This is a genomic window from Ewingella sp. CoE-038-23, from assembly GCF_040419245.1.
In the GTDB taxonomy this organism is placed as follows: Bacteria; Pseudomonadota; Gammaproteobacteria; order Enterobacterales; family Enterobacteriaceae; genus Ewingella; species Ewingella allii.
Window position 1 is genome coordinate 3,790,596 of record NZ_JAZHOH010000001.1, and the last position, 57,671, is coordinate 3,848,266.

53 protein-coding genes and 1 other RNA gene (1 of these 54 only partly in view) are annotated in these 57,671 nt (G+C 54.7%); 10 read left to right on the plus strand and 44 right to left on the minus strand.

Features of this window, described 5'->3' with window-relative positions:
* The 3 genes in view from recJ to xerD are tightly spaced (at most 26 nt apart) and all read right to left on the minus strand, a layout consistent with a single transcriptional unit that may run on beyond the window.
* On the minus strand, positions 1 to 1,066 hold the 5' portion of the coding sequence (recJ, locus tag V2154_RS18145) for a single-stranded-DNA-specific exonuclease RecJ (RefSeq protein WP_353503322.1). 668 nt of this gene lie to the left of the window's left edge; the window shows 1,066 of its 1,734 coding nt (coding positions 1-1,066); it begins with the start codon at positions 1,064 to 1,066; its stop codon lies off the left edge, out of view.
* 6 nt (positions 1,067 to 1,072) lie between these two features.
* Entirely contained in the window at positions 1,073 to 1,789 is a 717-nt protein-coding gene (dsbC, locus tag V2154_RS18150) for a bifunctional protein-disulfide isomerase/oxidoreductase DsbC (protein WP_353504026.1), read from the minus strand.
* Positions 1,790 to 1,815: 26 nt separating this feature from the next.
* A complete protein-coding gene (gene xerD, locus V2154_RS18155) occupies positions 1,816 to 2,721 on the minus strand; it encodes a site-specific tyrosine recombinase XerD (protein WP_034792956.1) in 906 nt (301 codons plus the stop codon).
* Positions 2,722 to 2,872: 151 nt separating this feature from the next.
* On the opposite strand from xerD, the gene fldB reads away from it, so the two are divergent.
* On the plus strand, positions 2,873 to 3,394 hold the full coding sequence (fldB, locus tag V2154_RS18160; protein WP_353503323.1) for a flavodoxin FldB: 522 nt from the start codon (positions 2,873 to 2,875) through the stop codon (positions 3,392 to 3,394).
* 70 nt (positions 3,395 to 3,464) lie between these two features.
* On the opposite strand, the gene V2154_RS18165 is transcribed toward fldB, so the two are convergent.
* Positions 3,465 to 3,914, minus strand: coding sequence for a protein YgfX (locus V2154_RS18165; RefSeq protein ID WP_353503324.1), 450 nt, complete (start codon positions 3,912 to 3,914; stop codon positions 3,465 to 3,467).
* Entirely contained in the window at positions 3,895 to 4,161 is a 267-nt protein-coding gene (gene sdhE / locus V2154_RS18170) for an FAD assembly factor SdhE (RefSeq protein WP_034793525.1), read from the minus strand. The genes V2154_RS18165 and sdhE overlap by 20 nt, the downstream gene beginning before the upstream one ends.
* A 279-nt stretch (positions 4,162 to 4,440) precedes the next feature.
* Between sdhE and ygfZ the strand changes: the two genes are divergently transcribed.
* A complete protein-coding gene (gene ygfZ, locus V2154_RS18175; protein ID WP_353503325.1) occupies positions 4,441 to 5,433 on the plus strand; it encodes a tRNA-modifying protein YgfZ in 993 nt (330 codons plus the stop codon).
* A 659-nt stretch (positions 5,434 to 6,092) separates the two neighbouring features.
* On the opposite strand, the gene trhA is transcribed toward ygfZ, so the two are convergent.
* The gene (gene trhA, locus V2154_RS18180; protein WP_353503326.1) at positions 6,093 to 6,737 is read right to left on the minus strand and encodes a PAQR family membrane homeostasis protein TrhA; all 645 of its coding nucleotides are present in this window, start codon (positions 6,735 to 6,737) and stop codon (positions 6,093 to 6,095) included.
* Between the two features lie 325 nt (positions 6,738 to 7,062).
* Between trhA and V2154_RS18185 the strand changes: the two genes are divergently transcribed.
* Positions 7,063 to 7,671 (plus strand): HD domain-containing protein, encoded by a 609-nt coding sequence (locus V2154_RS18185; RefSeq protein ID WP_353503327.1) that lies wholly within the window; start codon positions 7,063 to 7,065, stop codon positions 7,669 to 7,671.
* Between the two features lie 41 nt (positions 7,672 to 7,712).
* Here the strand turns inward: V2154_RS18185 and V2154_RS18190 are convergent, their stop codons facing one another.
* From V2154_RS18190 to V2154_RS18275, 18 genes are all read right to left on the minus strand, one after another.
* Entirely contained in the window at positions 7,713 to 9,020 is a 1,308-nt protein-coding gene (locus tag V2154_RS18190) for an ABC transporter substrate-binding protein (protein WP_353504027.1), read from the minus strand.
* Positions 9,013 to 10,158 (minus strand): ABC transporter ATP-binding protein, encoded by a 1,146-nt coding sequence (locus tag V2154_RS18195; protein WP_353503328.1) that lies wholly within the window; start codon positions 10,156 to 10,158, stop codon positions 9,013 to 9,015. The genes V2154_RS18190 and V2154_RS18195 overlap by 8 nt, the downstream gene beginning before the upstream one ends.
* Positions 10,158 to 10,985, minus strand: a complete 828-nt coding sequence (locus V2154_RS18200; protein WP_034792970.1) for a phosphodiesterase — start codon at positions 10,983 to 10,985, stop codon at positions 10,158 to 10,160. Before V2154_RS18200 ends, V2154_RS18195 begins: the two co-directional genes overlap by 1 nt.
* Before the next feature lie 26 nt (positions 10,986 to 11,011).
* Positions 11,012 to 11,905: a carbohydrate ABC transporter permease gene (locus tag V2154_RS18205; RefSeq protein WP_353503329.1), complete on the minus strand. Its 894-nt coding sequence runs from the start codon at positions 11,903 to 11,905 to the stop codon at positions 11,012 to 11,014.
* On the minus strand, positions 11,895 to 12,767 hold the full coding sequence (locus V2154_RS18210) for a carbohydrate ABC transporter permease (protein WP_353503330.1): 873 nt from the start codon (positions 12,765 to 12,767) through the stop codon (positions 11,895 to 11,897). The genes V2154_RS18205 and V2154_RS18210 overlap by 11 nt, the downstream gene beginning before the upstream one ends.
* 189 nt (positions 12,768 to 12,956) lie before the next feature.
* The gene (gene rbsK / locus V2154_RS18215; RefSeq protein ID WP_353503331.1) at positions 12,957 to 13,886 is read right to left on the minus strand and encodes a ribokinase; all 930 of its coding nucleotides are present in this window, start codon (positions 13,884 to 13,886) and stop codon (positions 12,957 to 12,959) included.
* Positions 13,883 to 14,818: an allose kinase gene (gene alsK, locus V2154_RS18220; protein ID WP_353503332.1), complete on the minus strand. Its 936-nt coding sequence runs from the start codon at positions 14,816 to 14,818 to the stop codon at positions 13,883 to 13,885. The genes rbsK and alsK overlap by 4 nt, the downstream gene beginning before the upstream one ends.
* Positions 14,819 to 14,832: 14 nt before the next feature.
* Positions 14,833 to 15,513, minus strand: a complete 681-nt coding sequence (gene alsE, locus V2154_RS18225) for a D-allulose 6-phosphate 3-epimerase (protein WP_100936917.1) — start codon at positions 15,511 to 15,513, stop codon at positions 14,833 to 14,835.
* Positions 15,514 to 15,574: 61 nt separating this feature from the next.
* Positions 15,575 to 16,615 carry an ABC transporter permease gene (locus V2154_RS18230; protein ID WP_437342040.1) on the minus strand — a complete coding sequence of 347 codons (1,041 nt, stop codon included), beginning with the start codon at positions 16,613 to 16,615 and terminating at the stop codon, positions 15,575 to 15,577.
* 37 nt (positions 16,616 to 16,652) lie between these two features.
* The gene (locus V2154_RS18235; RefSeq protein WP_278881252.1) at positions 16,653 to 17,642 is read right to left on the minus strand and encodes an ABC transporter permease; all 990 of its coding nucleotides are present in this window, start codon (positions 17,640 to 17,642) and stop codon (positions 16,653 to 16,655) included.
* A complete protein-coding gene (locus V2154_RS18240; RefSeq protein ID WP_034792984.1) occupies positions 17,635 to 19,167 on the minus strand; it encodes a sugar ABC transporter ATP-binding protein in 1,533 nt (510 codons plus the stop codon). Before V2154_RS18240 ends, V2154_RS18235 begins: the two co-directional genes overlap by 8 nt.
* A 2-nt stretch (positions 19,168 to 19,169) precedes the next feature.
* On the minus strand, positions 19,170 to 20,156 hold the full coding sequence (locus V2154_RS18245) for a substrate-binding domain-containing protein (RefSeq protein WP_185689259.1): 987 nt from the start codon (positions 20,154 to 20,156) through the stop codon (positions 19,170 to 19,172).
* A 58-nt stretch (positions 20,157 to 20,214) separates the two neighbouring features.
* Entirely contained in the window at positions 20,215 to 21,045 is an 831-nt protein-coding gene (locus V2154_RS18250) for a DeoR/GlpR family DNA-binding transcription regulator (protein ID WP_353503334.1), read from the minus strand.
* Between the two features lie 340 nt (positions 21,046 to 21,385).
* Entirely contained in the window at positions 21,386 to 21,760 is a 375-nt protein-coding gene (locus V2154_RS18255; RefSeq protein WP_353503335.1) for a helix-turn-helix domain-containing protein, read from the minus strand.
* 506 nt (positions 21,761 to 22,266) lie between these two features.
* Positions 22,267 to 23,598, minus strand: coding sequence for an MFS transporter (locus tag V2154_RS18260; protein WP_353503336.1), 1,332 nt, complete (start codon positions 23,596 to 23,598; stop codon positions 22,267 to 22,269).
* Entirely contained in the window at positions 23,595 to 24,260 is a 666-nt protein-coding gene (locus V2154_RS18265; protein ID WP_353503337.1) for a hypothetical protein, read from the minus strand. The genes V2154_RS18260 and V2154_RS18265 overlap by 4 nt, the downstream gene beginning before the upstream one ends.
* Positions 24,261 to 24,273: 13 nt before the next feature.
* Positions 24,274 to 25,623, minus strand: coding sequence for an amidase (locus tag V2154_RS18270; RefSeq protein WP_353503338.1), 1,350 nt, complete (start codon positions 25,621 to 25,623; stop codon positions 24,274 to 24,276).
* A 17-nt stretch (positions 25,624 to 25,640) separates the two neighbouring features.
* The gene (locus tag V2154_RS18275) at positions 25,641 to 26,327 is read right to left on the minus strand and encodes a DUF2848 domain-containing protein (RefSeq protein ID WP_353503339.1); all 687 of its coding nucleotides are present in this window, start codon (positions 26,325 to 26,327) and stop codon (positions 25,641 to 25,643) included.
* Between the two features lie 136 nt (positions 26,328 to 26,463).
* Between V2154_RS18275 and V2154_RS18280 the strand changes: the two genes are divergently transcribed.
* Positions 26,464 to 27,141 carry a GntR family transcriptional regulator gene (locus tag V2154_RS18280; RefSeq protein ID WP_353503340.1) on the plus strand — a complete coding sequence of 226 codons (678 nt, stop codon included), beginning with the start codon at positions 26,464 to 26,466 and terminating at the stop codon, positions 27,139 to 27,141.
* A gap of 70 nt (positions 27,142 to 27,211) precedes the next feature.
* On the opposite strand, the gene gcvP is transcribed toward V2154_RS18280, so the two are convergent.
* From gcvP to V2154_RS18315, 7 genes are all read right to left on the minus strand, one after another.
* Complete coding sequence (gene gcvP, locus V2154_RS18285) at positions 27,212 to 30,085, minus strand: aminomethyl-transferring glycine dehydrogenase (RefSeq protein WP_353503341.1); 2,874 nt, start codon at positions 30,083 to 30,085, stop codon at positions 27,212 to 27,214.
* A 104-nt stretch (positions 30,086 to 30,189) separates the two neighbouring features.
* Entirely contained in the window at positions 30,190 to 30,576 is a 387-nt protein-coding gene (gcvH, locus tag V2154_RS18290) for a glycine cleavage system protein GcvH (protein WP_185689256.1), read from the minus strand.
* A 42-nt stretch (positions 30,577 to 30,618) separates the two neighbouring features.
* Entirely contained in the window at positions 30,619 to 31,713 is a 1,095-nt protein-coding gene (gcvT, locus tag V2154_RS18295) for a glycine cleavage system aminomethyltransferase GcvT (protein WP_185689255.1), read from the minus strand.
* 463 nt (positions 31,714 to 32,176) lie between these two features.
* Positions 32,177 to 33,403: an FAD-dependent 2-octaprenylphenol hydroxylase gene (gene ubiI / locus V2154_RS18300; protein ID WP_353503342.1), complete on the minus strand. Its 1,227-nt coding sequence runs from the start codon at positions 33,401 to 33,403 to the stop codon at positions 32,177 to 32,179.
* A 22-nt stretch (positions 33,404 to 33,425) separates the two neighbouring features.
* Positions 33,426 to 34,604 (minus strand): 2-octaprenyl-6-methoxyphenyl hydroxylase, encoded by a 1,179-nt coding sequence (gene ubiH, locus V2154_RS18305; RefSeq protein ID WP_353503343.1) that lies wholly within the window; start codon positions 34,602 to 34,604, stop codon positions 33,426 to 33,428.
* A 1-nt stretch (position 34,605) separates the two neighbouring features.
* Entirely contained in the window at positions 34,606 to 35,922 is a 1,317-nt protein-coding gene (gene pepP / locus V2154_RS18310) for a Xaa-Pro aminopeptidase (RefSeq protein ID WP_353503344.1), read from the minus strand.
* A gap of 45 nt (positions 35,923 to 35,967) precedes the next feature.
* On the minus strand, positions 35,968 to 36,540 hold the full coding sequence (locus V2154_RS18315; protein WP_034793019.1) for a YecA/YgfB family protein: 573 nt from the start codon (positions 36,538 to 36,540) through the stop codon (positions 35,968 to 35,970).
* A gap of 260 nt (positions 36,541 to 36,800) precedes the next feature.
* Here V2154_RS18315 and zapA point away from each other — a divergent pair, with 260 nt between their 5' ends.
* From zapA to ydgU, 5 genes are all read left to right on the plus strand, one after another.
* Positions 36,801 to 37,130: a cell division protein ZapA gene (zapA, locus tag V2154_RS18320; protein WP_034793021.1), complete on the plus strand. Its 330-nt coding sequence runs from the start codon at positions 36,801 to 36,803 to the stop codon at positions 37,128 to 37,130.
* A 63-nt stretch (positions 37,131 to 37,193) separates the two neighbouring features.
* A non-coding RNA gene (gene ssrS / locus V2154_RS18325) (6S RNA) lies at positions 37,194 to 37,377 on the plus strand.
* Positions 37,378 to 37,416: 39 nt separating this feature from the next.
* Entirely contained in the window at positions 37,417 to 38,013 is a 597-nt protein-coding gene (locus V2154_RS18330) for a 5-formyltetrahydrofolate cyclo-ligase (RefSeq protein ID WP_353503345.1), read from the plus strand.
* A gap of 301 nt (positions 38,014 to 38,314) precedes the next feature.
* Positions 38,315 to 38,746, plus strand: coding sequence for an acid resistance repetitive basic protein Asr (gene asr / locus V2154_RS18335; protein WP_034790559.1), 432 nt, complete (start codon positions 38,315 to 38,317; stop codon positions 38,744 to 38,746).
* Positions 38,747 to 38,854: 108 nt separating this feature from the next.
* The gene (gene ydgU, locus V2154_RS24970) at positions 38,855 to 38,953 is read left to right on the plus strand and encodes a small membrane protein YdgU (RefSeq protein ID WP_456863683.1); all 99 of its coding nucleotides are present in this window, start codon (positions 38,855 to 38,857) and stop codon (positions 38,951 to 38,953) included.
* 115 nt (positions 38,954 to 39,068) lie between these two features.
* On the opposite strand, the gene serA is transcribed toward ydgU, so the two are convergent.
* Positions 39,069 to 40,307 (minus strand): phosphoglycerate dehydrogenase, encoded by a 1,239-nt coding sequence (gene serA / locus V2154_RS18340; RefSeq protein WP_353503346.1) that lies wholly within the window; start codon positions 40,305 to 40,307, stop codon positions 39,069 to 39,071.
* Positions 40,308 to 40,701: 394 nt separating this feature from the next.
* Positions 40,702 to 41,364 carry a ribose-5-phosphate isomerase RpiA gene (gene rpiA / locus V2154_RS18345; RefSeq protein ID WP_278881272.1) on the minus strand — a complete coding sequence of 221 codons (663 nt, stop codon included), beginning with the start codon at positions 41,362 to 41,364 and terminating at the stop codon, positions 40,702 to 40,704.
* 236 nt (positions 41,365 to 41,600) lie between these two features.
* Between rpiA and V2154_RS18350 the strand changes: the two genes are divergently transcribed.
* Positions 41,601 to 42,503, plus strand: a complete 903-nt coding sequence (locus V2154_RS18350) for a LysR family transcriptional regulator ArgP (RefSeq protein WP_034793031.1) — start codon at positions 41,601 to 41,603, stop codon at positions 42,501 to 42,503.
* An 88-nt stretch (positions 42,504 to 42,591) separates the two neighbouring features.
* Here the strand turns inward: V2154_RS18350 and V2154_RS18355 are convergent, their stop codons facing one another.
* The 11 genes from V2154_RS18355 to tkt all read right to left on the minus strand — a co-directional run bounded on the left by V2154_RS18355 (position 42,592) and on the right by tkt (position 57,450).
* Entirely contained in the window at positions 42,592 to 43,311 is a 720-nt protein-coding gene (locus V2154_RS18355; protein WP_072009911.1) for an oxidative stress defense protein, read from the minus strand.
* 126 nt (positions 43,312 to 43,437) lie between these two features.
* Complete coding sequence (argO, locus tag V2154_RS18360; RefSeq protein WP_353503347.1) at positions 43,438 to 44,055, minus strand: arginine exporter ArgO; 618 nt, start codon at positions 44,053 to 44,055, stop codon at positions 43,438 to 43,440.
* Between the two features lie 173 nt (positions 44,056 to 44,228).
* Positions 44,229 to 45,134, minus strand: coding sequence for a small-conductance mechanosensitive channel MscS (gene mscS / locus V2154_RS18365; protein WP_353503348.1), 906 nt, complete (start codon positions 45,132 to 45,134; stop codon positions 44,229 to 44,231).
* 138 nt (positions 45,135 to 45,272) lie between these two features.
* Positions 45,273 to 46,541 (minus strand): MFS transporter, encoded by a 1,269-nt coding sequence (locus V2154_RS18370; RefSeq protein WP_353503349.1) that lies wholly within the window; start codon positions 46,539 to 46,541, stop codon positions 45,273 to 45,275.
* 60 nt (positions 46,542 to 46,601) lie between these two features.
* Complete coding sequence (locus V2154_RS18375; protein ID WP_353503350.1) at positions 46,602 to 49,700, minus strand: beta-galactosidase; 3,099 nt, start codon at positions 49,698 to 49,700, stop codon at positions 46,602 to 46,604.
* A 136-nt stretch (positions 49,701 to 49,836) separates the two neighbouring features.
* The gene (locus V2154_RS18380) at positions 49,837 to 50,919 is read right to left on the minus strand and encodes a LacI family DNA-binding transcriptional regulator (RefSeq protein ID WP_353503351.1); all 1,083 of its coding nucleotides are present in this window, start codon (positions 50,917 to 50,919) and stop codon (positions 49,837 to 49,839) included.
* A 24-nt stretch (positions 50,920 to 50,943) separates the two neighbouring features.
* Entirely contained in the window at positions 50,944 to 51,327 is a 384-nt protein-coding gene (locus tag V2154_RS18385) for a lysozyme inhibitor LprI family protein (RefSeq protein ID WP_353503352.1), read from the minus strand.
* Positions 51,328 to 51,485: 158 nt separating this feature from the next.
* Positions 51,486 to 52,565 carry a class II fructose-bisphosphate aldolase gene (gene fbaA / locus V2154_RS18390; protein WP_034793046.1) on the minus strand — a complete coding sequence of 360 codons (1,080 nt, stop codon included), beginning with the start codon at positions 52,563 to 52,565 and terminating at the stop codon, positions 51,486 to 51,488.
* Between the two features lie 127 nt (positions 52,566 to 52,692).
* On the minus strand, positions 52,693 to 53,856 hold the full coding sequence (gene pgk, locus V2154_RS18395; RefSeq protein WP_353503353.1) for a phosphoglycerate kinase: 1,164 nt from the start codon (positions 53,854 to 53,856) through the stop codon (positions 52,693 to 52,695).
* Between the two features lie 71 nt (positions 53,857 to 53,927).
* Positions 53,928 to 54,944 carry an erythrose-4-phosphate dehydrogenase gene (gene epd / locus V2154_RS18400; RefSeq protein WP_353503354.1) on the minus strand — a complete coding sequence of 339 codons (1,017 nt, stop codon included), beginning with the start codon at positions 54,942 to 54,944 and terminating at the stop codon, positions 53,928 to 53,930.
* Positions 54,945 to 55,455: 511 nt separating this feature from the next.
* Entirely contained in the window at positions 55,456 to 57,450 is a 1,995-nt protein-coding gene (gene tkt, locus V2154_RS18405; RefSeq protein WP_353503355.1) for a transketolase, read from the minus strand.
* Positions 57,451 to 57,671 lie beyond the last annotated feature (221 nt).

Genomic DNA, 57,671 nt, shown 5'->3' on the forward strand with positions numbered 1-57,671 from the left:
AGGGCAGCGCGTCGCTGCTGCTTTCCAGCTTGTCGCACAGCGCCAGCGCCTCGACTTGCATCCCCTGCTCGATTTCTCGACGGGTTTGGTTCAAAGCGTCTAAATCACTGGCCAGCGCCCGCGCCTGCGCAATGTCATCACTGAGCAGCAACGCCACGCCCACCGACATATCATCTAAGCGCCCCGCCGCATTTAAACGCGGGCCGAGGGCAAAGCCGAGGTCACTGGCCGCCAGCGTGCGCGCTTCGCGATTTGCCACTTCTAACAAGGCGCGAATGCCCGGACGGCACTTACCGGCGCGAATGCGGTTCAGCCCCTGATAAACCAAAATGCGGTTATTGGCATCAAGAGGTACCACGTCAGCCACGGTGCCTAACGCCACTAAATCTAACCATTCGGCAAGATTTGGCGCGGTAAGGCCCTGCTCTTCGAACCAGCCGCTTTTATTGAGCGCGGCGCGAAGGGCCAGCATCAAGTAGAAGGCTACGCCAACGCCCGCCAAGGATTTGGAGGGGAATTCGCAACCGTGCAGATTGGGGTTAATAATGGCTTCAGCGGCAGGCAGGGTGTCGCCCGGCAAGTGGTGATCGGTGACCAGCACTTGAATGCCTTTCTCGTGGGCTAAGTCGACGCCCGCGTGAGATGAAATGCCGTTATCAACTGTCAGAATCAGTTCGGCCCCCCGCGCGGCGGCTTGTTCAACCACCTCAGGGCTAAGCCCGTAACCATCTTCAAAACGGTTAGGCACCAGATACTTTATCTCACTGCATCCCATGCTGCGCAGCGAGAGTACGGTTAGCGCGGTGCTGGTCGCGCCATCGGCGTCGAAGTCGCCCACCACCATAATGCGCAGGCGGTCGCGCAGGGCTTTCTGCAATAATTCTACGGCAGCATCAATGCCATCAAGTTGCTGATATCCCAGCAATCCTTTAACACTGCGCTCAAGCTCCTGCGCACCTTTAATACCGCGCGCGCTGTATAAGCGGCGCAGTAAAGGTGAAAGCTCGGCAGGGAGATTAGCGCCGTCAGCTGCCTGACGACGACGAAGTTGGGTCTGCAAAGTCACTTAAAATCAACCACCGGTTTTTTGTGAAGGTTCCTGCGCGTCGAGCATGGCGGCCATCTCTTTTGGCGGCTGGTAACCTGGGATCATCATGCCGTTTTCAAGCACAATCGCCGGAGTTCCCGATACGCCGAACTGAACGCCCAATTGGAAATGTTTGGAGATGTCGGTTTTACAGCTCGCTGGAGAAATATCGTCGCCACGCATCGCCGCATCAAAGGACTGTTTGCGGTTGCCGGTGCACCAGATGGACTGCATGTCTTTTTCCGCTTTGGAATTCAGACCCTGACGAGGGAAAGCCAGATAACGCACGGTAATGCCGAGATCGTTATAGTCCTGCATCTGCTGGTGCAGCTTGTGGCAATAGCCGCAGGTAATGTCGGTAAACACCGTGATCACATGTTTTTCTTTCGCCGCTTTATAGATGATCATTTCGCTTTTCAGCGAATCTAACTTTTTGATAAGCATCTGGTTAGTAACGTTCACAGGCTGGGTGCCACTGACATCAAACATCGGGCCTTGCAGAACGTGTTTACCGTCTTCGGTGACATAAATCACGCCGCTGTCAGTCGTTACCGCTCTCAAACCGGCGACCGGCGAGGGCTGAACTTCAACGTTTTTCATTCCGAGCTTGTTCAGGGTTCCCTGGACTGCCGCATCGTCAGCCTGGGCCGCGCCAGTAATACAGGCAGCCAGTAACGTTAACAGCATTAAACCTTTTTTCATCATTTCGTCCTTTATCTCCTCGCGCGTTAGCCGCGAGGGTGATGTTGTTGATGTAGCTGTTTAAGTCGTTCAGTCGCTACATGGGTATAAATTTGAGTGGTCGACAGATCGCTGTGACCTAATAGCATTTGTACGACACGCAAGTCAGCCCCGTGGTTCAGTAAATGGGTGGCAAAAGCGTGACGTAAGACGTGCGGAGAGAGCCGCTCGGCATCAATACCCGCAAGGATCGCATAGTGTTTGATGCGATGCCAGAAAGTCTGGCGGGTCATTTTCTGCGCGCGGTTGCTCGGGAATACCACATCTACCGAAGCCCCGTTGAGCATCCACGGGCGACCATGTTCGAAGTAGTTTTCAATCCAATACACCGCCTCTTCGCCCATCGGCACCAGCCGCTCTTTGTCGCCTTTACCGATGACACGCACCACGCCTTGGCGCAGGCTGATATCGCTGAGCGTTAAACCGACCAGCTCCGAGACGCGCAGGCCGGTGGCATAGAGCAACTCCAGCATTGCCTTGTCGCGCAGCTCCAATGGAATATCAACGTTGGGGGCAGCCAGAAGCGCGTCGACCTGCGCCTCGCTAAGATCCTTTGGCAAACGCTGAGGCAGTTTTGGCGAGGAGAGCAGCGCCGTCGGGTCATCGTGGCGCAGCGATTCGCGGTTCATATATTGAAACAGGCGACGCATCGCGCTGAGCAGGCGAGCCGAACTGGTGGCCTTATAGCCGCCCTCGACGCGTTCAGCCAGAAAAGCCTGGAGATCGGCAGCCTGCACGTTCGTCAGGTCGGTTTCATGGTGACTCAGCCAGCCGAGCAGGGATTTCAAATCCAGACGATAAGACGCCAGCGTATTTTCCGCGAGATTACGCTCTATCCATAGCGTATCCAAAAACTGCTCGCAAAGAGCCTGATCATGGTCAGCATTCGGCACGTTGACTCCTTAATTTCATTCGGCTGCGTCCTCAACGAGGGTTTCAGCGTCCGGCGATTAGCCCTCATTATGCCTGCCATTGTGACGGAGTGCTGAGCAAATCTGTTACACTATCTGCCATTCACATTCTTATGACGTTACGGCAACAAGCATGAAGATTGGTCTTTTTTACGGCTCAAGCACCTGTTACACCGAAATGGCCGCGGAGAAAATTCGCGAAATTCTGGGTGAAGAGCTGGTCGATTTGCACAATTTGAAAGATGTCGATCCGGTCAAAATGGAAGAGTATGACATTCTGATCCTCGGCATTCCGACGTGGGATTTCGGCGAAATACAGGAAGATTGGGAAGCCATTTGGGACAAACTTCCGACGCTGGATCTCAACGGAAAAATTATCGCCATGTACGGCATGGGAGACCAGCTGGGCTACGGGGAATGGTTCCTCGACGCACTCGGCATGCTTTATGATCGCTTACTGCCACTAGGCGTGCAGTTTATTGGCTTCTGGCCGATTGACGGTTTTGAATTCACCAGTCCAAAACCGCTGAGTGCCGACGGCAAGCACTTCGTCGGCCTGGCGCTTGATGAAGTCAACCAGTACGACCTGAGCGAAGAACGCCTGCAAGACTGGTGCGACCAAATCTTGATAGAGATGGACGCGCTACTCGGCTAATGCCGCCCGCCACAGGAGGCTCAGCACTCGAGCCTCTTGGGCTATACCCTTTGCGCACATCCGAAGCGGGTTACTGCTGGCCGTTTTCCTGCTGCTGAGCACTCAGCAATAGCTGGCGCAAACGCCGCCACTCTTCCTGACTCATGCTGTCTGATGAAAGCCACAGCTTCTGCCGTGAACTCTTCATCGCCTGCCTTAAGCCACCTTTGCGCTTTTCGCGCTGCAATGACAAAAGCATGCCGCTTTTCAGCATCCACGCCGGTTTGATGATAACCCACTCTTGCTGCTGCCAAATAACCCGCTGGTTATCGAGCAGGCTTATCTCACCGTGACGCGACGTAATGCGCCGCTGGCTGCGAATACATTCGAAAATGACCACCAGCAGTAGCGTCATCCACACTGGCCAATAGCCCGCAGACCAAGGCGCCAGCAGAATAAGCAGCATTATCGCACCGTGGATCCCCAGTGAGATGAGCTGCGAGCGCCATGAAACCCGTAAATCACATTGCCACAGGGCCACGGTCTTTATTTCGCGTCTGAATGAGGGCCACCATCCGTTGTAACTCGGCATCTTTTGGTTCGCCGTGATTCATCAACCAGTTGAATAAATCAGGGTCATCACAGGTCAACAGACGGGCAAATAGCGCCTTATCTGTATCATCAAGGCTGTCATACTCATATTCAAAAAAAGGCATGATGGAGATATCAAGCTCGCGCATACCGCGACGACAAGCCCAGTGAATGCGGGACTTGTTATGAATATCCAGTGGGGCTTTGCTTTCCATAGGCTGGCTCTTTATTGGAGTACATTAATGATTATTTAATCGGTCTGGGAAGATTCTACCAGCCTGCACACCTCAGGCGTAACCTTTACATGCCTCAATGTTCATATCTCCATCACGCCTCGCATAAAGACAAGCAACGGTGATGTAACGCGCCATTCTCCTGCGAGGTGTCTTGGAAATGGCATAAATTGAGTTTGCAAAGCAGGCTAGCTCTTTTACCATGAAGTTAATTGTCCATTTACCTCAGCCTAGGATTGCATCATGGCGTACAAGTTTCCGTTTCCACCGCAAAAACCTTCAGCTTCATCACATCTGCCGCTGACTTTAATTTCACTGGAAGACTGGGCGATGGTCACCATGACCGGCGCAGATACAGTGAAATATTTGCAAGGTCAGGTCACGGCCGACGTCGAGGCGCTCTCTCCAGACCAACACATCCTGTGTGCTCACTGCGATGCGAAAGGCAAAATGTGGAGCAATATGCGTCTGTTCAAGCGCGGTGACGGCATGGCTTTCATCGAGCGCCGCAACCTGCGAAACCAGCAGATGACCGAAATGAAAAAGTACGCCGTGTTCTCGAAAGTGACGTTCACTGAAGACGACGACGTGGTGCTGCTGGGCGTGGCCGGTTTCCAGGCCAACGCCGCCCTGAAAGGCGTATTCTCCAGCTTGCCTACTGCCGAACAGCCGGTGGTTCAGCAAGATGAAAGCACCCTGCTGTACCTGCCGCTGCCGGCCGAGCGCTATCTGATTGTCACCAGCCCTGAAAAGGCGGAACAAGTGGTAACGGAGATTGGCGATCAGGCCCAGTTGAATGACAGCCAACAGTGGCTGGCGCTGGATATTGAAGCTGGTTATCCGGTAATTGATACCGTCAACACCGTGCAATTCATCCCGCAGGCCACCAATATTCAGGCGCTGGACGGCATCAGCTTCAGTAAAGGCTGCTACGCCGGTCAGGAGATGGTGGCGCGCGCCAAATACCGCGGAGCCAATAAACGCGCTCTGTACTGGCTGGCGGGTAAAGCCAGCAAGGTTCCAGCTGCCGGGGATGATTTAGAGTTACAACTGGGTGAGAACTGGCGTCGTACCGGCACCATTCTGGCCGCCAGCCAGCTCAACGACGGTTCACTGTGGGTACAAGCCGTGCTCAACAATGACCTCGACGCCGACGCCAACCTGCGCGTACGCGACGACGCCGCAAGCCAGCTGAGCATTCAGCCACTGCCGTATTCGTTGGTGGAAGAGAAGTAATCGAAATAATGGAGGAAAGATATTTTCCTCCCTCAATAGCAGACGCTGAATTTACCTATATCATTCGCACTGTATCAAGGCGGCAAGGGGATGAATCCCTGAGAGCTTACACTGGTAAGTGACCAGGGTGAGTCCCCGCAGCCAACGCTGAGACAGTGCGAAGGATGAAGTAATTGAAAAAGATTTCTCTCCATCAATAGCAGACGCTGGATTTACCTAAATCATTCGCACTGTATCAAGGCGGCAAGGGGATGAATCCCTGAGAGCTTACACTGGTTAGTGACCAGAGTGAGTCCCCGAAGCCAACGCAGAGACAGTGCGAAGGATGACGTAATTGAAAAAGATCATCTCTCCATCAATAGCAGACGCTGGATTTACCTAAATCATTCGCACTGTATCAAGGCGGCAAGGGGATGAATCCCTGGAAGCTTACACTGGTAAGTGACCAGGGTGAATCCCCGCAGCCAACGCTGAGACAGTGCGAAGGATGACGTAATTGAAAAAGATCTCTCTCCACCAATAGCAGACGCTGGATTTACCTAAATCATTTGCACTGTATCAAGGCGGCAAGGGGATGAATCCCTGGGAGCTTACACTGGTAAGTGACCAGGGTGAATCCCCGCAGCCAACGCTGAGACAGTGCGAAGGATGAAGGTAAATCAGATATAGAAGTAAACCGCGAAGAAATGGCAGGCACACCCGCCCAGCACAAAGCCGTGCCAGATAGCATGCCCGAAGCGAATTCGCTTAGAGGCGTAGAAAATCACCCCCAGCGTATATAGCAACCCGCCGATAGCCAGCAGCGCCACGCCGCCCGCAGAAAGACGTACCGCCAGCTGATAAATAACAATCAGTGACAGCCAGCCCATGGTGAGATAAGTGATCAGCGACAACACTTCAAACCGATGTGCAAAGGCCATTTTAAAAATCACGCCAAACAGCGCCAGTCCCCAAATGACCGCCATCAGGCCTCTTGCCAGCGGCGAGTTCAACCCCACCAGCAGGAATGGCGTATAGGTGCCGGCGATTAAGATATAAATGGCGCAGTGATCGAGCTTTTTCAGCCAGTATTTGGCTTTTTCATGCGGAATGGCATGGTACAGCGTGGAAGCCAAAAACAGCAGGATCATGCTGCCGCCGTAGAGGCTATAGCTAGTGATTGCTATCACGCCAGCATTGGTCGCCATAGCTTGAACAAGAAGTAAAACCAGTCCTACGATACCCAACACTAACCCGACGCCATGGCTCAGGCTGTTGGCTATCTCTTCGGCCCAGGGATAAGCCTGAGGCAACGATTTAGTCATAAATTACTAACCCTCGAGGTAATTTTGATAAAAGATTGAGAAGAAAAATTGGTCAAAAATTTACCTACTCAGTAGGGTAACTGAGAATAATTCCAGTGTACACGTGTAAGCCAAAAATTAGTATTAACTGTTGTAACATACTCTTAGCTTGGTAAGCATTTCGGAACAACCCGAGTCTGAAGCCCTTCTAATCGTTCAAGTTATTAATAATTCCGGTGAATTATCATTCGAGAAAAATCTCGGCTGATTTATGTAAAGACATGATTTTTTGGCCTCATCGGATTATCGTAGGGGGGAATTCCCTGCCAATGACTGAGGTTTGATTATGTCTGTAGCTTCTTCCGCGCTGAATTTCGGCTCAATGACCGACGTTTTTCAGTTCCTGATGGAAATCGACAAACTGAAAAGCGTACAACGCCGCACTAAGGTGCTTGGCACTCAGCGTCAGGAAAACTCAGCAGAGCACAGCTGGCACTTCGCTGTGGCGGCTATGTCCCTCGCGCCCTACGCGCCTAAAGATGTCGATATTCAGAAAGTGATCCGCATGGCTCTGGTACACGACATCGTGGAGATCGACGCCGGCGACGTGCTGGTGTATGACCTTGCCGCCCGCGAAGCCGTGCATGACCAAGAAGTGTTGGCGGCTAAACGCCTGTTCGGCATGCTGCCTGCGCCACTCGATCAGCAGTTCCTTGATTTGTGGAATGAGTACGAAGCTGGTGAAACCCCGGAAGCGCGCTTTGCGCTGGTGATTGACCGTATTCTGCCGGTGGTGATGAACCTGAACAATAAAGGTCAAAGCTGGGTGGAGAACAATATCCGTCTGGAGCAGGTTCTGGCGCGCAATTCTTTCATTGGCGACATCAATCCAGAGCTGTGGCAACACATTCGCGGCCATCTGGACCATGCTCATGCCCAGGGCTGGTTGAAGTAATGTTTACGCCTCCCTAGCGAAGAGGGAGGCGTGTTTAGCACTTATTTCGGCACGCTGAGCGCCGTCTGGTCTACATACGGCTTCATGATGGCATCCGCTTTTTCCTGCGCAGCGGCAGCAGCAGCCTGTGGCGTGACTTTCTGGTCATTAACCAAGGCCCCGAGCTGATTTTCCATCGCCTGACGCACGGCCACCGTCTCATAGGTTGAATACCACGGATAGGCGTATTTCAGCTGTTGCAGAGCAATTTCGGCACGCGGGTCTTTCGCCAAATAATCCTTCATTTCCGGCAAATCATAAGAGGCAATACGCGGCGAGAAATAGCCGGTGAAACGGCTCCACGCGCCATTCACTTTCGGGCTAACCAGATATTGCAGGAAGGTATAAGCCGCCTTTTTCTGGTCGTCAGTGATGCCTTTGAAGCTCACCAGACTTGCCCCGCCGATGCTTACGCCGTTACGCACCTTCTGCGGCATCATCGCCACGCCCAGCTCGAAATCTTTGGTGTTTTCCCGCATAAAGCCCAGCGCGCCGGTACTCAGCATGGTCATCCCCAGCTTGCCGGAGAAGAACGCCGCGCTGATCTGCTTGGAGTTCAACACGCCGGATGGCATCACGTTGTCGCGATAAATCAGGTTCTGCCAGAACTGTAATGCACCCACGGTCGAGGCAGTGTTGTAATACACCTCGCCCGGATAATCGGCGTTGAAGTATTGGCCGCCGTTGGCCCGGGTCAGCGCAGAGAGGATCCAGCCGCCGTAGTCATCGTTGGTCGATGGCAACATAATGCCCCACTGCCCTTTGGCTTTATCCGTCAGCTTTTTGGCATCTTCCAGCAGTTCATCCCAGTTCTTCGGCGGCGCAGAAATGCCCGCTTTAGCGAACAAGTCTTTGTTGTAATAGAGAATTGGCGTCGAGTTGTGGAATGGGATCGCATAAGTCACGCCGTTAACCTGCGCGTTTTGGCGCATGGCGGGCCAGAAGTTTTCAGTCAGGAAAGGCGTGGCTTTTTGGTTGCCGTATTTGAACAGGTCGTCCATCGGCAGAATTTCATTTTTGATGGCTAAATCCGCCGTGAAGTTGGCAGACATAATCACCAGCGCCGGAGGCTGGCCTGATTTAGCCGCCGCTTCCGCTTTCACTTTGGTGGTGTCGTAGTTGCCAGTGAAGATACCGCGCACTTCGACATCGGTTTGAGAATCGTTGAACTCTTTGATTACACGGGTCATTTCCATGGTCAGCTTGCCGTCTACCGGCGCCGGGAACATGAAATCAATATTTTGTTTTGCTGACGCCGCGCCAGCCGACAGCAGCCCGATGGCGAGTGTCAGCGCGTGGAGTTTAGGCATAGTGCAACGCATGTTGGATCTCCTGGTGAAGATTTTGCTGGTTTTGGCCCGAAAAAAGATGAAGGTCGTGCAAAGAGAAGTACAAGGTCACGCGGTCGCCCGGTTGTGGGATAACCAAAGTGGATTCTCCCTCGGCCTGAATACGCCGCAGATTTTTAACATTCTGATTTTTCAATAAATAACGAATGTGTCCATAGCCCGTGTCGGCATGGCACAGGTACTCAGCACCCAGCAACTCACGATGATTCAGCGTGACGCTAAGGGCTAAAGTGCGTTCTTCATTCGGCTGGTCGCTCAAGTGCTCAGGGCGAATGCCCAAATAGACTTCGTTCAAGCCATGCGCGTGCTCGCTCTCTGGTAAGGCAATAGCGTGATCGCCAAACTGCACCACGCCCTGCTGGCAAGGCAGTTTGAAGATGTTCATCGACGGCGTGCCGATAAATCCGGCAACAAAAAGATTGGCGGGCTGGGCATACAGGGTTTCCGGCGCGCCGATTTGCTGCAAGTGGCCTTTGTCCAACACCGCGATACGGTCGGCCATCGTCATGGCTTCCATCTGGTCATGAGTCACGTAAACTGTGCTAGTTTTCAACTGCTTATGCAGCGCCATGATGCCATCTCGCACCTCGGTACGCAGACGCGCATCAAGGTTCGACAGCGGCTCATCCATCAAAAACAGCTTGGGATCGCGCACAATCGCGCGCGCCATTGCCACGCGCTGGCGCTGGCCGCCGGAAAGTTTCCCCGGTTTGCGATCCAGCAGCGGCTCAAGCTGCAACAGCGCAGCCACGCGATCGACGCGCGCTCGATGCTGCGACTTCGGCTCATTGCGCATCCGCATGCCAAAGGTGATGTTCTGCTCAACGGTCATATGCGGGAACAGCGCGTAGTTCTGGAAAATCATCGAGAAGTTGCGCTCGCGCGGCTCCAGCGCGGTAATGTCTTCGCCATCCTGCAAAATTCGCCCACTACTGACGTTTTCCAGCCCCGCCAACAGGCGCAGCAAGGTGCTTTTGCCACAGCCGGACGGCCCCACCAGCACCAGAAACTCGCCGTCGGCGATCTCCAGCGACAGGTTGTTCACCGCCGTGCTGCCTTCAAACTGCTTGCAGATATTCTCAAGACGAATTCGCGACATTATTCGTCATCCACCGGGCAGCTGATGGTGGCGTCATACAGGTACGGTCCCGGATATTGCGAAAGCGGGTGCAAGTAGCTGACTAAGCCAGTTTTCTCCACCAGACGGTGCATCACGCAGGCCGCAGGTTCGAGGTTATAGAAAGGCGCTGGGTTGTGGTGATAGTAAGGCACTTGATGCACGGTACCCGGAATAGTGGTGATGATGGCTTGGCGATACTGAGTGAAAATCAGGCGGTGCGTGTGACCGCAGAATACACGACACAGCGACGGAAAACGGTCAATTAGCGCCAGCAGTTCGTCGCCGTTCTCGCAAGAAATAGAGTCCATCTGCGCCGAACCGACCTTAACTGGCGGATGATGCATAAACACCGCCGTTGGCTTGTCGCCGCCTGCTTTCAACTGCTCTTCCAGCCATGACAGGGTTTCTGGTGTCAAAAAGCCTTTGGACTCGCCCGCCAGGCTGCTGTCGATAAACAGCAAACGCATGTCGAAATCGTCCACCGCGTAGCGCATGTTTTGCGGGTCGTGGCCCAGTTCAGGGCACAGCGGGTGCAGTGCTTCGAGGAACTGCGCTTTGTCGTCATGATTGCCCGGTATGATGTACAGCGGGTAATGCAGGTTTTGCAGCGTGCGGCGCGCCACCAGATACTCGGCGGGCAGTCCACAGTTGACGATGTCACCGGTGATCACTACCGCGTCAGGGCGCTCTTCCAGCGCATTTAGCTGGTTTACCACCTCGGCATTGCAGGCGTTGACGTCGATAAAGTCATACAGCTTGCGGCCCTGACTACGGAAATGCATATCGGAAATTTGAGCGAGAAACATCGGTAACCCCTTTATTTAACGGCAGTTTATTTAATGCCTGAAAAGCCAAAGCTTTTAAGAAATTGTTTCTGGAACAGAACGAATGCCAGCATTAGCGGCAAGCACACCATCAGCGTGCCTGCGGTGATAAGCCCCCACTGCCCGCCCGACTCCGCGCCCATGGCAAAGGAGACCAGCCCGACGGTGAGCACCTGTTTATCCGGGTCGTTGAGCACCATCAGCGGCCACAGGTATTCATTCCAGTGATAGGTGATGCTGACAGTGGCGAAGGCCAAAATGGCTGGCCACGACATCGGGATCAGCACGCGGAACACCACTTGCCACCAGCGACAGCCCTCCATCAGCGCCGCCTCTTCGATTTCGCGCGGAATGCTCAGAAACGCCTGGCGCATTAAGAACACGCCGAACGCCGAAGCGAAGTACGGCATCATCACGCCGGTCAATGTATTGAGCAGGCCGAACTGTTTGAGGATCATCATGTTCGGCACCATCATCACCACCGGCATGATCATCAGTTGGATCAGCAGCAGGTAGAACAGCGTCTGTTTGCCACGAAACTCGTGGTAGGCGAAGACGTAGCCCGCCGTGGTGATGGTCACCAGCTGGACCAAGAAGGTGCCGAAGGAGAAGAAGATGGTGTTGGCGTAGAGCCGCAGCCAGTCGGCACTGTCCCACGCGTCGCGGAAGTTTTGCAGCGTCAGCGGGAAGCGCGGCAGCAGCGACGCCATGCCCGGCCCGAAACTGCTTTCGCTAAAGGAGGCCGACAGCATCCAGATAAAAGGGGCGACCCACAGCAGCGCGCCGCACACCAGCAGAAGCGGCAGCGTAGAACGGCGCGCGCCGCGCAGTAGCAGGGAAGGCTGGCGGCTGCGGTTCTTCGTGCCGGTCACCAGCAGGTTGTCAGACGTTTCAACGCTCATAGTGCGCCCCTCTCTCCAGCACTCGCAGGTTCATCACCGAGAAACCAAACAGCAAAATCAGCGTCAGGAAGGTCGCGGCCGAAGCTTTGCCTAAATCGTGGGTGTCGTTAGCTAAACTTTGGATGTAATAGAGCATCACGGTGGTGGCGTTATTCGGCCCGCCCTGCGTCATCACCGGCACGTGATCGATTTGGGTGATGGCGTAAATCAGCGCGATGGTGACCACAAAACTGATGGTCGGGCGCAGCAGTGGCAAGGTGACATAGAAGAAGGTTTGGATGCGAGATGCCCCTTCCATCATCGCCGCTTCGCGCGCCGAAGCGGGAATCGACTGCAATCCGGCGAGGAAAAACAGCATGTAGTAACCCGCGAATTTCCACACGCCAATCACGCTCAGCGCAATCAGCGCGCTGTCGCTCGCGCCGAGGTAGTTGTTGTTCATCGGCCCGAAAAACTTCGCCAGGTAATAGTCGATAAGCCCCAGCCCCGGCATAAAGATAAACAGCCACAGGGTGGCGGCGCTAACCAGCGGGATAATCATCGGGAAGAAAAAGGCCGTGCGCAGCCAGCGATTGAGCACGGTGTTTTCCCATAGCGCCACCGCCAGCAGCAGCGCCAGCACGATACCGGGGATCACCGTCATCAGAATGTAAGACAGGTTATTAAGCAGCGCGCGCCAGAACACGTCGTCTTGCAGCAGGCGAACATAGTTCTGCAAACCAACAAACGGCGGGTTATCGGAGTTCATCCGGCTGTCATACAGACTGTCGGCCGCAGAACGGAATAAAGGGAAATAGGTGAATAAAAACAGGAAGATCAAGGTGGGCATCAGCACCAACCAGGGGAACAGCGAACGGCGCATTTCTCATTACCGGGCAGTCAAATAAGCCGTTACGCTAAGCTTTCTGTGTTTCAGCCATGTGTCAGTCAGATGATACTTTTTTGTATGAAAATCGAGCGAATGTTACTGAACGAAGTGGGGGAAACCTAAGTGTTAAACTTCCCTAATCTGTCGCCCCAAAGGCGACAAATCAGGAAATCGGCAGTTAACTCAAACCACCACCATCTGCCGCTCTTTGGCTTCGGCGTAAGTTGGCATTGATGAGGCGGCGCCGGCTCGTTCGACACAGACTGAGGCGTAGGCTGAGGCAAATTGCGCGGCGTCGGCGAGCTCGGCTCCGGCGGCGAGTTGGGAGGCGAGCGCGCCGTTGAAGGCGTCGCCTGCACCCGTGGTGTCGACCGGAACAGCAGGAAACGCGGCAACCAAGTCCGTTTTCCCCGCCACCGAGAGCAGCGCACCTTGGGTGCCGAGGGTGATGATCAGCGCCTTAATACCTTTGGCGTGCAATGCTTTTGCGGCCACTTTGGCGGAGGCCACGTCGTGCACTTCAATGCCAGTCAGCAAAGTGCATTCGGTGGCATTCGGCGTCAACAAATCGACCTGCGCCAGCAGGCTGTCAGGTACTGGCTGGAAAGGCGCGGGGTTGAGAATAATAAAGGTGCCGTTATCTTTGGCGATGCCAATCAGCTTCTCAATCGCCGACAGGTTGTTTTCCAGCTGGGTCAGCAGGATGTCGGCGGCGGCAATGGCCGGGCGGCACTGCTCCACTTCGTCGTCGGTCACGGTGAGATTCGCGCCGGGGTCGACGGCAATCATGTTCTCCGCATCGGCCCCTGCCACGTAAATCAGCGCGTTGCCGGTGGGACATTCGGCGGTGGAAAACAGGGTCACGGCATCAAACCCGGCGCTGTCGAGATGGCGACGCGCAAAGGTGCCGAAGTCATCTCGCCCGACTTTACCAATGTAGTGAACTCGCGCACCGGCGCGCAGCGCGGCGACGGCCTGATTGGCCCCTTTGCCGCCCGCGCCCATCATGCTGTTGCGGGCAATCAGCGACTCACCCGGCTGAGGAAAACGGGTCATTCCGGCGACAATGTCGAGGTTGAATGATCCAAATACACATACCTTGCCTCTGTTCATGCCTCTCTCCTGAGTGAAAAATGTCGCGGTGAAGGTCGCTGTTGCTCAAAACGCCGCTGCGCCGCCAGACAGGCTCCGCGACAACCCGTTTCGTCCGAGACGCCGCTGATAGCGATAGTTAAGCCGTTGGCCGGATGCGGACTGCGCAAATGTGAGCGAATCAGCTGCTGTAGCTTCTCGATAGGGAAAGCCGCCATCGACAGCACGCCGCCGCCCAGCAGCAGATATTGCGGGTCGAGGATGTTCATTTCGCTGGCGACGGTACGCGCCAGACGCTCAATAAACTCCAGCAAATCCGGGTGTTCGCCGTGTTTGACGAACAAGTCTGACATCGCGGTTTGCGGCGCGTGATGGCTGGCCCAACCGCTAAGCCAGTTGCCGGAAGTCAGGGTTTCGACACAGCCCGTCTTACCGCAAGGGCACAGCAAATGGTTGTCTTTTAAGGGGATATGACCAATCTCCCCCGCGCCGCCGTGGGCCCCGTGATAAAAGTCATTATTCAGCCACAGGCTGTTGCCAAACCCGGTACCGAGGTAGACTCCAACGGCGACGTCGGGCAGCACATCGAGACGGGTTAAGTCCCACCACATCAAGTGGTTAACGTCTTTATCCATACTCACCGGCAGGCAGAGACGCGCCGAAAGCTGCTTCGCCACCGGCTGGTTATCGAGCGCCGGAATAAAAGGCAGCGATAACACGGTATTGCGGTCGCGGGACAAAATCCCCGGCAATCCGAGCATCACCCCAGACACCTGTGCAGCAGTGCCTTGCAGGTACGCGGCAAGCAGTTGCTCAAGCCCGCCGAGTGGGTCAGCCAGTTCGGCCCAAGAGCGGGTCGGCACTTTCTGATATCCCTGAAAAACCTGTTGGTCGTTCATCAGCATCAGCCGCGTGTTGGTGCCGCCAATGTCTACGCCGAGAAAATGCTCCATAGCCTCTCCCGCCCTTAGGCCGCTTGACGCGCCTGACGCATCTGGTCGAGCATTTTGTCCCACGCACTGTCCAAATCCTTATCCAGATTGAACAGACCGGAGCTGCCGACGATCAGCACTTCAGCCCCCGCGCCCATCAGATCCTGATAGGTATTCACGTTGCAGGATCCGTCGATTTCGATCAGATAGCGATAGTTCTTCTGCTGCTTGAGATCGCGCAGTTGAGCGATTTTATGCAGCATTTCAGGGATGAACGGCTGACCCGCATACCCCGGATCCACCGTCATCACGGTGATTTTGTCCAACAGGTGAATGTAGTGCTGGATAAACTCCACCGGGGTGGCCGGGTTAAGCACCACGCCCACTTTTTTACCCAGCGAGCGAATCTGATTGATCACCCGGAAGGCGTCGCGGTTGATGGTTTCGGCATGCGGGCAGATGTAATCCGCTCCGGCTTTAGCAATCGGCTCAATAAAATCGGTCGGGTTTTCCACCATCATGTGTACGTCGAGCACCAGCGGCGTGTGCGGGCGGATCTGCTCGATAAAGAACGGCGACAGGGTGATATTTTTCACATAGTGACCATCCATGATGTCGATGTGCAGCATGTCAGCGCGGCGGTTCAGCACCGCCAGTTGCTGCTTAATGTCGATCAGGCTCATGCACATCAGCGACGGGGAGATTTTGTATTCCATAGTCTGTTCCTGGGTTCAGAGAGATTGAAAATGCGTGTCGTTAAGTCATTAAAAATAAGGTCTAAGGCGCGGCGGCTCGGGCCTTCGCGGCGCTCATCCGCCCTGCTCTTTTCTGCATATAGCGATTGCGGAAGAACTTCAGGCCGAGCACCACAATCAGCACCGCGCCCCACATCGCCAGACTGAAGTGCGGGCTGACGTTCAACAGATTGAGGCCGGTGGAAATCACCTGTAGCACAACCAGTGACAGCACCACGCCGGTCACTCGCCCGAAGCCGCCGAAGGGGTCGGTGCCACCCAAAATAATCGCCAGCACGGTGAGCAGCAGGTAGGAGTCGCCGTAGCCCATGCGCGCCGAGTTGAAGCGCGCCATCATCACTAACCCGGCAATCACGCAGAGCATGCTCGACAGCACGTAGATGGCGATCAGCACGCGGTGGGTATTGACGCCGCTGAAATGGGTGGCGTTGATGTTGCTGCCGCTCATGTAGATGTATTTGCCCAGGCGGGTACGTTCGAGGAACACCGCGATCAGCACCGCCGTGACTAAGAAGATGATCAGCGGCACCGGAATGCCCAGCAGGGTATCCGCGCCGATGTAGCGCACGATGTCCGGCATGCCGCTGATCGCCGCGCCGCGTGACAAATAGATACCAATGCCGTTAACCATGGTCATGGTCGCCAGCGTCACTAAAATCGGGTGCGCGCCGACATAGGCCACCAGCGCGCCGGTCAGCATGCCGATGGCAATCGCCAGCACCATCGCGCCGGCCAGCGCCAGCGTCAGCCAGACGGCCTGTAGGCCGAGGCTAGCGTCCGGCGGCAGGTAGGTCAGAAACACCCACGCCATCAGTAAGCTGGTCAGGTTGGAAGTGGCGATAATGCACAGATTAAGGCCGCCGCTGAGGATTGGGATGAACATCGCCAGCGTCAGCAGGCCCAGCTCCGGCAACTGGAAAGCCACACTCATAAAGGTAGAGTTGCTGAAAAAACGGCCGGGCATCGCCAGACTGAAACCGACAATCACCACCACCAGCAGCAGGCTCAGGCCCAGCGTGGTGTTATCAAATTTGAAGCGCGGGCCCGCGCCGCCGGACTTCATTTTTAGGCTCTTGGTTTTGGTTAACATTGCAGATTCCTTACGCGAAGCCGACATCGGTTTCTTTGCGTTTTTTGTAGTGAGTGACGGTGATAGCCACCACGATCACCACGCCGATAACGATGTTCATGAAGTAGTTGGAGACGCCAATCAGATTCAGGCCGTTCTTTAGAATTCCAATCAGGAACACGCCCATCAAGGTTCCGACCACGCTGCCTTTGCCGCCATTCAGGCTGGCTCCGCCAAGAACGGCCGCCGCCAAAACGTCCAGCTCGCCGCCGACCAGCGCGTTAGGCACCACTTCCCCCACGCGATAAACCTGAACCAGTCCGCCAATCGCCGCCATTGCGCCGAGATAGCCGTAAGCGAACAGGTGCAGTACACCGACGCGAATACCAATGCGCCGCGCAGATTCCTGATCGCCGCCGACGGCAAACAGCTGGCGACCAAGATGGGTTTTATTCAGCAGCACCCAAGTCAGCGCCGCGACCGCCAGCATCACTACCAGCGGCAAACCAATCTGATAGTGTTGAGTGCCGACGCTGAACGGCAGCACCTTGAGCGGCGTCACCAGCCAGTCCGGCAAGTCATACAGGCTGGTGCCATTGGTCAGCCACATCAGCATGCCGAACAGCAGCGACTGCATGCTGATGGTGACGATGATCGACACGATGCGCAGGCAGTAGATCAGAATGGCGTTGATCATGCCGAAGACGGAGCCGATGGCGATCGCCAGTAAAATCGTGCCGGTTGGGCTGGCGAGGCCGTAGTGGATCGCCAGCGTGGCGATGGTGTATTGCACCACCGAGGCCACGGCGGCGAAGGAGATGTCGATCCCACCTGTGACCAGCACCACAAACAGCCCGAGGGCGAAAATGCCGCTGACGGCGTAGCTTTCAGACAGGTCCAGCAGGTTTTGCAGGGTCAAAAACTGGTTAGTCAGCAGCGAGAAGGTGACGATCACCACGACCAGCACCCAGGCCAGATAGCCTTCGTTGGTGGACGGGCGTAAACGGTTGAGATTAAGCATTCACCGCCTCCGCAAGTTGTTGTTGGCTGATATTGGCGGGCAGGTATTCGCCTTTCACCGTGCCTTCGCTGAAGTGCAGCACCCGGTCACAGTTGAAGTAGACTTCCGGCACTTCATCCGAAATCAGCAGGATGGAGATCCCCTCTTCCGCCAGTTGGTGGATCAACTGATAAATACTGGCTTTGGCCCCAACATCCACGCCGACGGTGGGAGAATCGAGGATCAAGATCTTCGGCTGAGTCAGCACCCATTTCGCCAGAACGATCTTTTGCTGGTTGCCGCCTGACAGCGTGGAAATGGCCTGATCCGGACTGGCGACCTTGACCCCCAGCTTTTCGATCCACTGTTGGATAATTTTGTTTTTGCGGTATTCGTCGATCAGATGAAAACGGCTGCGCAGCTGATCCATGATCGCCAGCACGGTGTTGTCCCCCACCGACTGCTGCTGAATCAGCCCCAGCGTCAGGCGGTCTTCCGAGACATAACCAATGCCAGACTTAATGGCATCTTCATGGCCGCGAAAACGCACCGGTTTGCTGTCGAGATAGATTTTGCCGCTGTCCGGCTTGGTCATGCCAAATAAGCTTAACGCTAGCTCGGTGCGCCCGGAGCCGAGCAGCCCGCACAGGCCGAGCACTTCGCCCGCGTGCAGTTTGAGGCTGACGTCGTGGTACTGGCCTTCGCGGCTCAGCTTGTCCAGCTCCAGCATGATGCGCTGGTCATTCTGGTTAGCGGCTTTCAGGCGATAGTCGAGTTTTAGGCCGGTCATCAGCTCGGTCAGGCGTTCGCTGCTGACTTCAGAGGCCGGGTAAGTGCCCACGCGCTTGCCGTCACGGATAACCGTCACGCTGTCGGAAATCTCCAGCACTTCGTCCAGTCGGTGGCTGACGAACACCACGCTGATGCCTTTGCTTTTTAGGTAATGCACGGTGCGCAGCAGTTGGTTGACCTCGGTGCGCGTCAAAGACGCCGTCGGCTCATCCATAATCACCAGCCGCGCATCGGCCACCAGCGCGCGGCAGATAGCCACCTGCTGGCGCTGGGCAATCGGCAGCGACGCCACTTTGGCGTCCACATCCAGCTGGTAATTCAGCTCGCTGAGAATGCGTTTGGCGGTGTCGCGCAGGCGTGACGGGCGATACCAGCCCATCAGCCCGTGCAGGTTGTGGTCGAAGGCAATGTTCTCCGCCACGCTCAGATTGGGGAACAGCGACAGGTCCTGATAAATCACCTGAACCCCAAAGCTGCGCGCCTGCTCCGGGCTAAGGCGGCTGAAGGTTTGCGGGTTAAAATTTTTATCCGCGAGGGTGATGCTGCAACCGTTGTCCGGCTGGTAGACCCCCGAGATAATCTTGATCAACGTGCTTTTGCCACAGCCATTGGTGCCCGCCAGACAGTGAACTTCGCCGGGCATCAGCTGTAGTGAAATATCATTCAATGCACGCTGACCGCCAAAGGTCACCGACAGATTCTGCACATCAATCAGCGGCATCGTTTGGGTATCAAATGTCTCGGAGATCGCCATCATTACAGCCCCATTTTCACCAGTTTTGGCAGGTTCGCCTTGTCGAGACTTTCGGTTTTGTTACCGAGGATGGTGTGAGTGGCTTCATCCACCTTCACTTTGCCCATGCCGTCGATTTCCATGCCGTCAGTGATCGGCGTGCCTTTGGAGATCATGCCCGCGACGCGCACGAAGACTTCACCGGCCACCATTGGGTTCCAGATGTAGCCGCCGTTAATGGCACCGCTTTTAACCAGTGATGCACCCTGACCTGGGCTGAACGGGCCGAAGACGCAGATGTCGCCGTTTTTGCCACGGTTTTGCACCGCGCGTCCGGCACCGATTGGACCTTGGGAGCCAATCGCCAGAATGCCTTTCAGGTTCTGGTCTTTGGACATCAGGTCATTGGTGGTGCGGATGGTGTCATCGAGGGATTCGCCGACGCCAAACTTGTCGCCGACCTGATGCATATTCGGATAGTGCTCTTTCTGGTAATTGACCGCCGCATCGGCCCATTTCTGGTGCAGAGGCACGGTCAGGCTGCCGACGTAAACCGCGTAATCGCCGGTCTCTTTCATGCATTTCGCCAGCGCCACCATGTGGCTCACGCCGAGCTGGGTGGCATCGACCATTTCGAAGTCCCAGTTAGCGTATTTCTGATCCGGTGACTCGTGGGTAATGACTTTGATCCCGGCATCTCGGGCGCGTTTCAGCACCGGCTCCAGCACTTTGGCGTCATTTGGCACCACGCCGATGATGTCTACCTTCTGCGCAATCAGGTCTTCAATCGCACGCACCTGCAGGGCTGGGTCATCGCTGGTTGGGCCGACCTGCCACGCATCGATACCCTCTTTGGCAGCTTCGTTTTTGATACCCACTTCCATGGCGTTGAACCAGGCGTTGCCGCCCACTTTGACCACCACGCCCATGCGAATTTTGTCCGCGGCGTGCGCGGCTGAAACGGATAACAGAGCTGAAGCAAACAAACAGGCCAGTACAGACTTTTTCATGATGTTTCTCCACAGATGTTCAATTTATGCCGCAGTCGTTGAGCAACATGCCCAGTCGCTACGGTTGTTTTTTGGTTTTCTTTTGTAGGGGTAAAGGGGCGACTTCAATGACATTGACGTTGCTCCAGGCCAGCTCCTGCCGAAACTCTTCATCATCCAGATGGTCGGTGATCAGTGTGTCTATTTCCCGGTAGTGGCATATCCGCGCAAACGAGCTGCGGCCGAATTTGCTGGCATCCGCCAGCAAAATTTTGTGTTCTGAGGAGAGCAGCATTTGCTGTTTTAATCGCGCATGGTGCTCATTACTTTCCCTGATCCCCCCGTCATGGCTGATGCTGTGACAGGAGAAAAACAATTTGTTAATCACGAACTCTTTCAGCATCTGTTCGGCGTAAACACCGATAAAATCTTCATACTTGGCCGAGTATTCGCCGCCTAAGCCGATGGTTCTAACGTTGGCTTTCGCCGCCAGCGCCTGAATGATGTGCAGCGAGTTGGTCAACACCACCAGCGGAATATCCGGCAGTTGGCGCGCCAAAAACCAGCTAGTCGAGCTACTGTCGAGCAGCAAACAGTCTCCCGGATTGATGAACTGCAAGGCGCGTTTGGCAATCCGCGTTTTGCTGTCTGGAGCCTGATTGCTGCGGTCGCGGAATGACTCACCTTGCTCAATCTGCGACGGAACGTACTGCTTCTCGCCATGAGGGTGTTCAACAAACACCGCGCCGCCGTGACTGCGAACCAATAACCCACGCTTTTCCAACAGAGCCAAATCACGACGCGCGGTTTCCAGCGAGATATGACAAAGCTCAGCCACTTCCTGAACCAGCACGCGCCCTCGCTGCGCAAGGACTTCGGTAATAAAGCGGTGACGTTCTACAGGCAGCATGGTTTTTTCCTCTTCCCGATGTTCAATAGGATACGCAGACCACGGCATGTGGAATGCGGGCTTCCTCAAAAGCGGCCGCGCACTCTTTGCGCTGCGCTGACCATGTGATAGTTGTCAAAAAAATCGATGAAAAGATGAAATGTTAAATTTCAGATCTGTGGCGCTCACGGCAATAAATCGCGTTTGGGTTTGCAAACGGACAAAAAGATTTCAGCAAACGGTCACAAATCCTCGTGATAAAAAATGACCGAGTGTGACCGTTTATGTGGGGATGACCGTTTTGGGGAGGGAAAACAAAAAAACCGCCCGAAAGGGGCGGCTTCTTTACATGCAATGTGATTTAGCTCATGACCAATTGAGTCGGGCGACAGCCGTAGAGTTCAGCCAGCCGAAGTAGGTTCTCTGGGCGCGGGTTATCTGACTTTTCAAATTGCGATACGGCGGCTTGTTTTATGCCCAGCTTCGCCGCGACTTCTTTTTGCGTCATCCCACGGTGCAGTCGCCACGCGGCTTGGATAGTCACATCTTTATTGACCATGATTTCAACTACCTCGTGCGGAATGAGTTCATCATTTTGCCCTCCCTCAGCCTGATATAATTCTGGTGCCAACGCCGCTAAATCCACTTGTTTAATCAACCGCTCAAACACGTTAATCGGCACCACGGCGGACACTTTAACGCCCTGCTCGTCGGTAATAAATTGAATACCTCTCATGATTTTGGCTCCGGTGTATGGCTTATATTTCAAGTAGTAAGGTAGCTGCCAAGTAGCTTCATAGCCTTTCTCGCGCTGGCTATTGATAGGTTTTAGACGTTCGCCTTAGCACATGCTCAATGGTGAGAATAATTGGCGTGCCTTTTACCACGATAAATAAGACTCGGTATTCCCCAACGCGCATTCGGTACCTTCCATTCGCGCCAGAGAGGGGCTTGATGTCGAGGTTAGGTCGCACATGGGGAAAATCAGCTAACTCGGCAACCATGCTCACTATTTTTTTCCTTTGGCTGGCTGGAACATCCTTTTTAAGCTCTTTAATCGACCTCATGGACCAATTCAGAGTCGCCATAATTTCCCTTAGATTCCTTAAACCTTCTCCATTTCCAAGCAAGGAAATATAAGGCTCAATACTTATATTATCAAATTAATACTTATATTTGTCGAGGGGTATCGCAAAACAGGGATCCTTCCCCGTTCTGTCGATCAATTGATGTGTTTTCATTTTATAGCGGTTTGTGTGCCGTCTCTTTGGCGGCGAAGACTGAAACCAGCGTGATGAGCAGAGCCAGCGCGACGTAGAGCGAGATTGCCAACGTGCTGTTGTACTCTTTAAACAACGTGGTGATGATAAGTGGAGCAAAGCCGCCGCCGAGAATACCTGCCAGCGTGTAGGCTAAAGAGGAACCGGCGTAGCGCACGCGGGTTGGGAACTGTTCGGTGACAAACGCCGCCTGCGGGCCGTACATAATGGCGTGAATCAGCAATCCGCCGATGACCGCCAGACAGATCAGCACGGGCTGAGTACTGTCGAGCAATACGAAGAACACAAACGCCCAGATCATCGCCGCCACGGCGCCGAAGATATACACCGGGCGACGGCCAAAACGGTCAGACAGCGCGCCAAACATCGGCACCGTCACGGCATTCCCCAGCGCACCGAGCATGGTCGCGGTCAGCGCCAGCGGGCGAGGTAAATGCAGAACCGTGGTGACGTAGGTCAGGGTAAACACCACCACCAGCGCGTAAAGCACGTCAGAACCAATGCGCGAACCACCGGCAATCAGCAGAGCACGCGGATGCTGGGTGAACACCTCTTTCAGCGGCGTATGGGTGGTGTTTTTACTCTGCTCCAGCTTGAGAAATGCCGGCGTTTCGCCAATACCGCGACGCAGCCACAGGCCGAAGAACACCAGCACCAGACTCAGCAGGAAAGGAATACGCCAGCCCCAGCTCTGGAAATCATCGGCAGAGAGCAGCACGGTGATCAGGGTAATTAACCCGGTGCCGATTAAGGTGCCGCAAGAGGGACCGACCTGCGCGAAAGAGGCGTTGCGCCCGCGCTGGTGCGACTTGCCGTGCTCCATCGACAGCAATACTGCCCCCGCCCACTCGCCACCGAGGGCGATACCCTGCACAAAACGCAGCGTCACCAGCAGCAGCGGGCTCCAAATCCCCCAGCTCGCATAGCCCGGCAATAGGCCCATCAGCGCGGTAGTCACGCCCATAATGACCAGAGTGGTGACCAGCACGAAACGCCGTCCAAGCACATCGCCGAGATGGCCGAACACCATGCCGCCAATCGGCCGCGACACATAGCCCACGGCATAGGTGGAAAACGCCAAAATCGTGCCGACCAGCGGGTCGAACGACGGGAAGAAGACGTGGTTGAAAATCAGCGCCGCCATGATGTTATAGACCGTGAAGTCATACCACTCCAGGGCGGTGCCGATTGAGCTGGCAGCCGCCAAACGTCCGGTTTTCGGCGGGCTGTGAGTGGTATCGGCCTGATGCGTGCTGCCCTTGATTCCTGCATTTTCAGTGGTGGAAAGGCTCATGATTTCAACTCCTGCGCGGTAAGTTGCCAGCTGAGACCGTAGTGCAGCGCCTCAGTATTGGGAATATGCAAAGCCTGACATGCCAGTTCAGTCAGTTTCTGGCAGAACTCGGCGCTGCTGCTGTCAATCAACATCATGGGGATCATCGGGCGGTCTTCTGCCGACTCTTTGGGTAAAGGGGAACTGAGTGAAACATCCGGCGTTAACAGCCGTGAGCGGATAAAACCGGGCTGAGCAAACAGGGTTTCGCCCAGATGGGCAATGCGCGCCGTCAGGGCTTCTCCCGCGACATGAGACGCCAGCGGGATGATCGCCAGATGGCTGCCGCTGCCAAAACCAGTCACCGCTTCGACGGCGCAAACGCGGCGCATCGGGTTAACCATTTTATCCAGACTGGCGACGGACCAAGGCGTCTGGCGGGTGAAGGCCGCGCGATAAGCGTCGGTTGAGAAGCTGTTGAGAGATTCAGTCTGATACAGCCCCAGATACTTGCGCCCTTGTCCCGCAGTGCCGATCAATTGATATCGCGTGCCGGACAAAAAACCGTCAATGCGTACGCGCTCTTCCACGTGCTCGCGGTCATACCACTGGTTGAAATCCGCTTCGTCTTGCTCGGCGACGTTGGTCGCAACAAACAGCATGCCATTAGGTAAAGTGCTCATGATTTTTCTCCTGTTATTGGGCTTTGAGGCAGCGTTCGATTTGCAGTGACCAGCTCAGCAAGGCGTCATCCTGCTGGGACAGCGCGGCCACCATCAGTCCTACCGGCGCCTCTCCCGCCTGATGGCAAGGCAGTGAAACCGCGCAGCCATCGAGGAAGTTGATCACCGAAGGGTTGCGCAGCGCCGCGCCGTTAGCTTTGAAATAGGTCTCATCGTCGGCGGCCAGTTCGGCGATGCTCGGGGCGATCATCGGCACGGTGGGCATCAGCAGGGCATCAAACTGGCCGATGGTTTTTGCCACCCGCTGCTGCCAGTCGGCGCGCTGCTGCTCCAGACGCTCTCTGTCCGCCAGCCCCAGCGCCGCGCCGCGGCGAATGCGCGACACCACGCGCGGGTCATACTGCTCGCCCTGCTGTTCGATATATTTCTGATGCCACGCCCATGACTCCAGCGCGGTAAAGCCGCCGGTGGCGTTGATCTCCGCCAGCTCCGCGAACTCATGGCAGGGGATCTCCTCAACCTGCGCCCCCGCCTGCTTTAGCTTCTCAACCGCGCGGGTAAAGGCGCGCTGCACGTCGGCGTCGACGCCGTCTAATACCAGCGTTTGCGGGATCGCAAAACGCACCCGCGCCAGAGATTTCTCACTGGTTTTCACCGGCGAGTCGGCAATCACGCCGTCCAGTGCCAGACAGGAGGCGAGGTCATGGGCGATCACGCCAATAGAGTCCAGCGCCGCCGACAGCGGCAGTACGCCTTGTTGCGAGATGCGTCGCGCCGTCGGCTTGTAGCCGGTCAAGCCGCAGAAGGCTGCCGGAATGCGCACCGAGCCGCCGGTGTCGCTGCCAATCGCCCCCAGCGACATGCCGTCGCTGACCGACACCGCCGCGCCGGAAGACGATCCGCCGGGAATGCGGCGCGTGGCGCGATCAAAGGGGTTAGCCGGGGTGCCGTAGTGCGGGTTGATCCCCAGCCCCGAGTAGGCGAATTCGGTCATATTGGTTTTGCCGATGATCACCAGGCCCGCGTCCAACAGCTTCTGGACCACGGCGGAATGCGTCTCCGCTGCCGGGGCATCGCGCAGCACTTTCGAGCCAGCCGTAGTGCTTTCGCCCGCCACGTCGAACAAGTCTTTGATGGAGACTGGAATGCCATCCAGCGCGGACAGCGGCTTGCCCGCTTTGCGACGCGCGTCGGACGCCGCCGCCTGCTGCAAGGCTTGCTGATGATAAACGTGGGTGAAGACCTTCGCGCCTTCCCCCTGCGGGTCTTCACTGCGCGCTAACGCCGCCTCGGTCAAAGCCAGCGAGGAGGTTTCCTGCGCCGCCAGCTGTTGCAGCGCCTGACTCAGGGTGAGCTGTTTCATCGTCAACTCCTTCGTCATTACGCCACCACCGGCAATTCAGCACTTTGGTAGGCATGGCTGATGGTGCGGCCCAGCACTTCATCCACCAGCTCCATGCGGAACTCCGTTGCAGGACGGATGCCACCTATCGCCGCCACCGTGCCACAGGTCATCGCCAGCCCGTTTTCCGGCTGGGCGCTGCCGTCGAGATAGCGGCCCAGCAGGTCATCGGGCTTACGCAGGCTGGACAAGCGGCCTTCTTGGTACAGGCGGAATTCGCCCTCTTCTTTGATCCACGAGCGCAGGATCAGTTGATCCCAGTGATCGGCGACATCGGCCATTTTCCATGCCTGGCGGGCGACGGGCTTGACGCAAATCTGTTTGGAAAGCGCCACGCTATGGGCTTCAAGCTCGCGATCGGTATGATCGGAGGCCAGCGAAACAAACTGCTCGCCCTGGTGAGTGAAAACAAAAGGTTCGGCTTCGCCAGACGTGGCGCTGCCGACCACTTCGATAGTTTCGCTTTGCGTGAGCTGATTGGTCGCGACGCGATAAAACAGGGGAACTGCACTCGGACGGGGCACGCCCAGCGCCTCAAGTTCACTGATATGGTGCAAGATGGCATCGTGATCGCGCCCGGTCCAGCCAGCGATCACCAGTTGATCAATCTGAACGTTTAGTGAGGTTTCGCCAGTGTTTGCAGGTAAGGTAAAGGTTAATTTCATCTTTTAAGGCTCGCTTATTAACTGTTTTATTAGAAAGCACAGTGAAATTTCACTATAGCTTCAGTTATTAAATAAGCGATTTCCGTGCCATGATTTTGTGTAGAATGTCTAAAAATTTCCTTCGCAGGAGTTATGCGTGAAATCTGTTGCAGCAGAAAGCCGCCCACAGCCGGCGTTGGATGACGCGGGTTTATCGCAAAATGAGCTGGCTTATCGTCGTTTTAAGCAGGCGCTGGTCACTCTGAGCTATAAGCCGGGTGAATATTTGAATACCGCGCAGGTGATGGCGGAGCTTGAAATGGGCCGCACGCCGATTAATCAGGCGATCCACCGGCTGGCCAATGAAGGTTTATTGCAGATAATCCCGCGCAAAGGGGTGATGGTTTCCCCTCTGTCGATTGATGATGCGCTGGAGCTGATCGAAGTGCGTCTCGCGAATGAGATGCTGTGCATGAAGTTGGCCTGTAAGCACGTTTCCCAGCAGGACATTGCGGCGTTAACGGCGGTGAATGAAGAGATGAATATCGCCGTGCAGGCGCGAGATCGCAACCGCATGGTGTCGCTGGACCACCATTTTCACCAGCTTCTGGCCGAGATCGCCGGAAACCTGATGCTCAAGGATATCCTCAGCGTGCTACACGCCAGAGCGCAACGCTTCTGGGCCAGTTCGCTGTCGAAAGAGGGGCATATGATTGAGGTTATCGAGGAGCATCGCGCCATTATTTCCGCGCTGGAAACGCAAGATCCCGCCGCCGCCGCAGCTGCCGCCGAGGCGCATATTTTGTCGTTTAGGGATGCTTTGCTGCGGGGTTGAAGGGCGTTGTTTTGATTGCTTTTTTGCTCCCCCCCTTTATCCGGAGAGGAGCAAAACGGCTTTTGGCTAATTACTCATATTCACTCATCGGTACACAGGAGCAGAACAGGTTTCTGTCGCCGTAAACGTCATCAAGACGCTTCACGCTCGGCCAGTATTTGTTGTCGCTGCCCGCCGGGAATACCGCCAGCTCGCGGCTGTACGGGTGGGACCACTCGCTGACCAGCTCGGCTTGTACGTGTGGCGCGTTGACCAGCGGGTTGTCTTCCAGCGGCCATTCGCCTTTAGCTACGCGGTCGATTTCAGCGCGGATCGCCAGCAGAGCATCAACAAAACGGTCGATTTCCACTTTGCTTTCAGACTCGGTTGGCTCAACCATCAGCGTACCCGCCACTGGGAATGACATGGTTGGCGCGTGGAAACCGAAGTCAATCAAGCGCTTAGCAATATCCATTTCACTGATACCGACGCTTTCTTTCAGCGGGCGGATATCCAGAATGCATTCGTGCGCCACGCGACCGTCGCGGCCGGTGTACAGCACTGGGTAAGCATCTTTAAGGCGAGTGGCGATGTAGTTGGCATTCAGAATCGCTACCTGACTTGCCTGCTTCAGCCCCTGCGCACCCATCATGCGGATGTACATCCAGCTGATTGGCAGGATAGAAGCGCTACCGAACGGAGCCGCAGAAACCGCGCCATTCTGAGTCAGTACGCCGTCAATCTGCACCACGCTGTGACCCGGAACGAACGGAGCCAGATGCGATTTCACGCCGATTGGGCCCATGCCCGGGCCGCCACCGCCGTGTGGGATACAGAAGGTTTTGTGCAAGTTAAGGTGCGAAACGTCCGCGCCGATGTAGCCCGGCGTGGTGATCCCCACCTGTGCGTTCATGTTCGCGCCGTCGAGGTAGACCTGACCGCCATACTGGTGAACAATCTGGCACACTTCGCGGATGGTTTCTTCATACACGCCGTGGGTAGACGGGTAGGTCACCATGATGCACGACAGCTCATCACCGGCCTGAGCGGCTTTCTCGCGCAGGTCGCTTAAATCAATGTTGCCCTGCTTGTCACAAGCTACCACTACCACGCTCATGCTGGCCATTTGCGCCGATGCCGGGTTGGTGCCGTGAGCAGAACTTGGGATCAGGCAGATGTGGCGGCCGCTTTCGTTACGACTTTCGTGGTAACGGCGGATAGCCAGCAGGCCAGCATATTCGCCCTGCGCGCCGGAGTTTGGTTGGATACAAACCGCGTCGTAGCCCGTCAGCTGCACCAGCCACTGGGAGAGCTGGCCGATCATCTGCTGGTAGCCCGCAGCTTGTTCAACCGGGCAGAACGGGTGCAGCTCGGAGAATTCAGGCCAGGTGATTGGGATCATCTCGGCAGCGGCGTTGAGTTTCATGGTGCAAGAACCCAGCGGGATCATCGCCTGATTCAGCGCCAGATCCTTTTTCTCCAGACGGTGCATGTAGCGCATCATCTCGGTTTCGCTGTGGTATTGGTTGAACACCGGGTGAGTCAGGATCGGCTCTACGCGCTGCATAGCGGCAGGGATCGAGGCATTATCGCTGCTCACGGCTTTATCAAGCTGATCGATGTCCAGGCCGTTATCGTCACCCAGCAGGGCGGCGAACAGCACTTGCACATCTTCACGTGAAGTAGCTTCGTCCAGCGTGATGCCCACGGCGCCGTGGATGTCGGTGCGCAGGTTCAGGCCGAAGCTCAGGGCGCGTTCCAGCGTCGCGGCTTTGTCTTTCACTTCAACCGTTAAGGTGTCAAACCAGGTGTCATGGCGCAGCGTCAGGCCACCTTTTTTCAGGCCAGCGGCCAGAATGTCGGTCAGACGGTGAATACGGCTGGCAATACGTTTCAGGCCAACAGGCCCGTGGAATACCGCGTACAGGCTGGCGATGTTCGCCAACAGAACCTGCGAAGTACAGATGTTGGAGTTGGCTTTCTCGCGGCGAATATGCTGCTCGCGGGTCTGCATCGCCATGCGTAGCGCGGTGTTGCCCGCGGCGTCGCGCGATACGCCGATAATACGGCCCGGCATGGAGCGTTTGAATTCGTCAACGCAGGCAAAGAATGCCGCGTGCGGGCCGCCGTAGCCCATTGGCACGCCGAAGCGCTGGGCGGAACCGAACACCACGTCCGCGCCCTGCGCGCCCGGCGCGGCCAGCAGCACTAACGCCATAATGTCGGCGGCAACGCTGGTGATGATTTTGCGTGATTTCAGCTCTGCCAGCAGTGCGCGATAGTCGTGAACCTGCCCGGTGGTGCCCACCTGTTGCAGCAGCACGCCGAACACGCCTTCCAGCTCGAGCACTTTCTCGGCTTTATCCACGATGATGTCGAAACCAAAGGTTTCAGCGCGGGTGCGAACCACGTCCAGCGTTTGCGGATGCACGTCGTCAGCCACGAAGAAGCGATTGGCGTTCTTCAGTTTGCTGGCGCGTTTGGCAAGAGCCATGGCTTCGGCAGCGGCGGTCGCTTCGTCAAGCAGAGAAGCAGACGCGAGGTCCAGACCCGTCAGGTCGAGGGTCAACTGTTGGAAGTTCAGCAAGGCTTCAAGACGGCCCTGAGAAACTTCTGGTTGATAAGGGGTATACGCCGTGTACCAGCCCGGATTTTCCAGCATGTTGCGCAGGATAACTGGCGGGGTGAGCACCGCGCTGTAGCCCATACCAATGTAAGATTTGTAGCGCTGATTCTGGCTGGCGATAGCTTTCAGCTCAGCCAGTGCCTGATGTTCGGTAACGGAATCACCCACGGCTGGCGGGCCCGGCAATTGGATGTCCACCGGCACAATTTGCTGGATCAGGGCATTTAACGAGTCGGCACCGACCGTCTCCAGCATCTGTTGTTGCTGCTGAGAAGACGGGCCAATGTGACGGCCGATAAAGGATTCACTGTGTTCGAGTTGGCTGAGAGTCTGAGTCATTTGCTACGCATTCCTGAATCTGCATGGTGGTGTCGAAGGACAACCGATAACGGGCAAGCGGGGACTAAACCTGCCCCGTAAACGGCTTACGGGGCAGCACATCATTACTCGTCGATACCTGAAAGATAGGCGTCAGCGCTGAGTAACTTAGCGATTTCACTTTCGTCAGAGGCTTTAATCTGGAACAGGAAACCGTCGCCGTAGGGCGCGCTATTCACCAGTTCAGGTGAGCCTTCCAGCTCAGAGTTAACGGCAATAATTTCGCCGCTGATTGGGGAATAGATGTCAGACGCCGCCTTAACCGACTCGGCAACGGCGCAGTCTTCACCGGCCGTCACTTCGCGGCCCACTTCTGGCAGGTCGACGAAAACCATGTCGCCCAGCAATTCTTGCGCGTGTTCGGTAATGCCTACGGTGTAAACGCCGTTACCCTCTGAACGAACCCATTCGTGCGACGCGGCGTATTTCAATTCTGATGGAACATTGCTCATGAAAGAATCTCCAAAAATTTTCAGGTATTAATGAATTCGTTATTAAACCAACGGCTTACCGTTACGAACAAAACCAGGTTTGGTCACTTTTACTGGCATTTCGCGGTTACGGATTTGCACGATGGCGTTTTCGCCGATGCCAGCCGGAACGCGAGCCAGCGCGATGCTGTAACCCAAAGTCGGTGAGAATGAGCCGCTGGTGATAACGCCTTCCTGCTGGTTGCCCGCAGCGTCGGTGAAACGCACCGGCAGCTCATTACGTAATACGCCTTTTTCGGTCATGATCAATCCGACCAGTTCTTCGGTCCCCTGCTCACGCTGTTTTTCCAGCGCGGCGCGGCCGATGAAATCGCGATCTTCCGGCGCCCAGGCGATGGTCCAGCCCATGTTGGCCGCCAATGGAGAAACGCCCTCATCCATCTCCTGACCGTATAAGTTCATGCCGGCTTCCAGACGCAGGGTATCGCGCGCCCCCAGCCCGGCAGGCTTGACGCCAGCCTTCAGCAGTTTCTGCCACAGGTCAGCGGCTTGTTCTTGCTTCACGGCAATTTCGTAGCCCGCTTCGCCGGTGTAGCCGGTGGTAGCGATAAACAGGTCACCGGCTTGCACGCCGAAGAAAGGTTTCATTCCAGCGACGGCTTGTTTTTGCTCTTCAGTGAACAGCGTGCCAGCGCGTTCTTTGGCCTGCGGGCCTTGGACGGCGATCAGCGCCAGATCATCGCGCACGGTGACTTCAACGCCATAGGCTTCTGCATGCTGCGAAATCCATGCCAGATCTTTGTCGCGCGTGGCAGAGTTCACCACCAGGCGGAAATAGTCTTCAGTGAAGAAGTAGATAATCAGGTCGTCAATCACGCCGCCGGAGGCGTTAAGCATGCCGGTATAAAGCGCTTTGCCGGGGACGGTCAGTTTGGCGACGTCGTTGGCCACCAGATAGCGCAAGAATTCACGAGTGCGGGCGCCGTGCAGATCAACAATCGTCATGTGGGAGACGTCGAACATGCCAGCGTCCTGACGCACCGCGTGGTGCTCATCAAGCTGTGAGCCGTAGTGCAACGGCATCATCCAACCGTGGAAATCCACCATGCGCGCACCGCACGCCACGTGTTGTTCATAAAGCTGAGTCTGCTTAACCATCTTGATCCTCATTAACCTGCGAATGCAAAAACGAAGTCGGAATATCGGAATATAAATTGCTCTCGTTTCCCCTAAATCATTCGCGCTGTATCAAGGCGGCAACTGAGCGAGTCTTAAAAGCTTACTCAAGTATGTGACTGGGCCGAATAAGAGCAGCCAACGCCAAAATAGCGTGAAGGATCACAGGGTGACGCAAACGTTATCCTATAGGTCGAACTTATCACCGAATCCCCCTGCTAACCATAAGTTAAAATATCAGTATCTGGAGAAACAGCAGGGATAAGCGAGGAGTATTGTGCAGAGTTTCTGACTAGAAAAATGGGGTTTATGGCGCAAAATCTACAAATGAACCACAAAAATCTCGATGTTATATAACGAAGAGGCCGGATATCTCACCATTTGCAGAATGGGATATCCGGCCTCGCATTATAAAAAGTAATGGGAAAAAGGTGCTGAAATTAGATTATTTCAATCGAACAGGATCCTGCTCCAGCCATTCGGGTAAATCATTCAGTCCCATTGCCTGACGCACCAGTTTTGGCTTCACGCCCGGCAGGGAGTCCGCCAGCGTCAGGCCGATGTCGCGCAGCAATTTTTTCGCCGGGTTATCGCCATTGAACAGTTCACGGAAGCCCTGCATGCCCGCCAACATCAGCGCGGCGCTGTGTTTGCGGCGGCGCTCGTAGCGGCGAAGATACATGTGCTGGCCGAAGTCTTTGCCCGCGCGCTGTAAACGCCTGATTTCAGACGCCAATTCGGCGGCATCCATAAAGCCAAGGTTCACCCCCTGCCCGGCTAGCGGATGTACGGTGTGCGCAGCGTCGCCCACCAGCGCCAGACGCTGGGCGGCAAAGCTGCGCGCGTAGCGGCCGGTCAGTGGGAAGGTCAAACGTTCGCTTTCAACGGAACACAGCCCCAGACGCAGGTCGAAAGTGCTGGCGAGCACTTTATTAAAGGCTTCCTTGGACAACGCCGACAGACGCTGGGCCTCTTCCGGAGAAACCGACCACACGATGGAACACAAGTGCGGGTCAGCCAGCGGCAGGAATGCCAGAATGCCTTCGCCATGAAACACCTGCCGCGCCACCGACTGGTGAGGCTCGGCGGTGCGAATAGTGGCGACCAGCGCATGGTGGCGGTAGTCCCAGAAGGTCAGCGGGATATCCGCATGCTGGCGCAGCCAGGACTGCGCGCCGTCCGCGCCAACCACTAGGCGGGCGCTGAGCTGGCGGTCATCGTTCAAGGTAATAAAGGCGTCGTTTTCGCCCCAGGCCACGTTTTTCAAGGTCGCCGGGCAGAGCAAAGTGATGTCAGAGGAGTGCTCGGCTTTTTGCCACAGGGCGCGCAGGATCACGTCGTTTTCAATGATGTGCCCCAAGTGGCTGAAACCATACTCTTCGCCACGAAAAGCAATTTTCCCGAAGCTGTCGCGGTCCCACACTTCCATGCCTTGATAGGCATTGACGCGCTGGGCGGTGATGTTGTCCCATACGCCGATATATTTCAGCAGGCGCTCGCTGGCGGCGTTAATGGCCGACACGCGCAGACCCGGCGCTGCTGGCAGAGGAGAGTCGAGATCGGGTTGGTGGCTGTCCACCACGGCAACGCGCAGGCCGCTGCCCTGTAACCCACAGGCCAGCGCTAGGCCAACCATGCCGCCACCGGCGATAACTACATCAAAAGATTGCATAAATTTTCCTGTGGGAAGAGGTTCAGCGGGTTACCCAACCTAGCGTGCGCCGGGTAAAGGCGTCGCGTAAAGGTGTAATGCCTTCCATCGCCATCAGGCCGAGATTGCGCCCGACCATCAAGGGAACATAGCGATTGGCGAAAAGGTGGATCAGGCCGTCAGTCACGCCGACCGTCGCCTGCTGGTCTGGCTGGCGGCGTTGCTGATAGCCGCTCAACACTCGGTAGCTACCAATGTCTTTGCCGGCCAGATGCGCCGTCGCCACGGTTTCGGCTAAGGTCATGACGTCACGCAGGCCAAGGTTGAAGCCCTGACCCGCTATCGGATGCAGGGTTTGCGAGGCGTTGCCTACCAGCGCCAGTCGATGGCTAATATGGCTGTTGGCGGTCTGCAATTGCAGCGGATAGCTGAATCGCTTGCCCGCCTGCTGCATTTTACCCAAGCGCCAGCCAAAGGCTTTCTGTAGCTCGGCGAGGAATTTCTCTTCGCTCCAGCTATCAATGTCAGCCTGCGCCTCGCGCGGGTGGCACCAGACCAAAGAGCTGCGCCCTTTCGACATCGGCAGCAGCGCCAGCGGGCCGTGCTCGGTAAAACGCTCAAAAGCCCGGCCGCGATGAGGTTCGCCAGTGACGACGTTGGCGATCACCGCAATTTGGCCGTAATCCTCGCGCTGCCAGCGAATGTTGCAGGCTTTGCCGAGCATGGAGTGAGAGCCGTCTGCCGCCACCAGCAGCTTGCCGTCGAGCACGTCGCCGTTGTCGAGCGTCACGCTGGCGCCGTCAGCCGTGCGCTGCACGTCGGTGACTTTCGCCGGGCAGTGCAGCGTCACGCCGGGAGCCTCTTGCAGCTTGGCAAACAGGCGTTGGCCCACGCCGTGCAGTTCAACCACCTGCCCCAGCGCTTCTACGCCGTAGTGCCCGGCATTGAGATTCACAAAGGCCGCATGGCCGCGATCGCTAACATGAATGTCGCTGATTGGCGTGGCGATATCGGATAAGACAGACCACAGCCCGATGCGCGCCAGCTGCTGGCAGGTGCCTTGGGCCAGCGCGATGGATCTGGCGTCAAACCCCGGATGACCATTGCCACCCAGCGAAGAAGCCTCAATCAGATGCACCGGCAGTTGGCCATGAGTCAGCGCGGAGATGGCCAGTGCCAGCGTGGCGCCGGTCATCCCGCCGCCAACAATAATAATGCTCATATTATTTACGGGCCGCCGCCATCAGGGCTTCAATGTCATCGGCCTCTTTCACCACGTCGCCGGTGAAGATTTCAATGCCGTCGGCGGTGATCAGGATGTCATCTTCGATACGGATACCAATGCCGCGATACTGCTCAGGGACATCGGCGTCTGGCGCGATATACAGGCCCGGCTCGACGGTCAGGACCATGCCCGGCTCGAGAGTGCGGGTGCGCTCAGGGCTGCCGTAGTTGCCGACGTCATGCACATCCAGCCCCAGCCAGTGGGACAGGCCGTGCATAAAGAACGGGCGGTGCGCCTGCTCGCTATAAAGGGTGTCGACGTCGCCGTGCAGGATGCCGAGCTTGACCAAACCTTCCAGCATCACACGGACGGCGGCTTCGTTGGCTTCTTGGATGCTGCTGCCCGGACGTAACACTTCCAGCGCTTTGTATTCTGAAGCCAGCACGATGTCATAGATTTCGCGCTGCGCTTTGCTGAACTTGCCGCTAACCGGGAAGGTGCGGGTGATATCACCTGCGTAGCCTTGGAACTCACAGCCCGCGTCAATCAGCACTAAGTCGCCGTCGCGCAGCTGGGATTCATTTTCGGTGTAGTGCAGGATGCAGCCGTTTTCGCCGCTGCCAACGATAGTGTTATAGGAAGGGAAACGCGCGCCGTGGCGGTTAAATTCGTGATGAATTTCGCCTTCAAGGTGGTATTCAAACAGGCCAGCGCGGCATTTTTCCATGGCGCGAGTATGGGCCATGGCGGTGATTTCACCGGCGCGGCGCATCACGGCAATCTCTTCCGGCGATTTGAACAGGCGCATTTCATGCACGATAGGACGCCAGTCGATGACGGTATCCGGCGCACTCAGGCTCTGGCGTGAGCCTTTGCGCAGCTTGTCCATAGCGCGATTGACGATCTCGTCAGCATAGGCATATTCGCCCTGCGCGTGATACAGCGCGTCAAGACCGTTAAAGAGAAGATGAAGTTGCGTGTTGATGTCATCAAACGGCAGTGCGCGGTCGATGCCCAACTTAGCGGGTGCCGCGTCCTGACCCAGACGGCGACCGAACCAGATCTCAGCAGTCAAATCACGCACGCGGTTAAACAGCACGCTGTGGTTGTGATTCTCATCGCTTTTCACCAGCACCAGCGCGGCTTCCGGCTCGTTAAACCCGGTGAGATACCAGAAGTCACTGTTTTGACGGAAAGGATAATCACTGTCAGCACTGCGCAATGCTTCTGGGGCAGCGAAGATAATTGCCGCGCTGCCCGGTGCCATCTTGGCTAACAGAGCCTGACGGCGATTTTCGAATTCCTGCTGAGTCATCACTTCATCTCCCGAAACGGTTTTAATTTATTGTTATATGACTAATTAGTGCAGCGTGCGCGGGCTTTCCGGTGCCAGCGGGTGGCTGTGACCAAATTCGCCGAAGCATAAGATAGCCGCCACGCGAACGTATTCGACCACCTCTTCCAAAGAAGAAGCCAGCTGCTCTTGGTCTTCATCTTCTTCATAACCGAGCTGGGCAATGCTGCGCAGGTCGTCAATGGCTTCGCCCACTTCGCCTTTCACTTTGGCGAGCTTCGGCTGCATCATGCCCAGACCCAGCAAGAAGTGATTTACCCAACCAGCTAAGGCGTCAGCGCGTTCGAAAATGTGCTTTTCGTCGTCCGGCATTAACATGTTGAATTCAAAACTGTCATCTTCCAGCGTGTCAGCCGTGGCTTTACGCAGCTGTTGCAGCAGGTCCGCTAGCGTGTGGGGGAAGGCCATGCCTTCATTGGTCAGGTCATGCACCAGCGTCAGCCAGCTGCCGTCACGATTACCGCCGCACAGCAGGCCGCTGATAAGTCCGTGCATTTCCGCCGCGGTCAGCGCGACAGATTGCTGTTTCAGCGCGTGATCCAACGAATCATAAGTAGGATAAGTATTCTCAATAGACATGCGTATTCGCCATCGTTGGTCGGTTAAGTTCGTGTTATGCTACCACCAAGGTCAGTCGTAGTACCAGATTAGCAGACCAGCGAATGGCAGTTGTTGAGCCTCTCTTTGGCCGGCAAATGCACTGGACAAACATCCAGCAATCAGTTCGTCATGGGGTTGTAACCTGGTATTGAGATAGTTATAGTGAGGCCGCTTCCAACGACCTGTACGAGTTACAGTGCTTGTGTTGGCGCGGCGTTCAAAGAAGGCAGGAAGGTGGCATGTCTGCACAACCGGTAGATATTCAAATTTTTGGCCGCTCGTTAAGAGTGAATTGTCCGCCAGAACAACAAGAAGCATTGAACATGGCTGCTGAGGATCTTAATCAGCGGTTGCAAGATCTTAAAGTTCGCACTAGAGTCACCAATACAGAGCAGTTAGTTTTCATCGCGGCACTGAATGTGTGTCACGAACTTGCTCAAGAACGGTTGAAAACCCGTGACTATGCCTCCAATATGGAACAACGTATTCGGATGCTGCAACAAACCATCGAGCAAGCTTTGCTCGAACAAGGTAAGATATCGGAACGCGAAGGGGCTCCTTTCGAATAAGTTCGATGACTCATACTAAGTTGTTGATTTGCTCGTCACAGGCAGTCAGCAATGAGTAAAAAAATTTCTCTGAGATGTTCGCCAGCGGGCCCGTCCCCTGAGCCGATAATTAGTACCAACAGAATGTGATGATCCGTAATCGGTGCGCATGCTCGGTCCGTCCGAGAAGCCTAAAGATTGCGACAGCACGTTCACCTTGAACCATGGGTTCAAGGGTTACAGCCTGCGACGGCATCTCGGAGATTCCCCTTTCTAGCCGGTACACCCCATTTTGGTTGTTGTATCTATGTCGAACACTCCCCAGCACGCATCAATCCGCCAACAAATTCGCACTGAAGTCCGTCAACGCAGAAACAATCTCACGTCCGAACAGCAAAGTCTTTTTGCGCTTCAAGCCGCAGATCGCGTGGTGACACATTCGCGTATTCAAGGTGCCAGTACGATTTCGGTGTTTCTCTCTTTTGATGGCGAATTGGATACCGCGCCGCTGATTCAGCGACTGTGGGCAGATGGCAAACAGCTCTGCCTGCCGGTGCTGCACCCTTTCACACCCGGCAACTTACTTTTTCTGCGCTATGACCCCGACACCACTCTGGTACGCAATAAGCTGAAGATCCTCGAGCCGGCCCTCGACGCCACGCAGATTGTGCCTTTATCCGAATTGGACATTATCCTTACGCCGCTGGTCGCCTTTGATAGCCACGGGCAGCGTTTAGGCATGGGCGGCGGCTTCTACGACCGCACGTTGGAAAATTGGCAGGACGGCGGTCCCTATCCCATCGGGCTGGCGCACGATTGCCAGCAGGTCGACAACCTGCCGGTAGAGCATTGGGACGTGCCTCTGCCTGAAGTGATCACCCCTGGCAAAGTGTGGCAGTGGTAAGCCTCGTCTAATCCCGCGGTTTAACCTTCATCTTTTCGCCCCCTCCCCCTGGTTCTAACCCTTTATGTTCTCCTTATGTATGCAATAAGTTCAGTATGTTGTAACTAAGCTAGTATTTTGTACATTACCGAAGTCACATGAAAACTTTAATTTATTGATATTAATGTTTTTTTAGACTTGTACAGAGCGTTACACGCCGAAACCAATCACTCACGGACAACGCGGTTCGACACGCCTATTATTCTTCCATCGGCCCCGCAGTGGGGTAGACACTTAAACCGAAATTCTTGAGGAATTAAACATGAAAAAAGTATTAGCTCTGGTTGTTGCCGCTGCAATGGGTCTGTCTTCTGTAGCTTTCGCTGCTGACACTACTGCTGCACCAGCTCCTGCTGCTGCGCCAGCTGCAACTACCGCTGCTCCAGCGGCTGCTGCTCCAGCTGCAAAAGCACCAACTAAGCATGCTGTTAAGCATAAGAAAGCACACAAGAAAGCTGCCCAGAAAGCCCAGGCTGCTAAGAAACACAAAAAAGCGAAGAAAGCCGCACCAGCTCAGAAAGCCCAGGCTGCTAAAAAGCACGTAAAACACGCTAAAAAAGCTGCTCCAGCACAGAAAGCTCAGGCTGCTAAAAAGCACGTGAAACATGCTAAAAAAGCTGCTCCAGCACAGAAAGCTCAGGCTGCTAAAAAACACGTGAAACATGCTAAAAAAGCTGCTCCAGCAGCTAAATAAGTAAGAAGTCTTGGTGAGAGTATTCACTCACTGTTAGTAAGACTGATTATTCAACACCCGGTTCGCCGGGTGTTTTTTTCTCTGGTTTACTATCTTGAGGGGCTGATAATGATGCTGCGCCGCTACCTTTTTGAAATCACACTCAGTTCTTTGATCCTCTGCGGTCTAATCACCCTCTCCTTCCTGATGCAGTTCGAAGTGCTCTAATACTCAGCTTTCGCTTTTCCCGCAATTCCCCTCTCTCCAAACCCAAAACTCGCCAAATTTTAGACATAAAAAAACCGCCTTGCGGCGGCTTTGTTATTCATTTCAGCCAATCAAATCAGTACAAAAGACGCGCGCGAATGGTGCCTGGAATGGCCTTCATCAGCTGAAGCGCAGTCGATAGCGTCGCGGTATCGGTTTCAACATCGATAACCACGTAGCCAATCTGTGGGCTGGTCTGCAAGTACTGCGCGGCAATGTTGATACCCTGCTCGGCGAAGATCTGGTTGATGCTGGTCAGCACGCCCGGACGGTTTTCATGGATATGCAGCAAACGGCTGACGTTTGCGCCATGTGCTGGCAGAGAGGCTTCTGGGAAGTTAACGGCTGACAGGGTGGAACCATTGTCAGAGTATTTCGCCAGTTTGCCCGCCACTTCCAGGCCGATACCTTCCTGCGCTTCCATGGTTGAACCACCGATGTGCGGAGTCAGGATCACGTTATCAAACTCGCACAGCGGAGACTCGAACGGGTCGCTGTTGGTGGCTGGTTCTTCCGGGAAAACGTCGATAGCCGCGCCGGACAGATGCTTGCTGCGCAGAGCGTCGCACAGCGCCGGAATGTCAATCACCGTGCCGCGCGAGGCGTTAATCAGCAGTGCGCCCGGCTTCATCTGTGCCAGTTGATCGGCACCGATCATATCTTTGGTGTTCAGGGTTTCTGGTACGTGCAGCGTGACGACGTCGCTGGTTTGCAGCAGTTCGTTCAGGCTGGCGATCTGTTGCGCATTGCCCAGTGGCAGTTTGCTTTCGATATCGTAGAAGAAGACGCGCATCCCCAGCCCTTCGGCCAGAATACCCAGCTGTGTACCGATATGGCCGTAACCAATGATACCCAGACGCTTACCGCGCGCTTCAAACGATCCGACGGCCAGTTTGTGCCACACGCCGCGGTGTGCTTTGGCGTTGGCAGCCGGAATACCGCGCATCATCAGCAGCATTTCGCCCAGCACCATTTCAGCCACTGAGCGAGTGTTAGAGAACGGCGCGTTGAAGACCGGAATACCGCGCTTAGTGGCTGCATTCAGGTCAACCTGGTTGGTCCCGATGCAGAAACAGCCTACGGCAACCAGCTTTTCAGCAGCGGCGAATACTTCTTCAGTCAGTTGAGTACGCGATCGGAGTCCAACAAAGTGCGCATCACGGATCGACTCTTTCAGCGATTCGTTATCTAAAGCACCTTTGTGAAATTCAATATTGGTGTAACCCGCGGCGCGGAGTGTATCAACCGCACTTTGGTGGACGCCTTCCACTAACAAAAATTTAATCTTGTCTTTCTCAAGTGATACTTTTGCCATTTCCCGACCCTATTTGTTCTGACTGATTATTCTGACTGACGACGTGTGCAACCGATGGTGTTTTTAAAGCTGACGTGGCGGCCGTGAGGCAGCAACATAGCCAACATAACAAAAAATTCGCCATCATCAATACAAACGATTGCCTCGTGGCTAGCAGAAGCCTCAGTCAGCCGAGGGCTTTACAGAATTTAATGCTGAGGAAGAAATTTGCAGCCGGATGTTACCGAGGTATGGGGCAGGAATGTGACATAAGTCACCAAATTCGGCCTTGCGAAGAAAAGATGATTCAGGCGGTAAATTATCATCTTCATAACATTGCATTATGACCGCAGCATGACTGGCTGCGACGAAACTCGCGCAGCCAGATCTTCTACTTATCGCTCAGGCAGTCAGATCACTTGAGCGTGACGGTTTTGACCCCGTCTGCGGTGCCGACCAGCGCGATATCTGCGCCGCGGTTAGCAAACAGACCGACGGTAACCACGCCCGCGATGCTGTTGATCTTATTTTCCAGCGCGATGGCATCGAGAATCGACAAGTTGTGCACGTCCAGAATCACATTGCCATTATCAGTGATCACATTTTGGCGATACTCTGGCAGGCCGCCCAGCTTGACCAATTCGCGCGCCACGTAAGAACGCGCCATCGGGATCACTTCGACCGGCAGTGGGAATTTGCCCAACACGTCGACCTGTTTGGACGCGTCAACGATACAAACAAACTTCTTACTGATCGCTGCGATAATCTTTTCACGCGTCAGTGCCGCACCGCCGCCTTTGATCATCTGCATCTGATGGTTAATTTCATCAGCACCGTCAACGTACACCGCCAGTTCATCCACTTCGTTGCTATCGAAAACGTGGATGCCCAAGCTTTTGAGTTTCGCGGTGGAGGCGTCTGAGCTGGAAACCGCGCCTTCGATTTGATGTTTGATGGAGCCTAATGCGTCAATAAAATGGGCGGCGGTAGAGCCGGTGCCAACGCCAACAATGGTGCCTGGAGTCACGTAATCAAGCGCGGCCCAACCAACTGCTTTCTTTAATTCTTCCTGAGTCATCATGGCTTCTCTGCTGTTTTGCATACGGGGAACGACGCCAATGATTATAAAGCATGTCCCCGCAAATTGGGCAGTCGCCTTCCGAGCCAGATCACACTTATATAAGTCGGCAGGGCAAGTTATGGCGCAGCGTCGGCTGGCAATAACTTGCGGGGAGAGCCGTTTTAGTCCACCCCAAATGCGCTAAATCTGTGGCATAGTGTTTGAATAAATTAAATCCAAGGGACAGAACTCCGATGAAACGCCCAGACTATAGAACGCTTCAGGCGCTGGACGCTGTGATCCGCGAGCGCGGTTTTGAGCGCGCCGCGCAGAAGCTTTGCATCACTCAATCGGCGGTATCTCAACGTATCAAGCAGCTCGAGAATTTGTTCGGCCAGCCTCTGCTGGTCAGAACCGTACCGCCGCGCCCGACTGAGCAAGGGCAAAAATTGCTGGCGCTGTTACATCAGGTGGAACTGCTGGAGGAGGAGTGGCTGGGCAATGACAGCGGCACCGACAGCAATGACACGCCGCTGCTGCTGTCGCTGGCGGTCAACGCCGACAGTCTGGCGACCTGGCTGCTGCCCGCGCTGAAATCCGTGCTGGTCGACTCGCCCATTCGCCTGAACTTGCAGGTGGAAGACGAAACCCGCACCCAAGAGCGCCTGCGTCGCGGCGAAGTGGTGGGCGCAGTGAGTATTCAACCGCAGCCTTTACCGAGCTGTCTGGTAGACCAACTGGGCGCGCTGGACTATCTGTTTGTCGCCTCCAAGCCCTTTGCCGATCGCTATTTCCCCAACGGCGTGACCCGCTCGGCGCTGCTCAAAGCTCCGGCCGTGGCCTTTGACCATCTCGACGATATGCATCAAGCCTTCTTGCAGCAGAACTTCGATTTATCGCCGGGCAGCGTGCCGTGCCACATCGTTAACTCGTCAGAAGCCTTTGTGCAGCTGGCTCGTCAGGGAACCACCTGCTGTATGATCCCACATCTGCAAATCGAGAAAGAGCTGGAAAGCGGCGAACTGATCGACCTGACGCCGGGCCTGTTCCAGCGCCGGATGCTGTTCTGGCACCGTTTCGCGCCAGAAAGCCGCATGATGCGTAAAGTCACTGACGCCCTGCTGGCCCACGGCCGTCAGGTGCTGCGTCAGGATTGATTGGCATTCTAGCCAATAAAAAACCCGCCGAGGCGGGTTTTTCTTTTTAAGCATTAAACTTAAATAATCAGCTTAAGCAATCAACGACTTAGCGTTGCAGCTCAAACACTACGTCGACCTGATCGTCAAAGTGGATGCTTTGCTGCTCGTACGTTTGCGCCGCGTCGCTTTGCGCAGAGGCTTCAGCCGCTTTGTACATACGCGCTACCGGCATTGGCTGGTAGTTGGCGACGTGGTAGCGAATGCTGTAAACCGGGCCGAGCTTGGCGTGGAAGCCTTCGGCTAGTGATTTAGCCTGCTCTGTTGCGTTATCAATCGCTTTCTGACGAGCCTGATCGCGGAAGCTTGCTGGGTTCGCCACCCCAAGCTCTACCGAGCGAATCTCATTTAGGCCGGAGCTTAGCGCACCGTCCAGCAGGTCATTCAGCTTATCCAATTGACGCAAAGTCACCTGAACCTGACGCACGGCGCGATAGCCTTTCAGCTCGGTGCCGCCATCTTTCAGGTAGTTATATTCGGGTTGTGTGCTCAGGTTAGCGGCGTTGATATCTTTCTTCTCAATACCGTTCTTCTGTAGGAATGCAAAATACTCTGCCACGCGCTGGTCAGCCTGTTTCTTCGCTGACGCGGCGTCCTTGGCCGATACATTGACTTCAATCGCCAGTGTCGCAATATCCGGCGTTGCGTCCACGCTGGCAGTCCCTGACGTTACTACGTGGGGACCCGCAGGTACCTCAGCAGCCTGAAGTGCAGCAGGTAACGTCCCTAATCCCAACATTGCAGCCATCGCCAATGCTTTTAATTTCACAGTGCCTCCATTAATCATTCCAGATTTGGCATTAAACTCGTTCACTAACCTCAAAACCCTAGCATAGTAGAGCAATTAACAGGGGAAGATTAGGGACAAAATCTTAAAAATGCCCGGCGGGAAAGTTTACATGTGCAGCGTTTGACGAGCCAGTTGAACGGCAATTCCCCACATGATCGCGCCGACCACGAAGTTAATCACTCGCTGCACTTTGCCACTGTTGAGCCAAGGGGAGAGCATCGCGGCCAGTATGGCCAAGCCGAAGAACCAGATACCCGACGCCATCACGGCACCCAGCGCAAACCACGAGCGCTCGTCGCTGCTCAGGCTGCCGCCGAGGCTGCCCAGCACCACGAAGGTATCGAGATAGACGTGCGGATTGAGCCAGGTCACGGCCAGCATGCTGACCACGATTTTCCAGCGGCTCTGCTTCGCCACTTCCGCCTGTGCGAGTTCAGGATTTTTGGCAAAGGCGGTGCGAAACGCGCCCCAGCCGTACCACAGCAGGAAGGCCACCCCGCCCCAGCTCACCAGCGCCAGAATAGTCGGTGACTGGCTGAGCAGCGCGCTGCCGCCGAAGATGCCGGCGCAAATCAGCAGGGCGTCGCTGATGGCGCAGAGCGAGGCGATCATCAGGTGATATTGTTTACGAATCCCCTGATTCATTACAAAAGCGTTTTGCGGCCCGATGGGTAAGATCATGGCCGCGCTCATCGCTAACCCTTGAAAAAATATTGCCAGCACGTCGAAATCCTTAAAAATCCAAAGTGGAATGACGCGCAGTTTATGCGAGCTTGGTCATTAGCGGAAATTGATAATTCTAATCCTTCATAAGCTCCGCTAATTACCTAATTGCCTGAGTCACAGGCATAAAAAAGGCGCCCGCAGGCGCCTGTTGGATTCGAGCTGAAGGAGGCTTATTCCGCCACGCCTTTTTGCCCGATTGAACGCTGATCTTCCTGCTGGCTCGCGGCGGCATCGGCCACGTGATAGAGATGAACATCCATCTGCGGGTAAGCAATATTGATGTTGTTTTTGTCCAGCGCGCGCTTGAAAGCTTCCAGCAGATCCCAGTTCACTTCCTGCGCATCGCCGTTAGTGGTCCATACGCGCACCACGAAATTCAGCGTGGAAGCCGCCATTTCGTTCAGACGAACGGTTACGCCTTTGTCGTGTTGAATGCGCTTGTCGGCCGCAATAATGTCGCCCAGCACCTTCTTCACCGTGTCGATATCGGAGTCATAACCGACGCCAACGATGATCTCGGTACGGCGGTTTGGCTCGCGAGAGGTGTTGATGATGTTACCCGCGATAATTTTGCCGTTCGGCACCACAATCACTTTGTCGTCAACGGTACGCAGCGTGGTGGAGAAGATCTGCACCTGCGTCACGGTACCCGCAACGCCGCCTAAATCGACATACTCACCGGCGCGGAAGGGACGGAAGATAACCAGCAGCACGCCCGCAGCGAAGTTCGACAGCGAGCCTTGCAGCGCCAAACCTACGGCTAAACCGGCGGCACCGATAACCGCGATGACGGAGGTGGTTTGCACGCCAATACGGCCCAGCACGGCAATCAGCGTGAAGGCGATGATGGCGTAACGCACCAGCGCAGCAAGGAAGTCTGACACCGTCAGATCAATGCCACGCAGTTTCATCACACGGCTCACTGCACCTGACAGCACGCGAGCAATAATCAAACCGACAATCAGGATAAAGATCGCGGCGACAATATTCACGGCATAGTGCAGCAACAGTTCCTGATTGCGCACTAGCCAATTTCCAGCATTGTTAATGCTGCCTACAACGTTCAAATCTTCCATTCGAAACACCCCTAAAAGTACCCACGCGGGTAACCAGAAAAACCACGCTGAAAAAACCAGCGGATGGACTCCTCAAGCTTTTAAGGGTAACTAACAATGCGTTGAAGTGCCAACCCTGCGGGAAAGACTTCAGTAAAATTAGGAATTTGCATGGTTGTTTTTCAGCGGTTCAGGAGATTTAAAGGCCTGCAGTGGCCCGCGACCACTCAGCGCGAAGGCTGAGATTATCGTGAAGGTCAGTGCGATCAACCCAAGGATCAGATACGTTCCGTGAAAACCAATACGGTCATACATGTTCCCGGCAAAGACGGACATAAACATGATTGCCAGCTGCTTGAAGAAGCAGAAGGTGACCAGATAAATCGTTGCCGAGAAACGCACCTCAAACACCGACGTGATGTATTTGAAACAGCCCACAATCAGGAAAGGTATTTCAAACATATGCAGCGTTTTCAGTACCACCACCTCCAGCGGTGAAGAAGCAAATGAAGAGCCGATGATACGCACCGACATAATCATCCCGGCTAGCAGCAAAGCATTCTTACCACCTATGCGGTTCACAATCAGCGGCGCGAAGAACATGATGCAGGCATTCAGCAATTCACCCAGGGTAGTGACGTAGCCAAAGACGCGCGTCCCTTCTGAAGATGAAGAAAAGAACGAGGTAAAGAAATTGGCAAACTGCTGATCGAATACGTCATAAGTACAGGAAACGCCAATCACGTACAGGGCAAGAAACCACAGTTTTTTGTCTTTCAGCAGCTCAAGCGCCAATTTGAGATTGAACGATTTGGAGTTCACTCCCAGTTCGTTGGCCACCCGGGCGCTTGATGTCACCTCCGGTTTGGCGAGCAGTAACAGAATGGCGAGGATCACCGCACAGCCGGAGCCGAGCCAGAACACGAATTCGTTATTGATGGTAAACATGATGCCGACCACTGATGCGCAGAGCGCCCAGCCGACACAACCAAACATACGCGCCCGGCCAAATTCAAAGCTGCTGCGACGGCTGACTTTTTCGATGTAAGCCTCGATAGCGGGGGCACCGGCGTTGTAAATCAGTCCGAGGTAAATCCCCCCAACCACCGAGCCAAGATAAATGTTTATTTTCAGTAACGGGCCAAAAACATAAATAAAGAACGGCGCGAACAAAACCAGCATGCCGGTGATGATCCATAGCAGATGTTTTTTCAGCCCGAGTTTATCGGCAAGTAAACCAAACACCGGCTGGAACATTAGCGAGAATAACGAAATACTGGCGAAAATAGTGCCGGTATCGCTTTTGCTAATGTGATTGATGTCATGTAGCCAGATAGGGAAGAACGGGAAGTAGGCGCCCATGATGAAAAAGTAGAAAAAGAAGAACAGCCCGAACATCCAAAAGTTAGTGTTTTTCAGGTAATACATAAGCAGTTTCCTTACGTCTGAATATTGCGCCGCTGGGAGTTAACCCAGCGGCACAGGCTGTCAGGCACGTTTCCAAATGAACGAGTAATGGTACTGGCCGGCTGTCAGCAGGAACTCCGGGCTGACGCTTGGGCTCCATGAATCATCGCCGCCGACGCCCATATGGAAGCCGTCGATGTTCAGCCATGTGCCCTCTTCTTCACGCAATAAGTGACGATGACTGGTATCCATCAGCTGGCGCAGACTGTAGCGGCTCAGACCAAAGTGGAAATTGCCGCGTAACTTCCATCCGGCGTAATCCAACTCGCGGGTCTCACCGCGCAGGCCGTTTTCGCTTGGGAAGACGTATGGCGTATACAACTCAGCCAGCGGCAAATCCCAGCGACCGTGTTGCGCCGCCAGACGGCGGTCGGGATAGTTTTCGTGCGGCCCTAGCCCCAGCCAGCTGACGTTCTCAGCGCTGTCCGCTAACTGACAGGTCAGGCCGATGCGTCCCGGTGACGGCACGTTTGACGCCACACGAACGTCGACACTGATATGCAACTCGCCCTGATTATTGATGCTGAAAATTTTGCGGCTCAGCAGGCGCGTTTCTTCATCGGTCATAAACCCATGAGTGGTAGTAATCACCACCCTGTCCTGCAACTGATCGGCGCTGATATTCAGCAGCCGCGATTCCAGGTGATACATTCCAGCGGCTTTCCAGCGCTCAATCCAGGCATTCGGATCAATACGGCTCACTTCACTGACGCCGATATCGTTATCGACGGGCGCGCGGACAAACTGGTCGCGCAACGCAGATAGTAGCCGCGGCGTTTCGCCATCAAACCACTGTTCAAGCTGCCCAGTTTGCTGACTGAACTGCCAGCGTTGCGCGCCGTGTGCCACAGAAATCAGATCGCCCTGCTGATCCAAAACCGGCGCAGCTGCGGGGATTCTCTCCGCCACCGGCAGGCTCAGAGGTTGTGGTAACTGCCATTGATCCCAAGCGCTGCGATGTCCGGCTTCAGACCACGCGGTCGCCTGCGGCTGATGTACAGCAACGTTCAGCCACACATCACCTTCGGCCTGCGGGATATCACCCAGCTCTAACGTCTGTTTACCATTTGGCGCTATATTCAGCGCCGCTTCCCCCTGTGAAATCACTTCGCCGTCATGTTCAATACGCCAGACTAACTGCTCGTTATCACTGTCGCGGAACAGATATTCACTTTGAATTTCGATCGTCAAAGGTGAGGTGCAGATCAGCGAGAACTGGAAGAATTGCTGTGCACGCTGCGCTTCGAATAAGGACGGATGCGGCGTACGATCGGCAAATACCAGACCGTTCATACAGAACTGGCGGTCATTCGGCGTGTCGCCGAAGTCGCCGCCGTAAACCTGATAACTTTTGCCCTGCGGCGAGGTTTTGGTCAGGCTCTGATCAACCCAGTCCCAGACGAAACCGCCCTGCAGACGCGGATACTGGCGGAAAGCTTGCCAGTATTTATCGAATCCCCCGAAGCTGTTGCCCATAGCATGAGCGTATTCGCAGAGGATCAGCGGGCGTGTTTCATCCGGCATGCTGATCCACTTTTTAATCGACCATTTTGGTACCGCCGGGAACGGCTGATCCTGTTCAACGCGGGAATACATCGGACAGATAATATCGGTTGCTGCGCTGTTAGCCCCCCCACCTTCGTACTGCACCGGACGGGTAGGGTCGACAGATTTGATCCAGCGATAGAGCGCGTCGTGGTTTGCGCCATGCCCTGATTCGTTGCCCAGTGACCAGATGATGATGCAGGGATGGTTGCGGTCGCGCTGAACCATGCGCGTGACGCGTTCGCTGAAAGCGTTAAACCACAGCGGGTCGTCCGACAGGCGATTCATCGGCTGCATGCCGTGGGTTTCGATATTCGCTTCATCCACCACGTACAGGCCGTATTCGTCGCACAGCTTGTACCACAGCGGATGATTCGGATAATGCGAGCAGCGCACGGCATTAAAGTTGTGCTGTTTCATCAGCACAATATCGCGACGCATGGTGGCTTCATCCATAACCTGACCGTTTTCAGGATGATGCTCGTGACGGTTGGTGCCTCGGATCAGCACTGGCTGACCGTTTACTTTCAGCAATCCGTTGCTGATTTCAACCTGACGGAAACCGACATCGCACGCTTCGGCTTCAATAAGTTGGCCTGTCGGTGAAATCAGTGAAATCACCGCGCGATATAGCGCTGGTTGTTCTGCGCTCCACAATTTCGGCCGGCTAACTGGCAGGCGCAGCGTAGTACGGTCATACACTGCACCCCGCTCATCAATAATTTCGCTGCCTAGCGGTTGCTGATGTTCTGCTACCGCTTTATCGCCCTGCCAAAGTTCGACGCGTACCTGATAATCAGTCGCAGTTTCCTGCGGCACGGCGGCACTGACCTGGACTTCCAGCTCCGCCTGCGTGAAACCGTGGAATAGATGCGTGCGCACCTGCAAGTCGGTGATTTGCTCCACCGGTTTATGCAGTAACGTGACATCTCGAAAAATGCCGCTCATGCGCCACATATCCTGATCTTCCAGATAGCTGCCGTCACTCCAGCGCAGCACCATCACAGCCAGACGGTTTTCTCCAGTGTGTAAAACATTGCTGAGATCGAATTCAGCCGGTAAACGGCTGTCCTGTGAGTAACCGACCCACTTGCCGTTACACCATAAATAGAACGCCGAATTGACGCCGTTAAACACGATGCGCGTTTGTCCGCTGCTCAGCCAGTCATGATCCACAGAAAATGTGAGCGAGTAACAACCGGTGGGGTTTTCTTCGGGTACAAACGGCGGATCCACCGGGATCGGATATTGAACATTGGTATATATTGGCGCGTCATAGCCTGCCAGCTGCCAGTTTGATGGCACCTGTAGGCGATCGGCGTCAACCAGATCCTGTTGCAACCATTGCTCAGGAACTGCCTCCGGGCGGTTAAAATAGCTGAAACCCCATTCGCCATTGAGGCAGCGGATTTTTGCTGAAGGCTGATTTTTTCTGGCTTCCTGAGCATCACGCCAACTGCTAAACGGCGGATGCGCAGGTAATCTATTGCACTGCGTCGAGGCAGGTTTCTCCCAGTCACGGCGGGCCAGAACGGTGGCCAGCGATGATAATTTATCTTCAGCAGATGGGTTCATACTCTCTTCTCGGCAAATTGTTATACGCTCACAATAATGTAAACATGCTTATCTGAAGAGAGTAAGTAAAGCGGAGGAATTCAGGAAAGGGACGCGGATCACAAATTCCGCGCCAGTCAGTGTTTACAAAGAAGGTTTACAGGGCACTAAGCTGATGCGCGATCCGGATCAGTTCCTGAGACAACGTTTCCTGTGAGACATTTTCTGCGCCTGGTCTGGCAGTGGTATGGCGCTCGACCAAAGAAGTGGGCAACAACAGGGAGCCACCGTGATGATTGTCATGATTATGCAGATTACCCAGCAGGCGATTGATGCTCTCATGCCCCAGTAGGCGAAAATCCTGTTTGATGGTGGTCAGCGGCGGGAAGAAAAAGGCACTGTCTTCAGTATCGTCATAGCCAATCACCGAAATTTGTTCCGGCACCCGCAGACCAAACTCATGCACGGCACGCAGGACACCGAGCGCCATCTGGTCATTGGCGACCAGAATGGCTGTCGGGCGCTTCGGCTGATTGAGCAGTAAAAACGCCTGCTGATAACCCGACGCCGCGCTCCAGTCGCCGTGCTGAATCGCACAGGGTGTAATATCACGCGTAGCCAGCGTATTTATCCAGCCTTCATAACGCAAACGCGCAGAGATAGATTCGAGCGGACCAGTCAGCACCGCGATTTGCTGATGTCCAAGCGCCAGCAAATGTTCCACCCCCTGCTCAGCCCCGCAATGCGGATCGAACAGAATTTTGAAGACGTCTGCTTCGGGATCCACATCCAGAAACAGCGCCGGCAAAGTGCCACAAAGCTGAGCTATTGCTGTCGCATCATCATTTGACAGCGGCACGTTGATCAGAATCCCATCCACCCGCTGTGACATCAGTTCGTTCACCGCCGTACGGCAGGCGGCCAGACTCAAGTTGTCGATCATCGAAATCACAACGTTGAAACCCAACTGATTCGCGCGAGTTTTCATCGCAGATGCGATTTGTGAAGGTGCGTGCAGCGCCAGTTCGGTAGTCGCCAGCCCGAGAGTGAAGCTTTTTTTGCCCGCCAGTTGCTGAGCAACACGGTTTGGGACGTAATTCAGCTCAGCCATCGCCTGTTCGACTTTATCGCGCGTTCTGACGGACACGTGCGCCGCCTGATTCAGGACGCGAGAAACGGTCTGATAGGACACACCCGCATGGCGCGCGACATCATCAAGAGTGACAGATTTTGGCTTCATGGCTTTCTACCTTCGGACCTCATGTTATGGACAGCTTAAATCACCTTCTTCGCAGTGCATAATGTCATTAATTTCTTTGGTGCGCTGCTCGGTCTTCGCTTGCAGACATTGGGAATACACCATCGGCTGCGCTGAGCCGCCTTCAACGCCAGAAGATTGGAAGTCACAGTCGCTGTCGCGGAAAGCAATCCAGCTGCGCTGCGCCACTTTCAACTTCTTCTGCTGGTCAGCATTGAGTTGCGACATCTTCAGCTTATAGGCCTGATTTAACAGGGCATCGCTGTGTTTGAATTCCTGCGCGGCGCAGATATTCATGTCAATTTGGGTGTTGGCATTTTTACAATCAACCTCGGCGGCGTGGGCCAGCGGGGTCAAAGCTAACAAAGTCAGCAGAACGGTAAGACGCATTTTCCTGTTTTCCTATGGAGAGCCTGTGGAGTGCCTATAAAGAGCCAGCCTGTGGAGAGTCAGGCATATGTTTGCCGGATTATAGACAATAAAAAAAGGGGCCGAAGCCCCTTTTAAGGTAATTCTCACTCTCTGATCCAAAGATCAGAATGGTTGAATTACAGACGGTCGATGGCGTTCAGTTCTTTGAATGCCAGTTCCAGGCGAGTCACCATGGAAGACTGTGCAGCACGCAGCCATACGCGTGGGTCATAGAATTTCTTGTTAGGTTTGTCCGCGCCTTCCGGGTTACCCAACTGACCTTGCAGGTAAGCTTCGTTTTTCTTGTAGAACTGCAGAATACCGTCCCAGTTAGCCCATTGGGTGTCGGTATCGATGTTCATTTTGATCACGCCGTAACCCACAGACTCTTTGATTTCAGCAGCAGTAGAACCAGAACCGCCGTGGAATACGAAGTTCAGGGAGTTGTGTGGCAGGTTGTGTTTCTTGCAAACGTACTCTTGAGAATCACGCAGGATGGTCGGAGTCAGTTTAACGTTACCTGGTTTGTACACGCCGTGAACGTTACCGAATGACGCAGCGATAGTGAAGCGCGGGCTGATGGCGTTCAGTTTTTCGTAAGCGTAATCAACGTCTTGTGGTTGAGTATACAGAGCTGATGCGTCCATATGGCTGTTATCAACGCCATCTTCTTCACCACCAGTGCAACCCAGTTCGATTTCCAGAGTCATGTCGATTTTTGCCATGCGAGCTAAGTACTTGCTGCAAATTTCGATGTTTTCTTCCAGAGATTCTTCTGACAGGTCGATCATGTGAGAAGAGAACAGTGGCTTACCGGTTTTCGCGAAATGTTTTTCGCCAGCGTCCAGCAGACCGTCAATCCATGGCAGCAGTTTCTTCGCGCAGTGGTCGGTGTGCAGGATAACTGGAACACCGTAGTGCTCAGCCATCTGGTGAACGTGGTGTGCGCCAGAGATTGCACCCAGGATTGCCGCGCCTTGTGGCACGTCAGTTTTCAGACCTTTGCCCGCGATGAACGCAGCGCCACCGTTAGAGAACTGCACGATAACTGGAGCGCGAACTTTAGCAGCAGCTTCCAGAACGGCGTTGATAGAGTCGGTGCCTACGCAGTTAACTGCTGGCAGAGCAAAGTTGTTTTCTTTAGCAATAGCGAAAACTTTCTGCACATCATCACCAGTGATGACGCCAGGTTTTACGAAATCAAAAATTTTAGACATAGTTCGGTGTCCTTTTTCGTCGGCCGTAGATGGATTTGAATCGGTTGCTATCTCGCCTGAGTTCCACTGTGCAGCCCCTCGCGCGAAATAGAAAAGTAGGCAGCCTTATGCCGCCTACTCAAGTTCATTACTTCTTAGCACGCTCTTCTAGCATCACAACAGCTGGCAGTTGTTTCCCTTCAACGAACTCAAGGAATGCGCCGCCGCCAGTGGAGATATAGGAAATTTTGTCAGCGATACCGAACAGGTCGATAGCTGCCAGAGTGTCGCCGCCGCCTGCGATGGAGAAACCTTCGCTGTCAGCAATCGCGTTCGCGACAATCTCAGTCCCTTTACGGAAGTTAGGGAACTCGAATACGCCAACCGGACCATTCCACAGAATGGTTTTCGCGTTTTTGATGATCTCGGCCAGACGATTTGCAGAAACGTCGCCCATGTCGAGAATTTGTTCGTCGTCTTTGATTTCTGAAGCTTGCTTAACGGTAGCCGTTGCAGTTTCAGAGAACTCAGTCGCTACGCGAACGTCTGTTGGAACTGGGATATCACAGGTTTCCAGCAGTTTTTTCGCGGTGTCTAACAGGTCTGGTTCGTACAGGGATTTGCCCACGTTGTTGCCTTGCGCGGCAACGAAGGTGTTAGCAATACCACCACCTACGATCAGCTGATCAGCGATTTTAGACAGGGATTCCAGCACAGTCAGCTTGGTAGAAACCTTAGAACCACCCACGATAGCAACCATTGGGCGAGCTGGATTACCCAGCGCTTTGCCCAGTGCTTCCAGCTCAGCAGACAGCAGTGGACCTGCACAGGCTACTGGTGCGAATTTACCCACACCGTGAGTAGATGCCTGCGCGCGGTGCGCAGTACCGAATGCGTCCATCACATAGATGTCACACAGGGCAGCGTATTTTTTAGATAAGGTTTCGTCGTCTTTCTTTTCGCCTTTGTTAAAGCGAACGTTTTCCAGAACAACCAGCTCACCTTCAGCAACATCAACGCCGTCCAGATAATCTTTAGCCAGACGAACAGGAGAAGACAACTTATCTTTCAGGTAGTTAACTACTGGCAGCAGAGAAAACTCTTCGTTGTACTCGCCTTCAGTCGGACGACCAAGATGCGAAGTTACCATCACACGAGCGCCTTGTTTCAGGGCGGCTTCGATAGTAGGCAAAGAAGCACGGATACGGGCATCAGACGTCACTTTGCCGTCTTTTACTGGTACGTTCAGGTCTGAACGGATCAGTACGCGTTTACCCGCTAAATCCAGATCGCTCATCTTAATTACAGACATGGTGAATCCTCTCGTTGATTCTCTTTAAAGTTGCTTGAGGGCAATTCCAGCAACAAGCTGGGAGTGCCGTACTAGAAACCGCTAGCGGACATTGCCAATGTTGTATCCAACATTCGGTTAGCAAAACCCCACTCATTGTCGCACCAGACAAGTGTCTTAATCAGGTGCTGACCACTGACCCGCGTTTGGGTGCCATCCACGATGGCACTGTGTGGATCATGGTTAAAATCTGTCGAGACTAATGGTAGTTCGGTATAGTCAACTATACCACGAAAAGCACCCTGTGCGGCCTTTTGCAGCAGCTGGTTGACCTCTTCGACCGCCACACTTCCCTCGACAAAAACGCTTAAATCTATCGCCGTCACGTTGATGGTCGGCACGCGAACTGAGATAGCTTCGAAGCGATCGCAGAACTTCGGCATGATGCGCGTGATACCAGCAGCAAGTTTAGTATCTACTGGGATAATTGACTGACTTGCTGCGCGGGTGCGACGTAAATCGGCATGGTAAGAGTCAATGACCGGCTGGTCATTCATCGACGCATGGATGGTGGTTACGGTGCCGGACTCAATGCCATAAGCATCGTCCAACAGCTTGATAATTGGGATAATACAGTTGGTAGTGCAGGAAGCATTGGAGACAATACGGTGCTGGCGTTCAAGCAGTTGGTGGTTGACGCCATAGACCACGGTGGCATCAAGATCGTGTCCGCCTGGGTGGGCGAAGAGGATTTTCTTGGCACCGGCTTTGAGCTGAATCTCGCCATCCTCACGGCTGCCGTAGACGCCGGTGCAATCCAGCACCACATCAACGCTCAGTTCACCCCACGGCAGCTTGGCTGCATCGGGTTGGTGTAACAGGCGGATGCTGTCATCGCCCACGTAGAGCTGTTCGCCTTCCTGTCTGACATCCCATGGGAAACGCCCGTGGCTGGAATCGTACTTCAACAGGTGAGCCATGCCTTCTGGGCTGGCAAGTTCATTAATAGCGACAACGCTAATTTCTGCCCGACGCCCGGATTCATATAACGCGCGCAATACGCTACGGCCGATGCGACCAAAGCCATTAATTGCAATACGTATTGGCATACTTCTCCCTGTTACACGGTTGTTACCTAATGGTGGTAACCCTATAGTAATGCAGTGCGCAGTAACGGTGAATCATTCTCAACAACGTTTCTGCATGCCGGGACGGCGTTTCGCTATTATTGTAAAAACACGTTAACCACTCAGCGGCGACGTTAACCACTAACTTTGCAACTGAAACGGTTCAGCAGAGCATAAACGAAAGCGTATGCAAAAGGAATAATCCGCCCGATTTCGGCGCATTTCCTGAAGCGATCGCTGAAAAAATCGCCACAGCCAAGCCCTTCGCTCCCCCGCTTTAACGTTTACATCGTATTTACGTCAGCCTTTTTATCATTCAACGGACAACATTAAATACTGATTAGGGAATTTGAGTGTAGCCGAGGCGGCGGCCACGCAGTTTGACCTACGTCATTGCTAACGAGAACTGCGAGCCGGGTCATACTCTTTCATTGCAAACCCGCCATAAAAAAGGCATCCCGAAGGATGCCTTTTGGCTCGGTCTTTTAGCGAATTACTTCAGCAAAGATTGAGCCTGAGCTACGACGTTGTCGACAGTGAAGCCGAACTCTTTGAACAGCAGATCAGCTGGTGCAGACTCGCCGAAGCTGTGCATACCCACGATAGCGCCGTTCAGGCCAACGTATTTGAACCAGTAGTCAGCGATACCCGCCTCTACTGCTACGCGAGCAGTAACGGCTTTCGGCAGTACAGATTCACGGTAAGCCGCGTCCTGCTTGTCGAAGGCGTCGGTAGAAGGCATAGACACTACGCGCACTTTGGTGCCCGCAGCGGCCAGCTTGTCAGCGGCTTCTACGGTGATGCCCACTTCTGAACCGGTCGCGATCAGAATCACGTCTGGCGTGCCTTCGCTGTCTTTCAGCACGTAACCACCGCGCGCCACGTTTGCCAATTGCTCGGCAGTACGCGGTTGCTGGGTCAGGTTCTGACGAGAGAAGATCAGAGTAACCGGGCCATCGTTGCGCTCGATAGCGTATTTCCAGGCTACGGCAGATTCAACCTGATCCGCTGGACGCCAGGTGCTCATGTTTGGCGTAACGCGCAGGCTGGCAATTTGCTCAACCGGCTGGTGCGTTGGGCCATCTTCGCCCAGACCGATAGAGTCGTGGGTGTAGACGAACACGTTACGGATCTTCATCAGTGCCGCCATACGCACCGCGTTACGGGCATATTCAACGAACATCAGGAAGGTCGCAGAGTACGGCAGGAAACCGCCGTGCAGAGCGATACCGTTGGTGATTGCGGTCATGCCGAATTCGCGCACGCCGTAGTGAATATAGTTACCCGCCTGATCGTCGCCGATAGACTTAGAACCAGACCACATGGTCAGGTTGCTTGGCGCGAGGTCAGCAGAGCCGCCGAGGAATTCTGGCAGCACTTTACCGAAAGCTTCCAGCGCGTTTTGTGACGCTTTGCGGCTTGCGATGTTGGCAGGGTTAGCCTGCAACTGCTCGATGAATTTCTGTGCTTCAGTTTCCCAGTTAGCTGGCAGTTCACCCTTGATACGGCGTTTGAACTCTTTTGCCAGTTCTGGGTAAGCTTTCGCGTACGCGTCGAACTTAGCGTCCCACGCGGCTTCTTTCGCTTTACCGGCTTCTTTAGCATCCCACTGAGCATAAATGTCCTGTGGAATTTCGAAGGCGGCGTATTTCCAGCCCAGCGCTTCGCGCGTTGCAGCCACTTCCGCAGCACCCAGCGCAGCACCGTGCACGTCGTGGGTACCGGCTTTGTTCGGTGAACCGAAACCGATAATGGTTTTGCACATCAGCAGGGATGGCTTGTCGGTTACTTTGTGGGATTCTTCAATAGCCGCTTTGATGGAGTCTGGGTTATGACCATCAACACCACGCACTACGTGCCAGCCGTAAGACTCGAAACGTTTAGCAGTGTCATCAGTGAACCAGCCTTCAACGTGGCCATCGATGGAGATGCCGTTGTCATCATAGAACGCGGTCAGTTTGCCGAGTTTCATGGTGCCAGCCAGTGAACAGGCTTCGTGCGAGATGCCTTCCATCATACAACCGTCGCCCAGGAAGGCGTAGGTGTGGTGGTCAACGATGTCGTGACCCGGCTTGTTAAACTGCGCGCCCAGCGTGCGTTCTGCGATGGCGAAACCGACTGCGTTTGCAATCCCCTGCCCCAGCGGGCCGGTGGTGGTCTCAACGCCTGGGGTGTAGCCGTATTCTGGGTGGCCCGGGGTTTTAGAGTGCAGCTGACGGAAGTTTTCCAGCTCGCCGATTGGCAGGTCGTAGCCAGTGAGGTGCAACAGGCTGTAAATCAGCATAGAACCGTGACCGTTAGACAGCACGAAGCGGTCGCGGTCAGCCCAGTGTGGGTTAGTTGGGTTGTGGTTCAGGTAGTCACGCCACAGGACTTCGGCAATATCAGCCATGCCCATAGGGGCGCCAGGGTGGCCGGAATTCGCTTTCTGCACGGCGTCCATACTCAATGCACGGATAGCGTTCGCAAGCTCTTTACGAGAGGACATGTTCTACTCCAGGTCGGATTAAAAAAGCAGTCAAGAAAATCATTTTCTCAGACTAGGCATTAAAACGGCAATCTCTATTCACACGCGTGATGAACTTCACAAAAAAGACTTTTGAATCAGTGCAATTTTTAGGATATCAACTATAGAACGGCAAGCCCTAAAAGCCTAATTTACCGCTATCCTTGTCGTTAAGGCCTTTTTTAAGGCTTTTTCTTTGCTTC

Excerpts from the sequence above, each read along its gene's own strand:
- dsbC (WP_353504026.1), bottom strand. The coding sequence starts at position 1,789 with ATGAAAAAAGGTTTAATGCTGTTAACGTTACTGGCTGCCTGTATTACT.
- fldB (WP_353503323.1), top strand. The coding sequence starts at position 2,873 with ATGAAGATTGGTCTTTTTTACGGCTCAAGCACCTGTTACACCGAAATG.
- ygfZ (WP_353503325.1), top strand. The coding sequence starts at position 4,441 with ATGGCGTACAAGTTTCCGTTTCCACCGCAAAAACCTTCAGCTTCATCA.
- trhA (WP_353503326.1), bottom strand. The coding sequence starts at position 6,737 with ATGACTAAATCGTTGCCTCAGGCTTATCCCTGGGCCGAAGAGATAGCC.
- V2154_RS18185 (WP_353503327.1), top strand. The coding sequence starts at position 7,063 with ATGTCTGTAGCTTCTTCCGCGCTGAATTTCGGCTCAATGACCGACGTT.
- V2154_RS18190 (WP_353504027.1), bottom strand. The coding sequence starts at position 9,020 with ATGCCTAAACTCCACGCGCTGACACTCGCCATCGGGCTGCTGTCGGCT.
- V2154_RS18195 (WP_353503328.1), bottom strand. The coding sequence starts at position 10,158 with ATGTCGCGAATTCGTCTTGAGAATATCTGCAAGCAGTTTGAAGGCAGC.
- V2154_RS18200 (WP_034792970.1), bottom strand. The coding sequence starts at position 10,985 with ATGTTTCTCGCTCAAATTTCCGATATGCATTTCCGTAGTCAGGGCCGC.
- V2154_RS18205 (WP_353503329.1), bottom strand. The coding sequence starts at position 11,905 with ATGAGCGTTGAAACGTCTGACAACCTGCTGGTGACCGGCACGAAGAAC.
- V2154_RS18210 (WP_353503330.1), bottom strand. The coding sequence starts at position 12,767 with ATGCGCCGTTCGCTGTTCCCCTGGTTGGTGCTGATGCCCACCTTGATC.
- rbsK (WP_353503331.1), bottom strand. The coding sequence starts at position 13,886 with ATGAACAGAGGCAAGGTATGTGTATTTGGATCATTCAACCTCGACATT.
- alsK (WP_353503332.1), bottom strand. The coding sequence starts at position 14,818 with ATGGAGCATTTTCTCGGCGTAGACATTGGCGGCACCAACACGCGGCTG.
- alsE (WP_100936917.1), bottom strand. The coding sequence starts at position 15,513 with ATGGAATACAAAATCTCCCCGTCGCTGATGTGCATGAGCCTGATCGAC.
- V2154_RS18230 (WP_437342040.1), bottom strand. The coding sequence starts at position 16,615 with ATGAAGTCCGGCGGCGCGGGCCCGCGCTTCAAATTTGATAACACCACG.
- V2154_RS18235 (WP_278881252.1), bottom strand. The coding sequence starts at position 17,642 with ATGCTTAATCTCAACCGTTTACGCCCGTCCACCAACGAAGGCTATCTG.
- V2154_RS18240 (WP_034792984.1), bottom strand. The coding sequence starts at position 19,167 with ATGGCGATCTCCGAGACATTTGATACCCAAACGATGCCGCTGATTGAT.
- V2154_RS18245 (WP_185689259.1), bottom strand. The coding sequence starts at position 20,156 with ATGAAAAAGTCTGTACTGGCCTGTTTGTTTGCTTCAGCTCTGTTATCC.
- V2154_RS18250 (WP_353503334.1), bottom strand. The coding sequence starts at position 21,045 with ATGCTGCCTGTAGAACGTCACCGCTTTATTACCGAAGTCCTTGCGCAG.
- V2154_RS18255 (WP_353503335.1), bottom strand. The coding sequence starts at position 21,760 with ATGAGAGGTATTCAATTTATTACCGACGAGCAGGGCGTTAAAGTGTCC.
- V2154_RS18260 (WP_353503336.1), bottom strand. The coding sequence starts at position 23,598 with ATGAGCCTTTCCACCACTGAAAATGCAGGAATCAAGGGCAGCACGCAT.
- V2154_RS18265 (WP_353503337.1), bottom strand. The coding sequence starts at position 24,260 with ATGAGCACTTTACCTAATGGCATGCTGTTTGTTGCGACCAACGTCGCC.
- V2154_RS18270 (WP_353503338.1), bottom strand. The coding sequence starts at position 25,623 with ATGAAACAGCTCACCCTGAGTCAGGCGCTGCAACAGCTGGCGGCGCAG.
- V2154_RS18275 (WP_353503339.1), bottom strand. The coding sequence starts at position 26,327 with ATGAAATTAACCTTTACCTTACCTGCAAACACTGGCGAAACCTCACTA.
- gcvP (WP_353503341.1), bottom strand. The coding sequence starts at position 30,085 with ATGACTCAGACTCTCAGCCAACTCGAACACAGTGAATCCTTTATCGGC.
- gcvH (WP_185689256.1), bottom strand. The coding sequence starts at position 30,576 with ATGAGCAATGTTCCATCAGAATTGAAATACGCCGCGTCGCACGAATGG.
- gcvT (WP_185689255.1), bottom strand. The coding sequence starts at position 31,713 with ATGGTTAAGCAGACTCAGCTTTATGAACAACACGTGGCGTGCGGTGCG.
- ubiI (WP_353503342.1), bottom strand. The coding sequence starts at position 33,403 with ATGCAATCTTTTGATGTAGTTATCGCCGGTGGCGGCATGGTTGGCCTA.
- ubiH (WP_353503343.1), bottom strand. The coding sequence starts at position 34,604 with ATGAGCATTATTATTGTTGGCGGCGGGATGACCGGCGCCACGCTGGCA.
- pepP (WP_353503344.1), bottom strand. The coding sequence starts at position 35,922 with ATGACTCAGCAGGAATTCGAAAATCGCCGTCAGGCTCTGTTAGCCAAG.
- V2154_RS18315 (WP_034793019.1), bottom strand. The coding sequence starts at position 36,540 with ATGTCTATTGAGAATACTTATCCTACTTATGATTCGTTGGATCACGCG.
- zapA (WP_034793021.1), top strand. The coding sequence starts at position 36,801 with ATGTCTGCACAACCGGTAGATATTCAAATTTTTGGCCGCTCGTTAAGA.
- V2154_RS18330 (WP_353503345.1), top strand. The coding sequence starts at position 37,417 with ATGTCGAACACTCCCCAGCACGCATCAATCCGCCAACAAATTCGCACT.
- asr (WP_034790559.1), top strand. The coding sequence starts at position 38,315 with ATGAAAAAAGTATTAGCTCTGGTTGTTGCCGCTGCAATGGGTCTGTCT.
- ydgU (WP_456863683.1), top strand. The coding sequence starts at position 38,855 with ATGATGCTGCGCCGCTACCTTTTTGAAATCACACTCAGTTCTTTGATC.
- serA (WP_353503346.1), bottom strand. The coding sequence starts at position 40,307 with ATGGCAAAAGTATCACTTGAGAAAGACAAGATTAAATTTTTGTTAGTG.
- rpiA (WP_278881272.1), bottom strand. The coding sequence starts at position 41,364 with ATGACTCAGGAAGAATTAAAGAAAGCAGTTGGTTGGGCCGCGCTTGAT.
- V2154_RS18350 (WP_034793031.1), top strand. The coding sequence starts at position 41,601 with ATGAAACGCCCAGACTATAGAACGCTTCAGGCGCTGGACGCTGTGATC.
- mscS (WP_353503348.1), bottom strand. The coding sequence starts at position 45,134 with ATGGAAGATTTGAACGTTGTAGGCAGCATTAACAATGCTGGAAATTGG.
- V2154_RS18370 (WP_353503349.1), bottom strand. The coding sequence starts at position 46,541 with ATGTATTACCTGAAAAACACTAACTTTTGGATGTTCGGGCTGTTCTTC.
- V2154_RS18375 (WP_353503350.1), bottom strand. The coding sequence starts at position 49,700 with ATGAACCCATCTGCTGAAGATAAATTATCATCGCTGGCCACCGTTCTG.
- V2154_RS18380 (WP_353503351.1), bottom strand. The coding sequence starts at position 50,919 with ATGAAGCCAAAATCTGTCACTCTTGATGATGTCGCGCGCCATGCGGGT.
- V2154_RS18385 (WP_353503352.1), bottom strand. The coding sequence starts at position 51,327 with ATGCGTCTTACCGTTCTGCTGACTTTGTTAGCTTTGACCCCGCTGGCC.
- fbaA (WP_034793046.1), bottom strand. The coding sequence starts at position 52,565 with ATGTCTAAAATTTTTGATTTCGTAAAACCTGGCGTCATCACTGGTGAT.
- pgk (WP_353503353.1), bottom strand. The coding sequence starts at position 53,856 with ATGTCTGTAATTAAGATGAGCGATCTGGATTTAGCGGGTAAACGCGTA.
- epd (WP_353503354.1), bottom strand. The coding sequence starts at position 54,944 with ATGCCAATACGTATTGCAATTAATGGCTTTGGTCGCATCGGCCGTAGC.
- tkt (WP_353503355.1), bottom strand. The coding sequence starts at position 57,450 with ATGTCCTCTCGTAAAGAGCTTGCGAACGCTATCCGTGCATTGAGTATG.